The organism is Devosia sp. (genome assembly GCF_048261455.1).
Classification (GTDB): Bacteria; Pseudomonadota; Alphaproteobacteria; order Rhizobiales; family Devosiaceae; genus Devosia_A.
Genome location: NZ_JBLXGA010000012.1, coordinates 57,672 through 111,190, shown reverse-complemented (window position 1 = coordinate 111,190; position 53,519 = coordinate 57,672). Strand labels below are relative to the sequence as shown.

65 protein-coding genes (2 of these 65 cut by a window edge) are annotated in these 53,519 nt (G+C 63.0%); 30 read left to right on the top strand and 35 right to left on the bottom strand.

What is annotated here, in order from left to right; all coding sequences use genetic code 11:
• Nucleotides 1-128, top strand: the 3' portion of a protein-coding gene (locus ACN0TK_RS13590; RefSeq protein ID WP_417310046.1) for an AraC family transcriptional regulator N-terminal domain-containing protein. Its footprint begins 796 nt before the window's first position; the window shows 128 of its 924 coding nt (coding positions 797-924); the start codon falls outside the window, past its left edge; its stop codon occupies nt 126-128.
• A 6-nt stretch (nt 129-134) separates the two neighbouring features.
• On the opposite strand, the gene ACN0TK_RS13585 is transcribed toward ACN0TK_RS13590, so the two are convergent.
• From ACN0TK_RS13585 to ACN0TK_RS13570, 4 genes are read right to left on the bottom strand one after another with little or no spacing between them, the layout of a single operon-like run.
• The gene (locus tag ACN0TK_RS13585; RefSeq protein ID WP_417310045.1) at nt 135-467 is read right to left on the bottom strand and encodes an SMR family transporter; all 333 of its coding nucleotides are present in this window, start codon (nt 465-467) and stop codon (nt 135-137) included.
• A gap of 5 nt (nt 468-472) precedes the next feature.
• Complete coding sequence (murD, locus tag ACN0TK_RS13580; protein WP_417310044.1) at nt 473-1,792, bottom strand: UDP-N-acetylmuramoyl-L-alanine--D-glutamate ligase; 1,320 nt, start codon at nt 1,790-1,792, stop codon at nt 473-475.
• Nucleotides 1,782-3,110, bottom strand: a complete 1,329-nt coding sequence (locus tag ACN0TK_RS13575; protein ID WP_417310043.1) for a hypothetical protein — start codon at nt 3,108-3,110, stop codon at nt 1,782-1,784. The genes murD and ACN0TK_RS13575 overlap by 11 nt, the downstream gene beginning before the upstream one ends.
• Before the next feature lie 8 nt (nt 3,111-3,118).
• Nucleotides 3,119-4,054 (bottom strand): metallophosphoesterase family protein, encoded by a 936-nt coding sequence (locus ACN0TK_RS13570; protein ID WP_417310042.1) that lies wholly within the window; start codon nt 4,052-4,054, stop codon nt 3,119-3,121.
• Between the two features lie 89 nt (nt 4,055-4,143).
• Between ACN0TK_RS13570 and ACN0TK_RS13565 the strand changes: the two genes are divergently transcribed.
• The 4 genes from ACN0TK_RS13565 (at nt 4,144) to ACN0TK_RS13550 (ending at nt 7,275) form a co-directional block, all read left to right on the top strand.
• Nucleotides 4,144-4,608: an NUDIX domain-containing protein gene (locus tag ACN0TK_RS13565; protein WP_417310041.1), complete on the top strand. Its 465-nt coding sequence runs from the start codon at nt 4,144-4,146 to the stop codon at nt 4,606-4,608.
• A 276-nt stretch (nt 4,609-4,884) separates the two neighbouring features.
• Nucleotides 4,885-5,445 carry a GNAT family N-acetyltransferase gene (locus tag ACN0TK_RS13560; RefSeq protein WP_417310040.1) on the top strand — a complete coding sequence of 187 codons (561 nt, stop codon included), beginning with the start codon at nt 4,885-4,887 and terminating at the stop codon, nt 5,443-5,445.
• A gap of 19 nt (nt 5,446-5,464) precedes the next feature.
• Complete coding sequence (locus ACN0TK_RS13555; protein ID WP_417310039.1) at nt 5,465-6,091, top strand: CoA pyrophosphatase; 627 nt, start codon at nt 5,465-5,467, stop codon at nt 6,089-6,091.
• On the top strand, nt 6,088-7,275 hold the full coding sequence (locus ACN0TK_RS13550; protein ID WP_417310038.1) for a CCA tRNA nucleotidyltransferase: 1,188 nt from the start codon (nt 6,088-6,090) through the stop codon (nt 7,273-7,275). The genes ACN0TK_RS13555 and ACN0TK_RS13550 overlap by 4 nt, the downstream gene beginning before the upstream one ends.
• Nucleotides 7,276-7,278: 3 nt before the next feature.
• Here the strand turns inward: ACN0TK_RS13550 and ACN0TK_RS13545 are convergent, their stop codons facing one another.
• From ACN0TK_RS13545 to ACN0TK_RS13525, 5 genes are read right to left on the bottom strand one after another with little or no spacing between them, the layout of a single operon-like run.
• Nucleotides 7,279-8,448, bottom strand: a complete 1,170-nt coding sequence (locus ACN0TK_RS13545; protein ID WP_417310037.1) for an AAA family ATPase — start codon at nt 8,446-8,448, stop codon at nt 7,279-7,281.
• Nucleotides 8,449-8,461: 13 nt separating this feature from the next.
• Nucleotides 8,462-9,340: an oxygen-dependent coproporphyrinogen oxidase gene (gene hemF, locus ACN0TK_RS13540; RefSeq protein WP_417310036.1), complete on the bottom strand. Its 879-nt coding sequence runs from the start codon at nt 9,338-9,340 to the stop codon at nt 8,462-8,464.
• A 48-nt stretch (nt 9,341-9,388) separates the two neighbouring features.
• Nucleotides 9,389-9,856, bottom strand: coding sequence for a tRNA (cytidine(34)-2'-O)-methyltransferase (locus ACN0TK_RS13535; protein WP_417310035.1), 468 nt, complete (start codon nt 9,854-9,856; stop codon nt 9,389-9,391).
• A 41-nt stretch (nt 9,857-9,897) separates the two neighbouring features.
• Entirely contained in the window at nt 9,898-10,431 is a 534-nt protein-coding gene (locus tag ACN0TK_RS13530; protein WP_417310034.1) for a GFA family protein, read from the bottom strand.
• Nucleotides 10,431-11,072, bottom strand: a complete 642-nt coding sequence (locus ACN0TK_RS13525; protein ID WP_417310033.1) for a TetR/AcrR family transcriptional regulator — start codon at nt 11,070-11,072, stop codon at nt 10,431-10,433. The genes ACN0TK_RS13530 and ACN0TK_RS13525 overlap by 1 nt, the downstream gene beginning before the upstream one ends.
• Before the next feature lie 397 nt (nt 11,073-11,469).
• Between ACN0TK_RS13525 and petA the strand changes: the two genes are divergently transcribed.
• The 5 genes from petA (at nt 11,470) to ACN0TK_RS13500 (ending at nt 15,239) form a co-directional block, all read left to right on the top strand.
• Nucleotides 11,470-12,012, top strand: a complete 543-nt coding sequence (gene petA / locus ACN0TK_RS13520) for a ubiquinol-cytochrome c reductase iron-sulfur subunit (RefSeq protein ID WP_417310032.1) — start codon at nt 11,470-11,472, stop codon at nt 12,010-12,012.
• Nucleotides 12,013-12,026: 14 nt separating this feature from the next.
• On the top strand, nt 12,027-13,331 hold the full coding sequence (locus ACN0TK_RS13515) for a cytochrome b (RefSeq protein WP_417310031.1): 1,305 nt from the start codon (nt 12,027-12,029) through the stop codon (nt 13,329-13,331).
• A 20-nt stretch (nt 13,332-13,351) separates the two neighbouring features.
• Nucleotides 13,352-14,227, top strand: a complete 876-nt coding sequence (locus tag ACN0TK_RS13510; protein ID WP_417310075.1) for a cytochrome c1 — start codon at nt 13,352-13,354, stop codon at nt 14,225-14,227.
• A 181-nt stretch (nt 14,228-14,408) separates the two neighbouring features.
• Nucleotides 14,409-14,606 (top strand): hypothetical protein, encoded by a 198-nt coding sequence (locus ACN0TK_RS13505; protein ID WP_417310030.1) that lies wholly within the window; start codon nt 14,409-14,411, stop codon nt 14,604-14,606.
• Between the two features lie 102 nt (nt 14,607-14,708).
• A complete protein-coding gene (locus ACN0TK_RS13500; RefSeq protein ID WP_417310029.1) occupies nt 14,709-15,239 on the top strand; it encodes an adenine phosphoribosyltransferase in 531 nt (176 codons plus the stop codon).
• A gap of 25 nt (nt 15,240-15,264) precedes the next feature.
• Here the strand turns inward: ACN0TK_RS13500 and ACN0TK_RS13495 are convergent, their stop codons facing one another.
• The 10 genes from ACN0TK_RS13495 to ACN0TK_RS13450 all read right to left on the bottom strand — a co-directional run bounded on the left by ACN0TK_RS13495 (nt 15,265) and on the right by ACN0TK_RS13450 (nt 22,059).
• A complete protein-coding gene (locus ACN0TK_RS13495) occupies nt 15,265-15,627 on the bottom strand; it encodes a hypothetical protein (protein ID WP_417310028.1) in 363 nt (120 codons plus the stop codon).
• A gap of 7 nt (nt 15,628-15,634) precedes the next feature.
• On the bottom strand, nt 15,635-16,192 hold the full coding sequence (locus ACN0TK_RS13490) for a MaoC family dehydratase (RefSeq protein ID WP_417310027.1): 558 nt from the start codon (nt 16,190-16,192) through the stop codon (nt 15,635-15,637).
• Entirely contained in the window at nt 16,189-16,686 is a 498-nt protein-coding gene (locus ACN0TK_RS13485; protein WP_417310026.1) for a MaoC family dehydratase, read from the bottom strand. Before ACN0TK_RS13485 ends, ACN0TK_RS13490 begins: the two co-directional genes overlap by 4 nt.
• A 40-nt stretch (nt 16,687-16,726) precedes the next feature.
• On the bottom strand, nt 16,727-17,137 hold the full coding sequence (locus ACN0TK_RS13480) for a hypothetical protein (protein WP_417310025.1): 411 nt from the start codon (nt 17,135-17,137) through the stop codon (nt 16,727-16,729).
• A gap of 85 nt (nt 17,138-17,222) precedes the next feature.
• Nucleotides 17,223-17,849, bottom strand: a complete 627-nt coding sequence (locus ACN0TK_RS13475; RefSeq protein ID WP_417310024.1) for a class I SAM-dependent methyltransferase — start codon at nt 17,847-17,849, stop codon at nt 17,223-17,225.
• On the bottom strand, nt 17,846-18,943 hold the full coding sequence (ychF, locus tag ACN0TK_RS13470; protein ID WP_417310023.1) for a redox-regulated ATPase YchF: 1,098 nt from the start codon (nt 18,941-18,943) through the stop codon (nt 17,846-17,848). Before ychF ends, ACN0TK_RS13475 begins: the two co-directional genes overlap by 4 nt.
• A 136-nt stretch (nt 18,944-19,079) precedes the next feature.
• Nucleotides 19,080-19,829: an aminoacyl-tRNA hydrolase gene (pth, locus tag ACN0TK_RS13465; protein ID WP_417310022.1), complete on the bottom strand. Its 750-nt coding sequence runs from the start codon at nt 19,827-19,829 to the stop codon at nt 19,080-19,082.
• 51 nt (nt 19,830-19,880) lie between these two features.
• The gene (locus ACN0TK_RS13460; protein WP_417310021.1) at nt 19,881-20,519 is read right to left on the bottom strand and encodes a 50S ribosomal protein L25/general stress protein Ctc; all 639 of its coding nucleotides are present in this window, start codon (nt 20,517-20,519) and stop codon (nt 19,881-19,883) included.
• Nucleotides 20,520-20,786: 267 nt separating this feature from the next.
• Nucleotides 20,787-21,422 carry a uracil-DNA glycosylase gene (locus ACN0TK_RS13455; protein ID WP_417310020.1) on the bottom strand — a complete coding sequence of 212 codons (636 nt, stop codon included), beginning with the start codon at nt 21,420-21,422 and terminating at the stop codon, nt 20,787-20,789.
• Between the two features lie 43 nt (nt 21,423-21,465).
• Nucleotides 21,466-22,059: an NYN domain-containing protein gene (locus ACN0TK_RS13450; protein WP_417310019.1), complete on the bottom strand. Its 594-nt coding sequence runs from the start codon at nt 22,057-22,059 to the stop codon at nt 21,466-21,468.
• A gap of 257 nt (nt 22,060-22,316) precedes the next feature.
• On the opposite strand from ACN0TK_RS13450, the gene rpoZ reads away from it, so the two are divergent.
• The 8 genes from rpoZ (at nt 22,317) to recO (ending at nt 29,279) form a co-directional block, all read left to right on the top strand.
• Nucleotides 22,317-22,688: a DNA-directed RNA polymerase subunit omega gene (rpoZ, locus tag ACN0TK_RS13445; RefSeq protein ID WP_417310018.1), complete on the top strand. Its 372-nt coding sequence runs from the start codon at nt 22,317-22,319 to the stop codon at nt 22,686-22,688.
• Nucleotides 22,689-22,822: 134 nt separating this feature from the next.
• On the top strand, nt 22,823-25,096 hold the full coding sequence (locus tag ACN0TK_RS13440) for a RelA/SpoT family protein (protein ID WP_417310017.1): 2,274 nt from the start codon (nt 22,823-22,825) through the stop codon (nt 25,094-25,096).
• Nucleotides 25,093-25,677 (top strand): orotate phosphoribosyltransferase, encoded by a 585-nt coding sequence (gene pyrE, locus ACN0TK_RS13435; protein WP_417310016.1) that lies wholly within the window; start codon nt 25,093-25,095, stop codon nt 25,675-25,677. The genes ACN0TK_RS13440 and pyrE overlap by 4 nt, the downstream gene beginning before the upstream one ends.
• A 4-nt stretch (nt 25,678-25,681) precedes the next feature.
• Entirely contained in the window at nt 25,682-26,101 is a 420-nt protein-coding gene (gene acpS, locus ACN0TK_RS13430; protein WP_417310015.1) for a holo-ACP synthase, read from the top strand.
• Nucleotides 26,102-26,149: 48 nt separating this feature from the next.
• Nucleotides 26,150-26,902 carry a signal peptidase I gene (gene lepB, locus ACN0TK_RS13425; protein ID WP_417310014.1) on the top strand — a complete coding sequence of 251 codons (753 nt, stop codon included), beginning with the start codon at nt 26,150-26,152 and terminating at the stop codon, nt 26,900-26,902.
• Nucleotides 26,902-27,606, top strand: coding sequence for a ribonuclease III (gene rnc, locus ACN0TK_RS13420; RefSeq protein WP_417310013.1), 705 nt, complete (start codon nt 26,902-26,904; stop codon nt 27,604-27,606). Before lepB ends, rnc begins: the two co-directional genes overlap by 1 nt.
• Nucleotides 27,603-28,532, top strand: coding sequence for a GTPase Era (era, locus tag ACN0TK_RS13415; protein ID WP_417310012.1), 930 nt, complete (start codon nt 27,603-27,605; stop codon nt 28,530-28,532). The genes rnc and era overlap by 4 nt, the downstream gene beginning before the upstream one ends.
• A gap of 15 nt (nt 28,533-28,547) precedes the next feature.
• The gene (recO, locus tag ACN0TK_RS13410) at nt 28,548-29,279 is read left to right on the top strand and encodes a DNA repair protein RecO (RefSeq protein WP_417310011.1); all 732 of its coding nucleotides are present in this window, start codon (nt 28,548-28,550) and stop codon (nt 29,277-29,279) included.
• Here the strand turns inward: recO and ACN0TK_RS13405 are convergent.
• The 4 genes from ACN0TK_RS13405 to ACN0TK_RS13390 form a co-directional block, all read right to left on the bottom strand.
• Nucleotides 29,276-29,521: a DUF6898 family protein gene (locus ACN0TK_RS13405; protein ID WP_417310010.1), complete on the bottom strand. Its 246-nt coding sequence runs from the start codon at nt 29,519-29,521 to the stop codon at nt 29,276-29,278. The genes recO and ACN0TK_RS13405 overlap by 4 nt on opposite strands.
• 3 nt (nt 29,522-29,524) lie before the next feature.
• Nucleotides 29,525-30,727 carry a L,D-transpeptidase family protein gene (locus tag ACN0TK_RS13400; protein ID WP_417310009.1) on the bottom strand — a complete coding sequence of 401 codons (1,203 nt, stop codon included), beginning with the start codon at nt 30,725-30,727 and terminating at the stop codon, nt 29,525-29,527.
• Between the two features lie 292 nt (nt 30,728-31,019).
• On the bottom strand, nt 31,020-31,529 hold the full coding sequence (gene ldtR / locus ACN0TK_RS13395; RefSeq protein WP_417310008.1) for a transcriptional regulator LdtR: 510 nt from the start codon (nt 31,527-31,529) through the stop codon (nt 31,020-31,022).
• Nucleotides 31,530-31,713: 184 nt separating this feature from the next.
• Entirely contained in the window at nt 31,714-32,100 is a 387-nt protein-coding gene (locus ACN0TK_RS13390; protein WP_417310007.1) for a hypothetical protein, read from the bottom strand.
• 113 nt (nt 32,101-32,213) lie between these two features.
• On the opposite strand from ACN0TK_RS13390, the gene hemB reads away from it, so the two are divergent.
• The 3 genes from hemB (at nt 32,214) to ACN0TK_RS13375 (ending at nt 34,586) form a co-directional block, all read left to right on the top strand.
• Entirely contained in the window at nt 32,214-33,227 is a 1,014-nt protein-coding gene (hemB, locus tag ACN0TK_RS13385) for a porphobilinogen synthase (protein WP_417310006.1), read from the top strand.
• Nucleotides 33,228-33,304: 77 nt separating this feature from the next.
• Nucleotides 33,305-33,787: an RDD family protein gene (locus ACN0TK_RS13380; protein WP_417310005.1), complete on the top strand. Its 483-nt coding sequence runs from the start codon at nt 33,305-33,307 to the stop codon at nt 33,785-33,787.
• Nucleotides 33,788-33,848: 61 nt separating this feature from the next.
• Nucleotides 33,849-34,586, top strand: coding sequence for an arginyltransferase (locus ACN0TK_RS13375; protein ID WP_417310004.1), 738 nt, complete (start codon nt 33,849-33,851; stop codon nt 34,584-34,586).
• Here the strand turns inward: ACN0TK_RS13375 and ACN0TK_RS13370 are convergent.
• On the bottom strand, nt 34,576-34,881 hold the full coding sequence (locus ACN0TK_RS13370) for a hypothetical protein (RefSeq protein ID WP_417310074.1): 306 nt from the start codon (nt 34,879-34,881) through the stop codon (nt 34,576-34,578). The genes ACN0TK_RS13375 and ACN0TK_RS13370 overlap by 11 nt on opposite strands.
• Nucleotides 34,882-35,257: 376 nt before the next feature.
• On the opposite strand from ACN0TK_RS13370, the gene ACN0TK_RS13365 reads away from it, so the two are divergent.
• Entirely contained in the window at nt 35,258-36,079 is an 822-nt protein-coding gene (locus ACN0TK_RS13365) for an HD domain-containing phosphohydrolase (protein WP_417310003.1), read from the top strand.
• 66 nt (nt 36,080-36,145) lie between these two features.
• Here ACN0TK_RS13365 and carB read toward each other — a convergent pair whose 3' ends face one another.
• Nucleotides 36,146-39,469 carry a carbamoyl-phosphate synthase large subunit gene (gene carB / locus ACN0TK_RS13360; protein ID WP_417310002.1) on the bottom strand — a complete coding sequence of 1,108 codons (3,324 nt, stop codon included), beginning with the start codon at nt 39,467-39,469 and terminating at the stop codon, nt 36,146-36,148.
• A gap of 126 nt (nt 39,470-39,595) precedes the next feature.
• Entirely contained in the window at nt 39,596-39,934 is a 339-nt protein-coding gene (locus tag ACN0TK_RS13355) for a DUF423 domain-containing protein (RefSeq protein WP_417310001.1), read from the bottom strand.
• 99 nt (nt 39,935-40,033) lie between these two features.
• Here ACN0TK_RS13355 and ACN0TK_RS13350 point away from each other — a divergent pair, with 99 nt between their 5' ends.
• Nucleotides 40,034-40,309 carry a DUF2277 domain-containing protein gene (locus tag ACN0TK_RS13350; RefSeq protein ID WP_417310000.1) on the top strand — a complete coding sequence of 92 codons (276 nt, stop codon included), beginning with the start codon at nt 40,034-40,036 and terminating at the stop codon, nt 40,307-40,309.
• A gap of 22 nt (nt 40,310-40,331) precedes the next feature.
• On the opposite strand, the gene ACN0TK_RS13345 is transcribed toward ACN0TK_RS13350, so the two are convergent.
• Nucleotides 40,332-40,838 (bottom strand): hypothetical protein, encoded by a 507-nt coding sequence (locus tag ACN0TK_RS13345; protein WP_417309999.1) that lies wholly within the window; start codon nt 40,836-40,838, stop codon nt 40,332-40,334.
• Between the two features lie 225 nt (nt 40,839-41,063).
• Here ACN0TK_RS13345 and ACN0TK_RS13340 point away from each other — a divergent pair, with 225 nt between their 5' ends.
• The gene (locus ACN0TK_RS13340) at nt 41,064-41,237 is read left to right on the top strand and encodes a DUF1328 family protein (RefSeq protein WP_417309998.1); all 174 of its coding nucleotides are present in this window, start codon (nt 41,064-41,066) and stop codon (nt 41,235-41,237) included.
• Nucleotides 41,238-41,243: 6 nt separating this feature from the next.
• On the opposite strand, the gene clpS is transcribed toward ACN0TK_RS13340, so the two are convergent.
• Nucleotides 41,244-41,549 (bottom strand): ATP-dependent Clp protease adapter ClpS, encoded by a 306-nt coding sequence (gene clpS, locus ACN0TK_RS13335; protein WP_417310073.1) that lies wholly within the window; start codon nt 41,547-41,549, stop codon nt 41,244-41,246.
• A 221-nt stretch (nt 41,550-41,770) separates the two neighbouring features.
• Here clpS and ACN0TK_RS13330 point away from each other — a divergent pair, with 221 nt between their 5' ends.
• Both ACN0TK_RS13330 and ACN0TK_RS13325 read left to right on the top strand, forming a co-directional pair.
• A complete protein-coding gene (locus ACN0TK_RS13330) occupies nt 41,771-42,607 on the top strand; it encodes an aldo/keto reductase (RefSeq protein ID WP_417309997.1) in 837 nt (278 codons plus the stop codon).
• Nucleotides 42,608-42,724: 117 nt separating this feature from the next.
• A complete protein-coding gene (locus tag ACN0TK_RS13325) occupies nt 42,725-43,045 on the top strand; it encodes a DUF6665 family protein (RefSeq protein WP_417309996.1) in 321 nt (106 codons plus the stop codon).
• On the opposite strand, the gene ACN0TK_RS13320 is transcribed toward ACN0TK_RS13325, so the two are convergent.
• The 3 genes from ACN0TK_RS13320 to ACN0TK_RS13310 form a co-directional block, all read right to left on the bottom strand.
• Entirely contained in the window at nt 43,042-43,494 is a 453-nt protein-coding gene (locus ACN0TK_RS13320) for a GNAT family N-acetyltransferase (RefSeq protein WP_417309995.1), read from the bottom strand. The genes ACN0TK_RS13325 and ACN0TK_RS13320 overlap by 4 nt on opposite strands.
• Nucleotides 43,495-43,556: 62 nt before the next feature.
• Complete coding sequence (locus tag ACN0TK_RS13315) at nt 43,557-45,092, bottom strand: permease (RefSeq protein WP_417309994.1); 1,536 nt, start codon at nt 45,090-45,092, stop codon at nt 43,557-43,559.
• A complete protein-coding gene (locus tag ACN0TK_RS13310; RefSeq protein ID WP_417309993.1) occupies nt 45,089-45,862 on the bottom strand; it encodes an ABC transporter ATP-binding protein in 774 nt (257 codons plus the stop codon). The genes ACN0TK_RS13315 and ACN0TK_RS13310 overlap by 4 nt, the downstream gene beginning before the upstream one ends.
• Nucleotides 45,863-46,003: 141 nt before the next feature.
• Here ACN0TK_RS13310 and ACN0TK_RS13305 point away from each other — a divergent pair, with 141 nt between their 5' ends.
• A complete protein-coding gene (locus tag ACN0TK_RS13305) occupies nt 46,004-46,195 on the top strand; it encodes a hypothetical protein (RefSeq protein ID WP_417309992.1) in 192 nt (63 codons plus the stop codon).
• Between the two features lie 3 nt (nt 46,196-46,198).
• Here ACN0TK_RS13305 and ACN0TK_RS13300 read toward each other — a convergent pair whose 3' ends face one another.
• The 3 genes from ACN0TK_RS13300 to ACN0TK_RS13290 all read right to left on the bottom strand — a co-directional run bounded on the left by ACN0TK_RS13300 (nt 46,199) and on the right by ACN0TK_RS13290 (nt 50,196).
• Complete coding sequence (locus tag ACN0TK_RS13300; RefSeq protein ID WP_417309991.1) at nt 46,199-46,990, bottom strand: ribonuclease T2 family protein; 792 nt, start codon at nt 46,988-46,990, stop codon at nt 46,199-46,201.
• Between the two features lie 6 nt (nt 46,991-46,996).
• Nucleotides 46,997-48,109 (bottom strand): cyclopropane fatty acyl phospholipid synthase, encoded by a 1,113-nt coding sequence (gene cfa / locus ACN0TK_RS13295; protein WP_417309990.1) that lies wholly within the window; start codon nt 48,107-48,109, stop codon nt 46,997-46,999.
• 116 nt (nt 48,110-48,225) lie between these two features.
• Nucleotides 48,226-50,196 (bottom strand): bifunctional 2',3'-cyclic-nucleotide 2'-phosphodiesterase/3'-nucleotidase, encoded by a 1,971-nt coding sequence (locus tag ACN0TK_RS13290; protein ID WP_417309989.1) that lies wholly within the window; start codon nt 50,194-50,196, stop codon nt 48,226-48,228.
• A 217-nt stretch (nt 50,197-50,413) separates the two neighbouring features.
• On the opposite strand from ACN0TK_RS13290, the gene ACN0TK_RS13285 reads away from it, so the two are divergent.
• Nucleotides 50,414-51,331 carry a neutral zinc metallopeptidase gene (locus tag ACN0TK_RS13285; RefSeq protein WP_417309988.1) on the top strand — a complete coding sequence of 306 codons (918 nt, stop codon included), beginning with the start codon at nt 50,414-50,416 and terminating at the stop codon, nt 51,329-51,331.
• 1 nt (nt 51,332) lies between these two features.
• Entirely contained in the window at nt 51,333-51,854 is a 522-nt protein-coding gene (locus tag ACN0TK_RS13280) for a cupin domain-containing protein (RefSeq protein WP_417309987.1), read from the top strand.
• Between the two features lie 65 nt (nt 51,855-51,919).
• On the opposite strand, the gene carA is transcribed toward ACN0TK_RS13280, so the two are convergent.
• Complete coding sequence (carA, locus tag ACN0TK_RS13275) at nt 51,920-53,122, bottom strand: glutamine-hydrolyzing carbamoyl-phosphate synthase small subunit (protein WP_417309986.1); 1,203 nt, start codon at nt 53,120-53,122, stop codon at nt 51,920-51,922.
• Nucleotides 53,123-53,256: 134 nt separating this feature from the next.
• Here carA and ACN0TK_RS13270 point away from each other — a divergent pair, with 134 nt between their 5' ends.
• On the top strand, nt 53,257-53,519 hold the 5' portion of the coding sequence (locus ACN0TK_RS13270) for a GatB/YqeY domain-containing protein (protein WP_417309985.1). It continues 187 nt past the right edge of the window; only the first 263 of its 450 coding nucleotides appear in the window; its start codon is at nt 53,257-53,259; its stop codon lies beyond the right edge, outside the window.

Here is a 53,519-nt window from a genome sequence, read left to right as displayed (position 1 = left end):
TCGGCTATGCCAGCCCCTCGCAGTTCAGCCGCGAGTATGCGCGCTTTTTCGGAGCGCCACCGCGGCGCGACATCGCGCGGCTCAATGCGGACGAGCGGCAAGCAGAGACAGTGCCGCCGGCGGCCTGAGGGCTCTTAGTGCGGCGTCGACTTCGAGAACAGGTTGATCACCAGCACGCCGGCGACGATGAGACCCATGCCGAGCACAGCGGGCAAATCCAGCGTCTGGCGGTAGAGCACGAGGCCGACCAGCGAGACGAGCACGATGCCGGCGCCGGACCAGATGGCATAGGCCAGCCCGACCGGCATCGTTTTCAGCGTCATCGACAGGAAATAGAAGGCCACGGCATAGCCGAGGATCGAGATTGCCGAGGGCATGAACACAGTGAAGCCATTGGCGGCGCGCAGGGCGCTGGTCGCGACGACCTCCGCCACGATCGCAATGGCGAGCGACAGATAGATCGGCATGCCGGTCAGACCGCGTTGCCGAACCAGGCCTCGGCCAGCCGGACGAAGGCCTTGCCGCGTTCCTCGAAATTGTTGAACACCACGCCGACACTCTCGAGCTGGCCATAGCTCGGCGCGCCGGGCGACAGGATCACCGTGTCGTAGCGGTCGCGGCGGCTGGCGAGGGCTTTCAGCGCGTCCTCGAGCGTGCCGGCTTCCAGGACTTCGATATCGGGCGCCGCGGCATAGGTGAGGGTGGCCAGCCGGTCGCCGGTGACGGGCAGGCAGACGAGCGTGGCAACGCCGCTGGGGGCGAGCAGCGTCGCCAATTCCTCGTAGTTTTGCTGGCGCTCGTGGCCGCCGGCGATCAGCGCGATCCGGCTGCCGCGGTAGGCCGAGAGCGCCGCCTTGGTGGCTTCGGGCGTCGTTGAAATCGAGTCGTTGACGAAGACCGTGTCGCCGATGACATGCTCTTCCAGCCGATGCGGCAGCGGGGCAAAGGCGGCGATGCCGCGCACGATGCCTTCGATATCGGCGCCGGCTTTTAGCGCCATCTGTGCGGCGAGCAGGGCATTGTCGAGATTATGGGCACCCTTGAGCTTCGAACGGCCGACCGCCGTGGTCAGCCGATCGCGGATGAAGGGGGCAAGCGGTTCGATCAGCCGGTTGCGGTCACGCACGGCCGCGATCACCAGCGGATGCTCCAGCGCTCCATGCCCGAGCGCCACCGGGAAGGCCGCGTCGCGATCGATCAGGTTCAGCTTGTCGGCATAATAGCGCTCGACCGTGCGGTGCCAGTCTGTGTGTTCGGGCGTCAGATTGGTGACGGCAGCGATATCGGGCGTAAAGGCCATGTCGGCCGTCTGATAGCTCGACAGCTCGAAGACGACGATCTGATGCTGGTCGGCGATTTCGAGCGGTGCCAGCCCGACATTCCCGGCCAGTCCGGAATCGAGCCCCGACTCGGTCAGCATCAGATGGATCAGCGTTGCGGTGGTCGATTTGCCCTTGGTTCCGGTGATGGCAATGACCTTGCGACCCTCGCGAAAAGTCTCACCCCAAAGGTTGAGGTTGGAGGTGACGGCGATGCCGGCCTCGCGCGCCATGGCGAAGATCGGCCGGTAGCGCGACACGCCCGGGCTTTTGACGATGGTGGCGAAACGCTTCTCCGCAATCGCCTGGGGCAGGTCGGCCGGCGCGATGGTCTCGGTGTCCTCGATCGCGGCGGAGCCGCTGTCGACGGTGACGAAGACCTTGAGGTCCGGCGCGCGGGCCTTGATGAAGGCGCGGGTGGAGCGGGCCTCGCGGCCGGCGCCGTAGAGCAGAACGGGGTGGTCAAAACGCATGGCGGGCGACTCGTTCGGCAAGCGCGGGAGGGATGAGATGTTCTGTCGTATCAACCATCAGCTCGGCAAGAGCCGCGGTAAGTCGCGGTTCGCCATATTGGGCGATGAGGTCGGCGCGCAGGGCGCTGACAATGGCATCGTCGCGCCATTCGGGGCGGTCCGTCAGGGCATAGAGGCAGGCCGCGGCCTCTTCGATCTCGCCGACGCATTCCCAGGGTTTCTGGCCGGCGAGCCCGGTCAATTCGCGGAAGGAGTGCTCATGGTGCGGCTGGTCGAGGAGGTTCTGGCCGAAAATGCCGACCAGCCGGTCCTTGTCCATCACCGGCGCGAAAATCAAAAAGACGAAGTGGCATTTGGGGCAATTGCCGCACCACAGCGGGCCGCCATTGCCGGCCAGCTTGAAGTTCTCGTTGCAGCTTGAAAAGACGCGGTCGAAGCGGGTTTCGCGTGCGAACAGGCTGGCAATCCGGGCTTCGGAATAGGGGCGGAGCAGCGAGAAATACCCCAGCGCGCCGCCGCTGGCGCGGGCCAGCACATCGGCGATCAACCGCTCGAAGGCGATGGATTTCGAATGCTGGTGGTTGGCCTCGCGGCCATCGAAGGTGACATTGCCTTCGCTGGCTGAGCGCTCGTTGGAGAGGACGATACGGTTGTAGGAGAACAGCAGGCTGGTCAGCGCGGCAATCATCGAATTGATCGCCGTCGAGGGCACGTGTCCGTTGTAATAGCCGGGCTCACGCCCCAGCCGGATCATTTCGGCGTCGAGGGTGCGGCGCACGTAGAGCGGTTCGCGGCCGATCTTTTCGACCGAGGTGAGGATCGGGCCCTTGGCATTGACGGCAAAGGGCGTGAACTCGATTTCCGCGGCACTGAGCAGTTCGACGCTGACCAGGGAATCCTTGCCGCCGCCGATGGGCAGCAGGGCGCGATCGTTCAGCACCGGCGGCGCGGGTTCGGGGCGCGCATCGTCGGGCGCCGTCAGGCGCAGGCGCCCGAAGCGCTTCAGATCATTGCGAGCGTAGAACTCGCCCAGCCCGTTCTCGTAGACGTCGATGACAAAGGCCCGCTCGGTCTGGGTCAGCGCGATTTCGGTGGTAATGTCGAGGGGCGCGCGCAGTTTGAAATAGCTGACGCCCAGCACGATGGCGGTGAGGTCGAGCAGTTTTTCGAAGGCTGTGGTGGCCACCACCTCCGCGTCGCCACCTGCCGGAAAGCTCAGCGTCTCGGTGAACTGCAACTCGCCCAGCCGATAGGTGAAGCTGGCGCTGCCCGTCGCGGCGTCGAAATGCGGATGCGCGATGGTGAAGGTTTCGGCCATGCGCTGCCTCAGTAGAGACGGACGCTGAGGCGCAGCACGATCTCCGAGCCCAGCCGCTGATAGCCGAATTCGCGCATGGTGCATTGCCAGGAGGTGCCCAGCCGCTGGATCGAGAACAGATTGTAGCGGGCCGGGTCGTGCCCGCCGTGCTCTGTCTGCGCCATACCCGCGGCGGCAACGCCGACCACGGGCACATCGCCTGTGGGACCGGGAACCGAGAAGACGGTCGATTTGTGGGTATGGCCGTGCAGGATCAGTTCGGCGCCCTGTTCGGCGACGACGCGGCGGAAATCGCGCGCGCCATACAGGCCGAGCCGCGGATGGGCGCTTTCCTGATTGGGCGGGTGGTGGATCATCACCACACGGAAAAAGCCGCCGTCACCCAGCAGCTTCAGGCAGCGCGACAGACGCTCTGCCTGGTGTTCGTCGAACTTGCCGCTCGACATGAAGGGCAGGGTGGCGACCGCGCTGTTGCAGGAGATCACCGCGACATTGCCGACGCGGCGCACGAAGGGGAAGGGGTTCTCGTCCAGCGTCTCGCCAGCCACATAGCTGCCCCAGCGGTCCATGGCCTTGTCGAGCTGGCCGGCGATATAGGCGTCGTGATTGCCGGGGCAAACGCAGACCTGGTCGGGGTCGCCGACGGTCTCCAGCCAGTTGTAGGCCGAGTTGATCTCGGCATCGAGCGCCAGGTTCATCAGGTCGCCGGTGACGGCGGTGATGTCAGGGTTCTGGCCGCGCATGTGGCGGACGAGCCGCGTAAGGCCATCGCCATCCAGCGTCTTCTCGCGCGTCAGGCGCCAATTGAGATAGCCGGTGATCCGCTTGTTGAGCAGTTCGCTCGGGCGCACGGGGGGCAGCGGCGCGAGATGCACGTCTGAGAGGTGGGCGAGGGTAATCATCACCGGCGTAATGGCACGTGACGCGCGGCAATAAAATGGCATAGTTGCGCGTATCGTATGCTGGCGCCGGTCCCGGTCCGACCGAAAAGGCCGCCGCGCCCCATCCTGTCACCCCCGAACCGCGCTTGCTCATGTCCCGCTGGCAGATCTTCAGAACCTGGCTGCACATGCTCGTCGTCGGCCTCAGGCGCCGCATCGTGCTCGGCGCCCGCGTCGCGTTGCTCGACGGCAATCGTGTGCTTTTACTGAGGCATACCTATCTTCCGGGCTGGCATTTTCCGGGTGGCGGGGTCGAGCCAGGCGAGGCCGCCGTCGAGGCGGTGATGCGCGAACTGCGTGAAGAGACCGGCCACGAGGCGCTCGAGACACCGCAATTGCACGGCTTTTTTCACAATGTGAACCCGGCCACCACGCGCGACCATGTGGCGCTTTTCGTCTGCCGGCGCTTCCGCGAAATCCACAGCTTTCAGCGCAATCTCGAGATCGCCGAGATCGGCTGGTTCGCGCTTGATGCCCTGCCGGAGGGAATCGAACCCGGTACCGCGGCACGCCTCATCGAGATCCGCGAGGGTCGCGCACCGACGACACGATGGTAGTGGGGGAACGGGCGTGGTCCTCGCGTCATTATCCCTCAATGATCACTGACTATAACGGCGCCAACCCCTATGTGGCCTGCGCAGCAACGGAGGCCGTAGCTGTCCCACGATTTGCGTGGACGGGCCGATCCATGGAATGCTATGCGCGAAACAGACGTCAGGAGGCGTCCAGGATGGAAAGAACGACTCAGTTGATCCGACGACCATAAGTTGTCGCTTCCGGCCCGTGCGGCGCCGGTTACTCGTTCTCGTCCCGACTGTTCTGGACTGCATTTCATGATCGCGACTCCCGCATCGCATGCCACGCCCGCTGCACCCCAGCCGCCTGGTCTGCCCACCGTTCGCCCCGCCACGTCCGACGACGACGCATTCGTCGAGGACCTGCATGCCACCGCCTTCGGCCCCGGCCGGTTTTCGCGGACGGCGTTCCGTGTGCGCGAGCAATTTCCCATCGATCCCAGCCTGACGCTGATCGGCGAAGCCGATGGCACGCCGTGCGGCTGCGTATGGATGACGCCGATCAGTGTCGGCGGCATAGACGGCTACATGCTGGGCCCGCTGGCGACCCATCCCGATTTCCGCAAGCGGGGCGTCGGGAAGCTCCTGGCCCGCGAGGTGACCCGCATCACTCTGGCGCGCGGCGAGGGCGAGTTCGTGCTGCTGGTCGGCGATCAGGATTACTACTGCCCGCTCGGCTGGGTGCCGACCATTCCCGATTCGATCGTCTGGCCTGGTCCGGTCGATCCGAACCGGGTGTTGGTCTATTCCGCGGATCCGGAGATGGCGGCGCGGCTGGCTGGACCGATCCGGGCGTTCGGCGACCACCCGGCCACGTGAGTCGCGGGAAGGGCTGGCGATGTCCGACACTGACGGCCTGATTGCCCGGATCCGCGGGCGGCTGCTCGTGGAACCCGATACGATATCAGACGCGGCCAATCTCAGGCCGGACTGGATCCCCGAAATCCCACACCGCCGGGCCCCTGTTTCAGCGGCGGTGCTGATCGCACTGGTGCGGCGCGGCGACACGCTGTCGATTCTCTATACCGAACGGTCGCCGGACCTGCGGTCCCATTCCGGCCAGATCGCCTTCCCCGGCGGCAAGGTCGACCCGGGCGACCGCGACGTTGCCGATGCGGCGCTGCGCGAGGCGACGGAGGAGGTGGCGCTGGTTCGCGACGAGGCGACGATCCTCGGGCATATGCCGCTCTATTATACCGGCACCAATTATCTGATCTCGCCGGTTGTCGCGCTAGTCACCCCCGAGGCGCCGTTCCGACCCAATCCGGGTGAAGTCAATTCGGTGTTCGAGGTGCCGCTCGATTATCTGATGACGCCCGGTAGCTATGCCACGCACCGCATTCTGCGCGGCGAGAAGGAACACACCACCTGGAAAATCACACATAGCGGTCTTGTCATCTGGGGCATTACGGCGAACCTTACGCGGCGGTTCCACGATATGGCGCTCAGCGCGGAGGGTGGTTGAGCAGTCTCGAGCAATCTCAGGCGCTGTTGCAACGAGCCGAATGGCTCAAGCGCCCCGAGGCGCAGCGGCTGTTTGCGCTGCTGGATGGCGGGCAGGAGCGCACCCTTGCCGTCGGCGGAATCGTCCGTGACACGCTGCTCGACATGGCGCGCAGCGACACCGATCTCGATCTCGCCACCGAACTGACCCCCGATGCGGTGATGGCGCGGGCTCAAAAGGCCGGTGTCGCCGCTTATCCGACCGGCATCAGCCACGGCACGGTGACCCTGAAACTCGATACACTCGTCGCCGAGGTAACGACGCTGCGCGAGGATGTCGCCACCGACGGGCGGCATGCTGTCGTGCAATTCGGCACCGACTGGCGGCGCGATGCCGAGCGGCGCGATTTCACGCTCAATGCGCTCTACGCCACCATGGACGGCAGGCTGTTCGATCCGCTTGGCGGGCTCGCCGATTGTCTGGCCGGGCAGGTGCGGTTCATCGGCGATCCGGCGACGCGTATCCGCGAGGACCGGCTGCGGGTGTTCCGCTTTTTCAGGTTTTCGGCCAGCCACGGCGGCGAGCGCTTCGACGCCGAGGGGCTGGCGGCCTGTGCGGCCGCAGCTGGTGCGCTCGACCGGCTGGCGGCGGAACGCGTCGGTGGGGAAATGCGGCGCATGCTCGACCTGCCGCGGATCGGCAATACGCTGCGCCAGATGCGCGAAGCGGGGATCGTCGATCTGGGCGAGCCCGCGCTCGACCTCATCCATAGGCACGAGCGGCGCGTGACGCGGCCGCGCTTCGTCGAGCGGCTGGCGCTCCTCTTTTTCGCGCATGACCCTGAGGCGCTTCGGGCGCAGTGGCGGCTGTCGCGCGACGACATGCGGGTCGGCGGCGCGGTGCTCGAGGTCAGCCGGATGCTGATGGACTTCCGCTTGCACGAAGCGGCCTTCCGCCATCCCGGCATGCTGAGCAGCGGGCTCGACGTCGCGGCGACGCTGGCGGACTGGAGCGAGGCTGGCCGTGGCGCGGTGCGTGAGCAACTTGAACAGATCGAGGTGCCGCGGTTCCCGCTGTCGGGCGACGATCTCCTCGCCGCCGGTCTCAGTGGGCCAGCCGTGGGCAGCGCCCTCGGCCGGCTGGAAAAACTCTGGATCGAGAGCGGCTTCGCCCTCGATCGCGAGACTTTGCTCGAACGGCTCTAGCCTTCATTCGTCCTCGAAAACGCCGAGACTCGTCATGCCGGCGAGCTTGGTGCCGTCCTCGGTGCGGATCACCTCGCGGGGGACCGCACCGCTCAGCGCCTCGATCGCATCGGCCAGCGGGCGCGAATGGGTGACCACCCAGACCTGGCTGCGCTCGGCCGCGCGGGCAATGGCCTGCGCCAGCGTCGGCAGCAGATCGGGGTGGAGGCTGGCTTCCGGCTCGTTCAGCGCGATGAAGGGGGGCAGGCGATAGCTGAGCAGGGCGCCCATCAGCGCGATGAACTGCAGCGTGCCGTCCGACAGTTCATGCGCGGCGAAGACGCGCTTCGGTGTTTCGGGAAAGACCATGCCGAAGCTGGCGTGTTCCGCGGGCAGGGGAACCTCGAGCCGCGCGCCGGGGAAGGCGGCAGCGATCATCTCGTCGAGATCGACGCTGTCCTGCCGGATGTGGCGCAGCGTGGCCAGCACGGCGGCGAGGTTGCTGCCGTCGGAGGCCAGCATGGGCGCGGTGACGGCGCGGCCCGGCCGGCGCAGGGGCGAATCGAGGTCGGAACGAAAGGCGTGAAAAAAGCGCCAGTTGGCCAGTTCCTGGCGAATGAGCGAAATCTCGGGCCGACCGCTGCCGACGCTCGACAGCGCGGTTTCGCTGGCCAGCGCCCCTTCAGCCAGCAGTTCGCGCCGCCCCTCGGCGTCGCGCATCCAGATGCCGGCGCGGTCGCGGGTCAGCAGCTCGGTGCGGCGGCGGCCGATCAGCTCGAGGCTTTCGGTCTTGATCTGCGCCTCGTGCGGGAAGGCGGGGCTGACGGCCTTTTGCGGAAAGCCGAGGCTGAGTGCGTATTCGGCGGCGATCTCGTCGATTTCCAGTCGCACCGAGAGTTCGAGCCGGTTGCCGCCTTCGTGGGCGCGATAGCCGTCCGTTCGGTGCATAGGGTCGAACCTGCCGTCGTCGGTCAGGTTGCGGCCGCCCGCCCAGAAGATCGAGGCGAGGCCGCCTTCGCGGGCGATCTCGTCGGCAATGGTGCCGCGGGCCGCGGCATGCAGCAGCTCGAGCGAACGGTAGAGATTGGTCTTGCCGGCGCCATTGCCGCCGATCAGCACGGTGAGCTGGCGGAGCGGCAGCCGCAGCCGGCGCACCGAACGGTACCCCTTGATCGCGACCTCGGTGACCGTCACGGGCAGTGCCCTCCTAGGGCCAGCGGACTTCCGGCGGCATGGAGCTCAGGATCGCCTCGACATTGCCGCCAGTCTTCAGCCCGAAGGTGGTGCCGCGATCATAAAGCAGGTTGAACTCGACATAGCGGCCGCGGCGCACCAGCTGTTCCTCGCGGTCGGCATCGGTCCAGGGCGTCGCGAGATTGCCCGCGGCGATGTCGGGGTAGCTTTGCACAAAGGCGCGGCCGACATCCTGGGTGAAGGCGAAGTCGGCGTCCCAGTCGCCGGAATTGTGCCGGTCGTAGAAGATCCCGCCGATGCCGCGCGGCTCGTTGCGGTGGGCGAGGTAGAAATACTCGTCGCACCACTGTTTATAGCGCGCGTAATCGACCTGCGGATGGGCATCGCAGGCGGCGCGCATGGCGGCGTGGAAGGCGACGCTATCGGGGTCGGTCTGGGTGCGGCGCCGGTCGAGCACCGGCGTCAGGTCGCCGCCGCCGCCGAACCACCAGTCACCGGTAACGATCATCCGGGTGTTCATGTGGGCGGCCGGCACATGCGGGCTGCGCGGATGGATGATCACCGAAACGCCGGCGCTCCAGAAGTCCGCGCCGGCCTCCGTATGCGGCATCTGGCGGGCAAAATCCTCGGAGAACTGGCCGTGGACGACCGAAATATGGACGCCGGCCTTTTCGAACACCCGGCCATGCAGCATGCCCATTTCGCCGCCACCGCCGTCGGGGCGCTGCCAGGGCTTGATCTCGAAGCGTCCGGGTTCACCCTCATAGCCGGTGCCGGCATCCTCAAGCGCCTCCAGCCTGGCGCAGAGGTCGTCGCGCACTTGGCGGAACCAGTCGGTGGCGCGGGCTTTCTTGGCGTCGATATCGGCGGGCAGCGTGGACGTCGGTGTCATGCGGCTACCCTTAAAGCTGCACTTGAGGGGCGGCAAGGCAGGCGCGGGTCAACCGAGCGCGGCAAATCCACCCGTCTGGCGCAGCGCTTCGCCCAGCACCAGGCTGGCGGCGGTGACGACATTGAGCGAGCGGGTGGCGTGGCGCATCGGGATGCGCAACTGCAGATCCACCGCTGCGGCGACCGTCTCCGGAACGCCGGCCGTTTCGCGGCCGAGCAGCAGGATGTCGGTCGGCTGGAACGCCGTTTCATAAACGGAGGTGCCTGCTTTCGTGGTCAGCAGGGCCAGCCGGCGAGCTTCGCTTTGCCGCCAGGCTTCAAAGGCGGTCCAGTCGTCGTGCTCGACGAGGGCGGCGAGTTCGAAATAGTCGAGCGCCCCGTGTTTCACCGCATGGCGGGAGAAGGGGAATCCGGTGGGGTGGATGATGTGCACCGTCGCGCCAAGGCAGGCGCCGAGTCGCAGCATGGCACCGGTGTTCTTGGCGATGTCGGGTTGATATAGGGCAAGATCGACCATGTCCGAGCCCTAGCGGGCGCATTGCGCCACGGCAATCCCGGTCAGGCGTCTATGGACTTGGCGACCGCGATCTTGGGCACCCGGAAGCCCATGGCGATCCAGGCCGTGAGCAGCTTGAAAAAGAAGCTGCCGGACTGAGTCTTGTGGTTCGGCACATCAGTTGGCAGTGGCGGTAATTCTGGCCAGTCGCTCGCCATGGTGCGCATTTCGAGTGGGGGCAGGGTGTTTTCGGACCACAGCGACCCGTAAAGACTCAGCCAGTGGCCGCCCTTGAATTCGAGGAACACCGGACTGTTGCAGCAGCCGGCGACGACGCGGCGCGTCTTGGACTGCGGTGTGAGATAGAATTCGCGCAAGAGCTCGGCGCCCTTTGAAAAGCGCACCCGGTCTTTGCGGTAGAGCACGTAGCGGGTGGTCCCAAGCGGGGTGCGCACCTGCGGCGCGCCGGGCAGGGCCTCGATCCGGGTGCTGCCCTCGCGACAACTGGTGCAGCAGCATTCCGCATTGACCATGGCCTTGCCAGTCAGTTCCAGTTCGACGCGCCCACAGGCGCAACTTACATGCGTGACATTCATCAGTTGGTCTCCTGTGGATCGGGCTGGTCGAACAGCCGACGGATGTAGCGCGCGAGGTGATCGAGGCTTTCGCGGGCAAAGTCAGGGTCATTGCCGGCCTTGGCGATAATAAATGCGCCCTGCAGAACGGACTGGGTGTGGCGCGCGAGGCTGGCCGCGGTGAAATCGGTGTCGCTCAGGCCATGCTCAGCCATGGCTTCGGCGATATCTGTCTCGAGGGTTGCCGCGTGGCAGAGGATGGCTTCGCCCGCTGCCCTGCTGATTTCGGGCGCGGTCGCATGCACTTCCTGAACCAGCGTGCCGGCCAGGCAACTGAACTGGGCGATCTCGCCAGCAATGATCTGACGGCGGAAGGCGACATAGGCGAGGACGCGCTCGAGGGCCGTCGCCGGAGCATGGTAGGGGGCTTCCGCAAAAAAGACGCTGGTCGTGTCGTGCCAAAACTGCGCGGCGGCAATGCCGAGCGCGGACTTGCTCTTGAAGTGGTGGAAGAAGGCGCCCTTGGTGACGCCGGCTTCACGGCAGAGATCATCGACGCTGGTCGCCGCAAATCCCTGCAGTCGAATCAAATCCCGCGCCGCTTCGAGCAGGCGGGTGCGGGCATCCCCGCGTTCCGGGTTCAACAGCGTCGGTCTGGACATCTGCCTATGATACATACCGGTCGGTATGTTGCAACTCGAGGTGCCACATTCCCGAGTCTGCCGCCACAATTGCGCAAAGCTTGTCGCTGCGATCTGTGGAAATGCGCGAAGCCGTGACGACTGGTTGCTAGCCTGCAGCGCAGTTGCGCCAGCGTATCCGGGCCCCCGGAAGGCCGGTGTTTCCGTGCTGTTTTCCCCCATCGCGGCAGATCACGGTGGGTATAGTGTCGCATCGACTTCAACACTGGGGTGCCAGTGCTGGACAAGAGGGGTTCAGAGTGCCAAAAGAACGCCCAAATCACGCGCCTTTGAGGGCGGGGGCCGGCTATGGCTGCGGGATTCGCAGCTGTCGGGCGCACCATGGCGCTGATCCAGGCAACATAGACGGAAGCTAACCTTGGCGACGCAATCCAATCTGTCACAGCCGGAAGCCCCGGATACCGGGCGGCGCGATTTTCTGTATATCGCCGCGGGCGCCGTCGGCGCTGTCGGTGTCGCGGGCGCCGTATGGCCGCTGATCAATCAGATGAACCCCGATGCATCGGTTCTGGCACTCAGCTCGATCGAGTTCGACGTGTCGAGCATCGACGTCGGCCAGTCGGTCACCATCAAGTGGCGCGGGATGCCGGTGTTCGTGCGGCATCGTACGCCCGAAGAGATCACCGAGGCCGAAGACGTGCCGATGTCCGATCTCAAGGATCCGGAGCCGGACTCGGCGCGGGTCAAGGAAGGTCATGCAGAGTGGCTGGTCATGATCGCCAACTGCACGCATCTGGGCTGCATCCCGGTGGGCGAATCCGGTGAATTCGGCGGTTGGCTGTGCCCGTGCCATGGGTCACAGTTCGACACCTCGGGCCGTATCCGCAAGGGCCCCGCGCCGACCAATCTGGTGGTGCCGGAATACGAATTTCTGTCCGATACGCTCGTTAAGATCGGCTGAGGGGGACAACGATAATGGCAAGCCACGAATCCAGTTACGTCCCCAGCACTGCCGTCGAGAAATGGGTCGACGAGCGTCTGCCGCTCATCCGGTTCTCGAAAGAGCATCTGATCGACTATCCGACACCGAAGAACCTCAACTTCTGGTGGACCTTCGGCGGCATCCTCGCGATCATGCTGATGGTGCAGATCATCACCGGCATCGTGCTGGCGATGCATTATACGCCCAACATCGCGATGGCCTTTGACTCGGTCGAGCATATCCGGCGTGACGTGAACGGCGGACGCATCCTGCAGGCGGTCCACGCCGTGGGCGCCTCGATGTTCTTCGCAGCCGTCTATATCCATATTTTCCGTGGCCTGTTCTACGGCTCCTACAAAGCACCGCGCGAGGTGCTGTGGATGCTTGGCGTCGTCATCTTCTTGCTGATGATGGCCACGGCGTTCATGGGCTATGTGCTGCCCTGGGGACAGATGAGCTATTGGGCCGCGCAGGTGATCACCAGCATCTTTGCCGCGATCCCGATCGTCGGCGATCCGATCCTGCAGCTGCTGCGCGGCGGTTTCACCGTTGGCAATCCCACGCTCAACCGCTTCTTCTCGCTGCACTACCTGCTGCCGTTCGTCATCGCTGCGGTGGTCGGGCTGCACGTGTGGGCGCTGCACATTCCGGGCAATAACAACCCGGTCGGCGTGTCGGTGAAGTCGAGCCGCGATACCATCGCCTTCCATCCGTACTACACGATGAAAGACGCCTTCTGGATCGTGGTGTTCTTCATTCCCTTCGCCTGGTTCGTGTTCTTCGCACCGGACCTGCTGGGTCATCCCGACAACTACGTCATGGCCAACAGCCAGGTGACGCCGGCGCACATCGTGCCCGAATGGTACTTCCTGCCGTTCTACGCCATTCTGCGCGCCATCGACTTCAACCTGCTGTTCATCGACTCCAAGCTCCTCGGCGTGATCTTTTTCGCAGGATCCATCCTGATCCTGTTCTTCCTGCCGTGGCTTGACACGTCAAAGGTGCGCTCGGGTTCGTTCCGGCCGATCTTCAAGTGGTTCTACTGGCTGTTCGTCGTCAATTTCGTGATGCTCGCCTATCTGGGCGCTTCGCCGGCCGATGGCACGGTGATCGGTCTGGGCGTTGCGACCTTCTCGAAGATCTGCACGGCGTACTACTTCTTGTACTTCCTCGTCATCCTGCCGCTGCTGGGCCTGTTCGAAACGCCCAAGCCGCTGCCGCCGTCGATCTCGGAAGCCGTCCTAACCAAATCGCATGCCGCCACCGGGACCACTCCCGACGCGGCTGGCGCTCACTGAAACCCGGGGCCGAAGTGAAGATGTTCAACAAGAAATCCCTTCTCGGCGCTCTGGTGATGACCGCATTGCTGGCCATCACTCCGGCGATGAGCACAGCCTCGGCGGCGGAATCCAGCGTCGAAGTCGAACGGCACGACTGGAGCTTTGCCGGCGTGTTCGGCACCTATGACCAGAACCAGCTGCAGCGCGGCTTTCAGGTCTTCCGCGAGATCTGCTCGAGCTGTCACTCGGCACGCCTGCTGGCCTTCCGTAATCTCTCCGAGTACGGCGGTCCCGGTTTTTCCGAAGAGCAGGTGAAGGCGCTGGCCGCCGAATACGAGGTGGACGATCCGGATGCCGAGGGCGGTCGCCGCCCCGCGGTGCCGGCCGACCATTGGCCGTCGCCGTTCCCCTCCGATCAGGATGCCCGTGACGCCAATGGCGGCATCGTGCCGCCGGACTTCTCGGTGCTCGCCAAGGCCCGCACCATCGAGACGCCGTTCCCGTGGTGGATCCTCAACTACTTCCAGCCTTATGCCGAAGGTGGCCCGGATTACATCCATGCGCTGCTGAATGGCTATCATGAGGAAGTGCCCGAGGGTGTGCTCAACAACGAGGGCAAGCCGTTCGAGCTGCCCGAGGGCAAGTACTACAACGACGTCTACCCGGGTCACGCGATCGGCATGGCGCCGCCGCTGGCAGATGGTGTCGTCGCCTATGAGTCGGGCGATGGCGAATCCGTCCTCGAGACGCTGGAGCAGTACTCCACCGACGTGTCGGCCTTCATGATGTGGGTGGCCGAGCCGCACCTGGCGGCACGCAAGCAGGCGGGGCTGCAGGTCATCCTGTTCCTCATCGTGCTCGCCGGCATGCTCTACCTCGTCAAGCGCAAGCTGTGGGCCAATATCGAGCACTAGGCGCGCGTCAGAGTTCAGATATCGTTCAGGGGGCTTCGGCCCCCTGTTCATTTTGGGGTGCCAACACATCCAGCCAGTTGTTTTCCGTTCATCGGGCTGGCAAATTGATGGCGATCTCGCGACAAAATCCTGCCGGTTTCTGCTGCGATGGTCTGTCCGCTCGCGTTTTCCGGAGGCCAACTTGTCGATTCTGCGCACTGCCGCGACAGCGGCCACCGTTGCCCGGACTGTGCTTCGGAGCCCCGCCGTTCGTGCCGGCCTGGCGCTGGCGCCCGCGCTGCTGGCCAATCCTGCCGTTCGCGGCAAGGCGCGTGATCTGACGCTCGGCGCTGCCTATGGCGCAGGTGTCGTCGCGCGGCGGATCGTCAAGGGGCGCTAGCCCCAGCCCGTCGCGGGCAGGGAGCACAAAGCTTTCGCAAAGGCTTGACCCCGCCGTGGTTCTCCGGTTCCCTCCGCGCGTTTGCTAACGGCCGGATGCGTCATGCTTGATCTCAAATCCCTCGTCCGCTCGATCCCCGACTATCCCAAGAAGGGCATCATCTTTCGCGACATCACCACGCTGATCGAACACCCCGACGGGTTTCGGGAAAGCGTCGAGCGGCTGGCCGAAGCGCATCGCGGGCTGGGCATTACCCATGTCGCCGGTATCGAGGCACGCGGCTTCATTTTCGGGGCAGGCGTCGCCATCGCGCTGGGCGTCGGCTTCGTGCCGGTGCGCAAGCACGGCAAGCTGCCGGGCGAAACCATCGGACAGAATTATGCGCTGGAGTACGGCGTGGATACCATCGAGATCCATGCCGACGTGGTGGGCCCGGGCGACAAGGTGTTGCTGATCGATGATCTGGTCGCGACCGGCGGAACCGCCCTGGCGGCCGTCGGGCTCATTCGACGCACCGGGGCCGAAGTCAAGCACGCAGGCTTCGTCATCGACCTCGTCGATCTGCCCGGCTCGGCCAAGCTGAAAGAGATCGATGTCGAACTCTTCAAGCTGATCGATTTCGAGGGGCACTAGCGCCTCTCAGATGCCCGCGGGCGTGCTAGTTGCGCACGTGGCAGGTCAATACGTTCTTTTCGGTCGTATAGAGCTGCAGCACGTCCTGCCCGGCCTCGTCGAAGCCTAGAATTGCGGTGACGATGCCGGCGCCCTCGACCAGATTGCCGGTCAGGAAGGTCACGCCATTGCTGGCCATTTCAGCGGTTCCGGTGCCTGAGGCAGAGGAGCCGAAATTGGCCGACGCATAGCCGTAGCTGCCGGCATAGATGGTCAGCAGTCCGGCACGGGTGCCATCGATGAGGGCGCGGCAGCCCCAGTTGCCTTCAACGCCGACGCCGCTCAGCGACTGGGCGGCGGCCGGTGTGGCGCACAGGGCCATGACGGCGAAAATCTTGAACAGGCGCATAAACGAGTCACCTCCGTTGGGTGAGCAACTTCCCCAATACGGGCAGGCGGGTCAACGCCCCGAGAAGCCGCAGGCGCCATGGCATGCGATAATCGCGCAGCTTTGAAAAGCCCACGAGCTCGGCGCGATAGACCTCTTCGCCGCGCTGGTTGACCGCGTCGATGGTGTTGAACAGCAGGCCCCAGCCGGGAATCGAGTTGGACGGTCGCTTGTCGGTGACTGTGAGGCTGTAGCTCACCGTGTCGCCGGGGCGCACCGGGGCCTTGAAGACCATGCTGTTGACGCCGGGCGAGGGGCCGGAGACGCCGGGTTCTTCACCGAGTGTGCGCAGGCGCAGCTCTTCTGCCTCCAGCGCGTCCACCATCTTGCGATGACCGATCACCACCGTGTGCCAGCCCGAGGCGATCAACCCGCCGAAATGGCTCTGCCGGGCGCCGTCGGCGTCGAGGTGAAAGTACTGTGGATCATAGCGCTGGCCGAAGCGGATGATCTCGTCCTCGGTGAAGGTGTGGTCTCCGAGCGGAAAGCGTTCGCCCAAGGTGATGTTCTCGAACCAGCGGGTCATGACTTATCCCCGTCTGCAAAAGGCGCGGTAGGATCACGCAACTCGACCAGATTGGCGAGGCGCATGGTCATCACGGGGAGCTCCTTTTGATTGCGGATGTCGAAATCGAGCGTGACGATGCCGCGCTCGGGATGGGATCGCGAGCGGCGCAGCGCAGAGATCGTCACCGTGCCGGTAATCGAGTCGCCCTTCATCACCGGGCGGCGCCATTTCAGATCGGAAAAGCCGAGGCCGCCACCGGAGGCCACTTTCGACAGAAAGGCCTCGACCAGCAGTTTGAGGCTCAATCCGGCCGTCTGCCAGCCTGATGCTGCCAGCCCGCCCAGCAGCGACTTGCGGGCAGCGGCTTCGTCGAGGTGAAAGGGCAGGGGGTCGAACTCCGTGGCGAAGTCGATGATCATCCGTTTGGTCACGGTGACGCGGCCGAGCGTGATCACCTCGTCGATGGCAAGGTCCTCGAAATGGCGGCGGTCTGCGGTGACGGGATTGGACATTGGTTGACGTATAGGTCAACCAATCCCGATCCTGCAAGCGTCAGGCGGCGGGAACGGGCAGGGGCGACAAGGCGGTGACGATGGCGAGGCTGGTGACGAAACCGGCCAGGAGCCAGATCGGCAGCCGCCGGCTCGCGTCATGGGCAATCAGCGTGAAGACGATCGGCATCATCACCACGCACATCAGCAGCAGGAAGGCCACGCCGACCATGGCGAGAACGCTGTAGGCGGCGCCAAGGATGAACGGGGCGAGCGACGCCAGTATCGCCAGCGGCACCATCCAGAGCGCCTTCACTTCGCGCCAGAGGATGGACAGTAGGAGGCCGACGATGCCGAGCAAAAGACCAGCGCTGGCCAGGATTGGAAGGAAGCCGGTGTCACCGGTGAACAGGTTGGCGGGCGCGGAAAAAAAGCCGGCAATCGCGGCGCCCCACATGGCAAAGAACGACATCAATACTATCCAATAGAATCTGAAGACGGTCGGCGCGAATATTCGCAGGCTATAAGGCACCGATGTCGGGTGCCGCAATAACGCTTTAGGCGGGTATCAGCGAAAATACAGATGCATGGCCCGTTGTGCCGCCGGGGGCGCCGAAATCGGGAACATCGAGGTCGGCAATCGCGCACAGGCGGTGCTGGGGCAGGTCGGCACGATGTGGATCGCCGACCAGCACTTCGATGCCTTGTGCGAGGAAGCCATCGAGTGCAGCGGTGGCCGTGGTCGCGACATCGGGGTGGTAGTGAACGTCGCCGGCCAGCACCAGATCGAGGCGCGGCAGCGGGTCGGCTGGATCCAGCACGGTGATGGCAACGCCGTTCAGTTCGGCGTTCAGCGTCGTGGCGGCGATGGCGAGAGGATCGAGGTCGGTGGCATAGACCTTCGCGGCGCCCGCTTTTGCTGCTGAGATCCCGACCAGGCCGCAGCCGGAGCCGAAGTCCAGTACGGCTTTGCCGGCAACGGTTTCCGGGTGATCCTGAACGTAGAGTGCCAGGGCGAGACCGCCGGCCCAGGCATAGGCCCAGTAGGGCGCCTCATCGCGCTCTAGACGGCTCAGCCGGCTGCCCGAATGGGCGAGATAGGCGGAAAGCCCCGGCAGGCTCGGTAGCGGCCGGGGTTTCAGATGGGTGCGGACGATGGTTTCGGCGTCGGGCCGGTCGCTCAAGTGTTGAACTTGAACAGCATCACGTCGCCATCCTTGACGACATATTCCTTGCCTTCGTCGCGTGCCTTGCCAGCTTCCTTCGCCGGGACTTCACCGCCGAGGGTCACGAAGTCATCATAGGCGATGGTCTGGGCGCGGATGAAGCCACGCTCGAAATCGGTGTGGATGACACCGGCGGCGGCCGGGGCCTTGTCGCCCTTGTGGATGGTCCAGGCGCGCGATTCCTTGGGGCCGACCGTGAAATAGGTCTGCAGGCCCAGCAGCGCATAGGCTTCCCGGATCAACCGGTTGAGGCCGGCCTCTTCGAGCCCGAGCGACTCGAGATACTCGGCGCCCTCGTCATCCGGCAGCTGCGCCAGCTGGGATTCGATTTCGGCCGAGATGACCACCACGCCTGCCTCGTGCTGGCTGGCATAGTCTTCGACCTGCTTGCTCATGGCGTTGCCGGTCGCGGCGGAGCCTTCATCGACATTGCAGACATAGAGCGCCGGCTTGGAGGTGAGCAGCTGCAGTTCCTGGAAGGCCTTTTCTTCCTCGGCGTCACGCTTGACGAAGCGGGCCGATTTGCCCTCGCGCAGCAAAGCCAGCGAACGGTCGATCAGGTCGAGCGTCAGCTTGGCGTCCTTGTCGTTCTGCTTGGCCTTTTTCTCGACACCGCTGCGGCGCCGCTCGAGGCTTTCGAGGTCGGCCAGCATCAGCTCGGTCTCGACCACCTCGGCATCGGCCAGCGGGTCGACGCGGTTGGCAACGTGGATGACATTGCCGTCTTCAAAGCAGCGCAGCACATAGGCGATGGCGTCGCATTCGCGGATATTGGCGAGGAACTGGTTGCCGAGCCCTTCGCCCTTCGACGCGCCCTTCACCAGGCCGGCGATGTCGACAAAGCTCATGCGGGCGGGCTGGATATTGATCGACTTGCCGATCTCGGCCAGCTTGTAGAGTCGCGGATCCGGCACCGCCACCTCACCGATATTCGGCTCGATGGTGCAGAAGGGGAAGTTGGCCGCCTGCGCTGCGGCAGTGCGGGTGAGGGCGTTGAAAAGGGTCGACTTGCCGACGTTCGGCAGGCCGACGATGCCCATCTTGAAACCCATGGTCGTCTCCGAAATTTGTTGGCCTTCACATCGGGGGAAGCGGCGCCGATGTCAATGCGCTAGGGTCAGAGCTTTCAGCCTGGTGACCCTTCGGCCAGCTGGTGCAGCACGAAATCGGCACGGGCGGCAACACTGGTCAGCTGCCGCCGTCGCCATCCTTTTTGAAGAGCTTTTTCAGCATGTCGGCCATGGGGCCGCTGGTGGGCACCTTGGCTTGCGCCGTCTTGGGGCGCGCCGCGCGGATGTGGCTTTGCGGCTTGGCCTTGGGCCGGGCGGGATCGGCCGTCTGCGGGCGCGCGGGGCGCTCGGCGCCATCGCCGTTGACCGCCAGGGCCAGCTTGTTCATCAGGCCGTTGTCATCGCCTTTGACGATCATCGTCGCATTGTCGGCGACGGCGTCGAGCAGCGGGTTCAGCCAGTCGTCCTGTTCGGACTTGGCGAAGTCGCCCAGCACGTGACGCATCACCAGGTCCTTGTGACCCGGGTGGCCGACGCCGAGGCGGACGCGGCGATAGCCGGTGCCGATCTGCGGATCGATGGAACGCAGTCCGTTGTGGCCGCCATTGCCGCCGCCGATCTTGACCCGCACCTTGCCGGGCGTCAGGTCGATCTCGTCATAGAGTACCGTGATATCGGTGGCATCGAGCTTGTAGAAGCGCGCCACCAGCTGCACGCTGTCGCCGGACGAATTCATGAAGGTCTGCGGCTTGAGCAGCAACACCTTGTCGTCGCCGATCGTGCCCTCTGAAATCAGGCCCTGGAATTTCTCGCGGAAGTTCGGGAAGTTATGCCGGCGGGCGATCGCGTCGATCGCCATGAAGCCGATATTGTGGCGGTTGCCCGCGTATTTGTTCCCCGGATTGCCGAGGCCGACGATGAGATGCATCGGCTGTCTCCCGAGGACAGTGAGGGACGGGCCGGGGCCCGTCCCAAAAGATCATTCCGAAGCGTCGTCGTCAGTTTCTTCCTCAGAGGCGGACTCTTCCGAGGCTTCTTCCGAACGCAGACCCGACGGCGCGACGATGGTCGCAACGGTCGCATCTTCCTCTTGGCTGTGGTCTTCGACACCAGCCGGCAGCTTGATGGCGGACATGTGGATCGTCTCGCCGACATCAAGGCCGGTGAGGTCGACTTCCACCGCTTCCGGGATGTTGTTGGCAGAAACGGTCAGATCCAGCGTGTGGTGCACGATGTTGAGCACACCGCCGCGCTTGATGCCGGGGCTGTCTTCTTCATTGATGAAGTGGACGGGCACCTGGACGTTGATCTTCGAGCCCTTGCCGACGCGCAGGAAGTCGATGTGCATCGCCTTGTCTTTGACGGGATCGAGCTGGTAGTCGCGCGGGATCACGTTGTGCTTTTCGCCGTCCACATTAATGGTCAGCGTGTGGGACAGGAAACCACCGGAATAAATCCGCTTCATCGCCTCGTTGTAGGAGATGGAGATCGGCAGGGGAGATTTCTTGTCGCCGTAGATCACGGCGGGGATGAGCCCCTCACGACGCAGAGCACGAGCGGCCCCCTTGCCCACTCCGCTGCGCGCCTGAGCCTTCAGCTCGGTCGTTGCAGTCGCCATTGAATGTTCCATTCATGGGTTGTGTGCGAGCCATGCAGATCATAGCCCGCGCGCCCATCCTCCAGGGGTGACAGGCGCTTCATGGCGCTGGGCTATAGTCGAAAGCCGCGCAGCGGGCAAGAGATACAACGTATTCGCGCCGGGCTTTGGGGCGGCTTTCATCTGCGCGTCAACACCTTGTTAACCATGATGTCCCGCGTTGGACCTTTCGCGCAGATCGGAGCAGATCAGATCAGAGCAGAGGTGAGTGGAGGCGGTACGCTTAACTCAGCGCTTGACCAGGGCCGCGGCGCTGCCAACCACATCCTCGAACATGGCTGCCGTCAGTACGCCGGTGTTCGTGTTGTAGCGCGAGCAGTGGTAGCTGTCGAAAAGCACGATGCCGCTGGTAAGCGTGTGTTCTGCCCCGTGGGAGAAGGGGAAAGCGGAACGCTTTTCGCCCAAAGTACTCAACAGGGTATCATGGGCAATGCGACCCAGAACCAGGAACGCCCGGGGTCGGGCTGCCGCGATCGTGGCGGTCAGGAACTGTCGGCAGGTCTTGATCTCGGTCGTCGTCGGCTTGTTCTGGGGCGGCACGCACCGCACCGCATTGGCAATCAGCACATCCAACAGGTGCAGCGTGTCATCGGGGCGTTTGTCATAGTCGCCGGCTGCGAGCCCAAACTTTTGCAGGGTGGCGTAGAGCAGGTCGCCGGCATAGTCGCCGGTAAATGGCCGGCCGGTGCGGTTGGCGCCCTTCAATCCGGGAGCCAAGCCGACGATCAACAGCCCGGCATCGGCATCACCCCAGTTGGGCACGGGGCCATTAAAGAAGTCGGGATAGGTGCGCTTGTTGTTCTGGCGGAAGTCCACCAGCCGAGGACAAAGCGGGCAGTCATACGGTGGGTTGGTGACGGACAAGGCAGACCAGAAGCTTGCGACTCAGGAAGTCTCAGGCTTCGCCCTATGCCGGGGTGCGGTCAACCGGCGGACGTCCGACGGTCTTGGCCAGCTCGGCGACCTCAAGGAAAAAATCCGCCTGGCGACGCAGGTCATCAGAGATCATCGGGGTCGGGGTGGTCAGTGTTGACGCCACGGTCACCCGCTTGCCGCGGCGCTGCAAGGCAGCCACGAGGGCAGTGAAGTCGCCGTCGCCGGAAAAGAGCACGAGGTGGTCGTAGTGTTCGGCCATATCGAGCGCATCAACCGTCAACTCGATATCCATGTTGCCTTTTATCTTCCGCCGGCCCGAAGAGTCTGTGAATTCTTTGGCAGGTTTCGTGACGACCGTGAAGCCATTATAGTCCAGCCAGTCGATCAGAGGTCGAATAGAGGAGTACTCCTGATCCTCGACCAGCGCGGTGTAATAATAAGCGCGTAGAAGGGTGCTCTTCGATTGGAATTCCGACAGCAGCCGGCGATAGTCGATATCAATGCCTATCGCCTTGCTGGTAGCGTATAAATTTGCGCCATCGATGAAAAGAACGACTTTCTCATTGGGAATGAATGACAAAATATCTCTCCGGGCCGGATCGTTGCATTCTACAACATCGGCCAACTTTATTTATCCGTGTCATGGGCCGCAACGACAAACAGCGAGTAAGCCCGACTTAAGTTCTGAAAACGCTCTTAATGGATGTTTCGACGTTTGCCAATACGGGCTAAAGCCCCCCTGAAGGATTTGGTTCCGGTCCGGAAGCTACATGCGGTTACGTCTGTGGACGGCTTGGCTGCCCTTTGGTCAGGGCGGGTTGTGTCTGCCGGGCCTGTCGTGTATGAGGACCGCTTGTCCCAACACATGTACTGGAGACGTCCGTGGCCCGCGTCACCGTCGAAGACTGCATTGAAAAGATCGAGAACCGGTTCGACCTCGTTCTGCTGTCGGCGCATCGCGCCCGTATGATCTCGGCTGGCGGCCAGATCACGGTTGATCGCGACAACGATAAGAACCCCGTCGTCGCCCTGCGCGAGATCGGCGATGGCACCATTTCTCCCGATGACCTGCGCGAGGATCTGATCCATTCGCTGCAGAAGTATGTCGAGGTCGACGAGCCCGAGCAGCACACTGCGCCGCTGCTGGATGGCGCGACTGCCGACGAAGACAGCGACACATTCGACACGATCAGTGAAGACGAACTGCTGCGTGGCATCGAGGGCTTGGCGCCGCCGGAGCGTCGCGACGACTAAGACGTATCGCGCCGCCGATTGATCGGCGCGGCGTGCAGCCTATATAGCTAGTGGGCGTCGGGCGTCGGCCCGGCGCTTTTTTTGTTTGTCCGATTATCTAAATCGGCGCCGCTGCCGGGGAGTCGCTTAGCTCCATGATGCGTCAGTACGAACTGCTGGAGCGGGTTCAGGCCTACAACCCGAATACCGACGAAGCGCTACTGAACAAGGCTTACGTCTATGCCATGCAAAAGCATGGCACGCAGACGCGCGCCTCTGGCGACCCCTACTTCAATCATCCTCTTGAAGTCGCGGCGATCCTGACCGAGCTCAGGCTCGACGATGCCTCGATCGCCGTCGCCCTGTTGCACGACACAATCGAGGATACGGACGCGACGCGGGCCGAGATCGACCAGATGTTCGGCCCTGAGATCGGGGCGATCGTTGAGGGATTGACCAAGATCGACCGGCTGCAACTCGTGACCCGCGAGGAGGCGCAGGCCGAGAACCTCAGAAAGCTGCTGCTCGCCATATCCGCTGACGTGCGGGTGCTGCTGGTGAAGCTCGCCGACCGGCTGCACAACATGCGCACGCTCGACTATGTGGCGCCGGAAAAGCGGCGGCGGATCGCCAAGGAGACGATGGATATCTATGCGCCGCTGGCCGGTCGCATGGGCATGCAGGATATGCGCTCGGAGCTGGAGGACCTGTCGTTCCGTGCCATGCAGCCGGAGCATTATGCGGCCATTACCGACCGGCTGGCGGAGATGAAGTCCGGGTTTTCGGATACGATCAATGCAATCACCACCGAACTGGGTGAAAAGCTCAAGGGCGAGGGGATCGATGCCACGGTGAAGTCGCGGCTGAAATCGCCCTGGTCGATCTTCACCAAGATCGAGCGCAAGCAGATCGCGCTGGAACAGCTGTCCGATATGATCGGCTTCCGGGTGATCGTGCCCAATGTTGCCGACTGCTATCGGGCGCTGGGTGTCGTCCATACGAACTGGAAGGTCGTGCCCGGACGGTTCAAGGACTACATCTCGGTCCCCAAGCATAATGACTATCGCTCGATCCACACGACGATTGTCGGGGTGGGTCGGCAGCGCGCCGAGCTGCAGATCCGCACCGACGAAATGCACCGCATTGCCGAGTTCGGTATCGCCGCGCACGCCCTGTACAAGGAGGGGGCCACCGACATTCACACGATCGAGAACGAATCCAAGGCCTTCGTATGGCTGCGTCAGACGATCGGGCATCTGACGGCCGGCGCCTCGAGCGAGGATTTTCTCGAATACACCAAGCTCGAACTGTTTCAGGATCAGGTGTTCTGCTTCACCCCGCGCGGGAGGCTGATTGCGCTGCCGCGGGGCGCGACGCCGATCGATTTCGCCTATGCGCTGCACACCGATATCGGCGACACCTGCGTCGGCGCCAAGATCAACGGTCAGATCGTCCCGCTGGTCACGCAGTTGCGGTCAGGTGACGAGGTCGAGATCCTGCGCGACCAGAACCACCTGCCGCCATTGAACTGGGAGACCATCGCCGCGACGGGTAAGGCGCGGTCGGCGATTCGGCGTGCCGTGCGTCAGGCGGCGCAGCAGCGCGCCCATGCGCTGGGTGAACACATGATCTCCATGGTCGCCGATCGGGAGAACGCCGATCTGGATGATCAGAACTACCAGGATTTCGCCGATCACTTCGGTCTACCAGGCAAACGTGAGCTGCTTATCGCGCTCGGTGAGGGCAAGATCAGCGCAGACGACATCGGTACGCAGATGCTTGAGGCACGCGGCATCAAACGCCGCCGCAAGAAGCTCGATATGCCGGCGCCCGACAAGGCGGAGGGCTGGTTTGCGCTGCGGGCGACCGATCAGTTCCGCTTCCGGGTGCCGGGTAATCCGCGATCTGGCCCGTGCGCCAAGGAAGCGCTGACGCAGCTCAACTTCAACACGGCTGTTGTCTTGTCTGAAGAGGGCGTAGTGCCCGGCGATCGGTTGCTGGGCATCATGGTGCCCGACGGGCCGATCACAATCTATCCGATCCATTCGGATTCCCTGGCGGATCTGTACGACCTGGACGTCGCATGGATTGATGTGCGCTGGGATGCTGGCCGGAACGACGATGTCTTCTACCCCACGGTGATCTCGATGCAGGCGCGGAACCAGCCGGGCGCGCTGGCGCAAATCGCTGCGGTGATTGCCGCATGCGAGGCCAATGTCCATAATCTGTCGATGCGCATGGAGTCGCCGGACTTTCACAAGTTCATTTTCCACATCGAAGTGCGTGATCTGGCGCAGCTGACCGACGTGCTCAATTCGCTAAAGCTTGCCAGCGGCATTTCCGACGTGCACAGGGCAGGGGTGGCCGAAGCGCGTTCGCTCGATCGGCTCGAATGGACCAAGACCCAACCCGAGGAGGAACCGGCGTGACGCAGGACGACGTGCTGCAATTGTTTCGTGAAAGTGGAGCGCTGCTGGAAGGCCATTTCATTCTGTCCTCCGGATTGCGGTCGCCGATCTTTCTGCAAAAGGCGCGTGTCTTCATGCACCCGGAGAAGGCCGAGAAGATGTGCCGAGCGCTGGCGGAGCAGATTCGCGCGGCCGGCTATGGCGACATCAGCAAGATCGTTTCGCCAGCCGTTGGTGGCATCATCCCCGGATATGAGACGGCGCGGCATCTCGGGGTGCCGGCAATCTACACCGAGCGGGTGCAGGGCGAGTTTGAGCTGCGGCGCGGGTTCGAACTGGCTCAGGGCGAGAAGGTGATCATTGTCGAGGACATCGTTTCGACCGGGCTGTCGATCCGCGAATGCGTCGCGGCTATCCGTTCGACCGGGGCTGACGTGGTCGCGGCGGCCTGCCTGATCGATCGCTCGGGTGGCGAAGCTGATGTCGGCGTGCCGCTGGTGTCGCTGACCCAGTACAAGGTGCCCGCATATCCAGCCGATGCTCTGCCGCCTGAGCTCGCGGCACTGCCGGCGGTCAAGCCCGGCTCGCGCGGACTGGCATGACGCGATGATCATCGGGCTGGGGAACGACCTGTGCGAGATCAAGCGTGTCGAGAAGACGCTGGCGCGCTATGGCGAGCGGTTCACGCAGCGCTGTTTTACCGAGATCGAGCGCACCAAGTCGGACCGGCGCAAGCTGAGGGCGGCGTCTTACGCCAAGCGGTTTGCGGCGAAGGAAGCCTGCGCCAAGGCGCTCGGCACCGGCCTTAGTTTCGGCGTTTATTGGCGCGACATGGGCGTGGTGAACCTGCCATCAGGCAAGCCGACCATGAAACTGACGAATGGCGCTGAGCGTGTGCTGGCGCGGCTCATTCCTGCCGGGCACCGGCCCGTCATTCATGTGTCTATCACCGATGACAACGGAATGGCCCAGGCCTTCGTCATCATCGAGGCGCTACCAGTTGACCAAGCGTCGACGGTCTCGTAACCACCAAGTACCCGCCCGCTATGGGCCGAGGCAAAAATGAGCCAATCCATGTCAAAAGCCGAGGCCAAACCGGGCAAGCAAAAGAACGAACTCGTCGAGACGATCATCGTCATCGTCGAGGCGCTGGTCATTGCGCTGGTGTTTCGCACTTTCCTTTATCAGCCGTTCTCGATTCCGACCGCCTCGATGCAGTCGACGCTGATGATCGGCGACTATTTCGTCGCCAACAAATGGGTCTGGGGCTACGGCAAGTACTCGTTTCCGCTGCCGGTGCCGATGAACGGCCGGCTGCTCGGCGGCACGCCTGAGCGCGGCGACGTTGCGGTGTTCCGCAACGAAGTGACCAACGAGGACTATATTAAGCGCGTCATCGGACTGGGCGGTGATACGATCGAAACCCGCGATGGCCGGCTGTATATCAACGACGTCATGGTCGAGCGCACTGAAATGGGCACGGCCATGGACAAGGATAGCTATGGCAATGTCGTGCCGGTGACCGTTTATACCGAGACGCTGCCCAATGGCGTGACCCATACGATCCAGGAAATTTCCGACAATCAGCCGCTGGACAACGCCGGTCCCTACACCGTCCCGCCCGGGCACTACTTCATGATGGGCGACAACCGGGATCGCTCGGCTGACAGCCGGGTGCTGAGCCAGGTGGGTTACGTGCCGTTCGCCAATTTTATCGGCAAGGCGGAAGGCCGGTTCTTCTCGATCGCCGACAACATCGCGCCATGGAAACTCTGGGAATGGCCCGAGAACGTGCGCTGGGATCGCATGTTCCAAGCCGTAGACTAATGAGCAAGAAACGCGGGCACGAAAAGCTGGAAGCACGGCTCGGCTATCGGTTTGCCGACCCGGATCTGCTGACCCGTGCGCTGACGCATTCGAGTGCCATTTCGCCGGGTAAGCGCGTCGAGAACTCCTATCAGCGTCTGGAGTTTCTGGGGGACCGAGTGCTGGGGCTGGTGGTCGCCGATCTGCTGTATCGGCGGATGCCGAAGGCCAATGAAGGCGAGCTCAGCCGTTCGCTCAATTCCCTCGTGCGCAAGGAAACCTGCGCGGCCGTGGCCCGGCAGCTCGATCTCGGCTCGGAAATGCACCTCGGCGAGAGCGAAGCGCGGACGGGCGGTGCCAACAAGGACGCCATTCTGGGCGACATCACCGAGGCGGTGATCGGCGCGATCTTCTGTGATGGTGGTCTCGGCAAGGCCTATGAAGTGGTCGAGCGGCTGTTCGTGGAGCTGATCGGGCATGCAGGTAATGTCCGCGCCGATCCCAAGACCACGCTGCAGGAATGGGCCCAGGGTAAGGGCCTCGAGCCCCCGGTCTATGCCGAGGTCGAGCGGACCGGGCCTGATCATGCCCCGGAATTCACCATTGCGGTGCAGTTGAAGGATTTCCCGGTCACCACCGCGACCGGCCCATCCAAGAAGCTGGCCGAACACAAGGCAGCGGAGGCCTTCCTCATCCGCGAGAAAGTCTGGCGCGAAACTCTATGACCGATGACAGTCCCGAGGCTCTCGTGAGCCCAGAGAATACGCGCTGCGGTTTCATTGCGCTGGTCGGTGCGCCGAATGCCGGCAAGTCGACGCTGCTCAACTCGCTCGTGGGTACCAAGGTGTCGATCGTCACGCACAAGGCGCAGACGACGCGGGCGCAGATTCGCGGCGTCGTGACCGAAGGCCTGTCGCAGATGGTCTTCATCGATACGCCCGGTATCTTCACGCCCAAGCGCCGGCTCGACCGTGCGATGGTGGACGCGGCCTGGACCGGGGCGGGCGATGCGGACCTCGTGGCGCTGATCGTCGATGCCGAGCGCGGTGTGACGCCCGAAGTCGAAGCCCTGCTGCAGGGCCTGGCGGATATTCCGCATGACAAGGTGCTGGTGCTCAACAAGATCGATCTGCTGAAGCGCGAGAAGCTGCTGGCGCTCGCCGCGCAGCTCAACGACACCGTGAAGTTCGAAGAGACCTTCATGATCTCGGCGCTCACCGGGGATGGCGTCAAGGACATGCTCGACTGGGCATCGGAGCGCATTCCCTTGGGCCCCTGGCATTTCCCCGAGGACCATCTGACCGATCTGACGATGGCGATCACGGCGGCCGAAGTGACGCGCGAGAAGCTGTTCCTGCGCATTCACGACGAGATCCCCTACAATGCCACGGTCGAGACCGAGAAGTTTACGATCCAGAAGGACGGGTCCTATCGCATCGATCAGGTGATCTATGTGACGCGCGACACGCACAAGAAGATCGTGCTCGGCGCCGGCGGGCAGACGGTCAAGGCCATCGGCTCCGACGCGAGGGCCGAGCTTGTAGAGATCTTCGAAGTGCCGGTGCATCTGTTCTTGTTCGTCAAGGTACGGCAGAAGTGGGCGGATGACCCCGAGCGCTATCAGGAAATGGGTCTCGAATTCCCGCACTAATCCGGTGGAGCCGCGATGCAGTGGAGCGGTGAAGGCCTGATCATCGGCGTCCGACGGCATGGCGAGTCGAGCGTCATAGCAGAAGTCATGATCGAGGGGCGCGGCCGGCAGCTGGGGCTGGTACGTGGCGGCCGGTCAAGCCGCATGTCGGCGACGCTACAGCCCGGAAATACAGTCGCGGTGACGTGGCGCGCCCGGCTTGAAGAGCATCTCGGAAACTTCACCATCGAGCTCATCAAGGGGCGTGCAGCCGAACTGATCGAGGATCGGTTGCGGCTCTATGCGACCCAACTGCTCTGCGACCATCTGCGGCTCCTGCCAGAGCGCGACCCGCATGACCGGCTGCTGGCCATGGTGCTGCATGTGCTCGACGACGTGCCGCGGCGCGACCTCGCACTGTGGGCCGCGCGGTTCGAACTGATATTGCTCGACGAAATGGGGTTCGGGCTCGATCTCTCGCACTGCGCATCAACGGGCGTGACCGAGAGGCTGACGCATGTTTCCCCACGCACCGGGCGTGCCGTCAGTCATGCAGCGGCGCAGCCCTATCTCGACCGGTTGCTGCGCCTGCCCAAGTGCTACTTCGGCGAGATTTCGAGCGCCGATGACCTGCGTGACGCCTTTGCGCTCACCGGGCATTTTCTCGATATGCATGTGTGGGCAATGCGGCAGATCGATCCGCCGGCGATGCGCGAAGCCTTTATCGTTTCGGCTGTGGCCGCGGCTCTCGCGGAGGAGGGGGGCTAGACCAGCTTGCCGCGCTGCGGCGTCTGGTTGCGCTTTGCTTCTGCGTCCGCTCGGGCTGAAAGGCGCCGGCGCAGTTTTGCCTCTGCGATGGTCTGCATGTGGGCCTGCGTGGCGTTCAGAGGTGCGACGACGATCACCTCCGTGCCCGTCGCCTCATCGATCGCTGCGACCCGCATCTGCTGGCCGACCTGAGTGAACTCGAAGTAGATCTTGCCGGGTCCCGGCGTGCGGGATCCGGCCATCGATCAGGTATCGAAGTTGACGGTGCCCATCGCGTCGTACTGGTAGACGTCGTCGCGGAAGCTGACGGTACCCTGACGGTTGGCCCAGGCAGTGATGTAGGTGGTGTGGATCGGCACCTGCACGTCGAGCTGAATGTTCTCGCGCATGCCGGCTTCCCAGGCCTGCATGACGGATTGCGGGGTCCAGCCGCCGCCATTGTCGCGCAACAGCCAAGCCACCAGCTCCTCGATGTTCTCGCAGCGCATGCAGCCCGAGGAATGGAAGCGCGCATTCTCGCCGAACAGGGATTTCTGCGGCGTGTCATGCATGTACACGGCATAGGGGTTGTAGAAGTCGATCTTGCAGTGCCCCATCGAGTTCTCGCCGCCCGGATCCTGCCGGAAGGTGTATTTCACCGCCTCGTTGGTCTGCCAGTTGATGGCGGTCGGCGGGATTTCGGTGCCGTTGCCATCAAAAATGCGGATGTTGAACTTGGTCAGATATTCCGGATCCTCGTTCATGTACTTGATCATGTCCTTCTCGATGATGCTCTTGGGCACCGTCCAGTAAGGATTGAACTTCACCTGGAAGATCTTGGAATTGAGGATCGGGGTGGCGCGATCGACCTTGCCGACCACAGAGTTGTGGCGCTGGACGACCTGGCTGGCCTCGACCGCTTCGACGGTGGCGGCCGGAATGTTCACAACCACATAGCGATCGGAAAGCGCGGATGCCCACTGCTCGATCCGCTGGGCGTTTAGCCGCAGCTGGTTCAGCCGGTAATCGGTCGGCACTGACATGGCATAGAAGGTGGCTTCGTCGACCGCGCCGTTGATAACCAGACCGTGACGGGCCTGGAACAGGCGCACGGCAGCATCCAGATCATTGCCGAAGTCATTGTCGATGCGTTCCTGCACCGGCATGTCGCCGTTGATCATGAGGCGACGCTTGAGCGCGCCAACCGCCTTGCGCTTGGCGCCGAGCTTCAGGCCATACCAATCGCGTTCGGGCAGCTCCCAGCTACCATTGGCGGCGACGAAGGCTTCGTAGTTCTGGATCGCCAGCTGCAGGTTATAGGCCGTGTCATAGCTGAGAATCGGCTCGATGGTGTCAACCAGGCTCATGGCCGAGGCCGTGTTGCCCGACTGGTCCACATTGGCGAGTTCGCGATCACGGGCGAACACATCCCAGATGTCGCCGTCTTCAGCCCGCGCGATGGCCGGCATGGCCAGCGAGGCTCCCATTCCTGCCATTGAGACCAAAAGGTTACGTCGATTCATCCGCATCCGTTCATCCGCTCAAATGAGATCCGCCAAGGATCGCGTCATACCATTGCACCGAATATGCACCAACAAGGTCAAGCAGGTGTGAACCGCGAGGCTGCTGGTTTCGGAACATGAGGAATATCGCCGATTCACCAGCGGCGATGGGACGACTTCATACTGAATTTTGCGGCGCAAATAAGAAGCGCCGGTCCTGGGACCGGCGCTTGCCTTAAAACTGTGTCGATCGGGTCACTCAGAGCTTGTAGAGGATCTGATCCACCCAGAAGCGCTCGAGGCGGCTCATGGCCTTGTTGAGCCCGTCGAAAGCTTCGACGTCGAGGCCGCCGACCTTTTCGATCGACTTGAGGTGACGATCGTAGAGTTCATCGATAACTTCGGCGACTTCTTCGCCCTTCGGCGTCAGCCGGATGCGGACCGAACGGCGGTCGGCGCGAGAGCGCTCCTGGAAGATGTAGCCGGTCTCGACGAGCTTCTTGAGATTGTACGAAACGTTCGAGCCCAGATAATAGCCGCGCGAGCGCAGTTCGCCGGCGGTCATTTCTGCATCGCCAATGTTGAACATCAGCAGCGCCTGAACCGGGTTGATATCGTCCCAGCCCATGCGGTCGAACTCATCCTTGATCAGATCAAGAAGGCGCCGGTGCAGACGCTCGACGCGGCTGACCGCCTCAAGATACAGCGGCTTGAGCCCCTGGGCTTCTTCGGGAACCATCGCCTCTGCGGCATTGGATTTCATGGCCATGCTTGCCTCACTGTCCTGTCGTCGTGCACGGTTTTTATCCGCGTCTCATGAGGCCAATCTAGGCACCCGCAAATAAGATCGCCTTAAGCCGCACACTTAAAACTATCTTACGGAAAAAGTTCAGCAATTTGGCTTTACGGAAGGTAACCGCGACTTCTAAAATGGTAACCTGAATCGACCGTTACTACTGCTCGCGGGTGCGGCGGATGCGCCAGCGCAGGCCGAATAGTACCAGAATGGCGACGACCAGAACGATCCGCACGACGAAGTCGAAGGGCGAGATGTGAATGTCCGGATTGCCCGTGAGGTAAAGGACAAGCTCGATGGTCGTGGCGCCGACGAGCAGCACGGCACCCCAGCTGGCGCCGATCCAGATTCCGACGGCCGCAAACAGGCGTGCCACGCAGAATGTGGAGAGATAGGCGAAGCCTGTCGGGCCGAGAACGGTCATGGGATCGGCGGACCCCGTGGTGATGCCCAGCAGCAGTGCAGCATCGCTGAGACCCAGCAGCAGGGCCACCATTGCGATGATGCGCATGTATCGCTGTCCAAGCTCGCTCGTCAGATCCATGGGTGCCTCTTTGATTGGGTCCACTTAGCCCGCACCGGGCGGGTGCGGCAAGCCGGGACGTGACGAGGGCCCGCAGTGCCTGCTATGAGCGCGCGAGTTACGGAGAGTTTCAAATGACCGAGCGGTGGCCGCGACACGACATGTCCTTTCTCAACGGCGTCCGGCAGCGGCGGATGCGCCGGACCGGATGGCTGCGCGACATGGTGCGCGAGACCGTGCTGACGCCGCATGACTTCATCTGGCCCCTGTTTGTGATCGAGGGCCAGAATGAGAAGACCGCGATCCGCACGATGCCCGGTGTCGAGCGTATGAGTGTCGACTTGCTGGTCGCGGCAGCCAAGGACGCGGCGGCTGAGGGTATCCCGGCATTGGCCTTGTTTCCCAACACACCGGGACATCTGCGCAATGAAGATGCAACCGAGGCCTATAACCCCGACAATCTGATGTGCCAGGCGATGCGAGCCATCAAACAGGCGGTGCCCGAGATCGGGCTGATCGCCGATGTGGCGCTGGATGAATATTCCAGCGACGGGCAGGACGGGCTGGTGCGGGATGGGGAGATCCTCAACGACGAGACCGTCAACGTGATGGTGCGCTCCGCCATCGTGCAGGCGCGGGCAGGGGCCGACATCATCGCGCCATCCGACATGATGGACGGGCGCGTCGCGGCGATCCGCCAGGCGCTCGACGCCGAGGGCTTTTCGCATGTCGCGATCATGTCCTATTCGGCGAAATTCGCGTCGGCCTATTACGGTCCGTTCCGCGAGGCGGTCGGCTCGGGCGACAGGCTGAAAGGCGACAAGCGCACGTATCAACTCGACTTCGCCAATTCCGATGAAGCGCTACGCGAGGTTGCCCAGGACATCGAAGAAGGCGCCGACATGGTGATGGTCAAGCCCGGCATGCCTTATCTCGACATGGTGCGGCGCGTGCGGGACACGTTCGATGTGCCGGTGTTCGCCTACCAGGTGTCGGGCGAATACGCGATGATCCGATTTGCGGCCGATGCCGGTGCCATTGCCGGGGAAGCGGCGATGATGGAAAGCCTGATGGGCTTTAAGCGGGCCGGCGCTTCGGGTGTTCTGACCTATTTCGCGCTGGAGGCCGCGCGGCTGCTGAACGCCTGAGCGCCTGGTTCTGGCGCTCGAGACTTGTCTTTGCACAAAACGGGGCCATCTTTGGTGCGGAGAAACGGGGACCTGTGATGAGCCATTTGCCGGATCCGGCCACGGCGCCGGAACTGTTTGACGGTTTGCTGCTGCGGCGCGCGTGCGCCTATGTCATCGATTGCGCGATCATCGTGATGATTGTTTTTGTGGTGTCGCTGCTGGGCGTGATCGGCGGCATTCTGACGCTCGGGCTGGGCTGGCTGACGCTGCCGTTTCTGATCCCGCTTGCCATTCTGGGCTATTACGTCGCGACCCTGGGTTCCGTAGCGCGGGCGACGATCGGCATGCGGGCGATGGATATCGTCCTGACGCCGACGAGGGGGCAGCCGCTCGACGGGTGGCGCATTCTCATCCATCCGCTGCTGTTCTGGGTGACGGTGTGGATTTCCTGGCCTTTCCTGTTGCTGTTTGCGCTGTTCACGCCGCGTCAGCAGATGGTGCACGATATGGTGGTCGGGACATTGATGCTGCGGCGCTCGCCGATGGAGCGGCATTGGCAGGCCTTCACTACCGCCTGATCCCCATTGCGGGGATTCCGCGGCGCGACTAGACTGATTCGATCAGTGCAAGGGCCGTGATTTGACCGACCAGACGCCCGAAAATACCCAGCTGTTCCTGACCGCGGCGATGCCGTGTCCCTACCTGCCGGGCCGGCAGGAGCGGAAGCTGTTCACGCATCTGACGGGGCGGCGTGCCTCGAGCCTGCATCAACTGCTCTCGGATAACGGGTTTCGGCGCAGCCAGAACCTGATCTATCGCCCCGCCTGCGATGGTTGCTCTGCCTGCCAGTCCGTGCGGATCGTGGCGCAAGAGTTCACGCCTGGCGCGCGCTACCGTCGTGTGCTGAAGACCAATGCCGATATTCAGGTCGAGGTGTGCCAGCCGCGCGCCACGGCCGAACAGTACGAATTGTTCAAGCGCTATCTCGATGCCCGGCACTCGGGCGGCGGCATGACGCAAATGAGCTTCGTCGACTATGAATATATGGTCGAGGATACGCCGGTGCAGACCGTACTGGTCGAGTATCGCATCGGGAACCTGCCGGATCGGCCGCTCGTCGCCGTGGCTCTCACCGACGTGATGCCGGACGGGCTGTCGATGGTCTACAGCTTCTATGATCCGGACCTCGGCAAGCGCGGGCTCGGCAATTATCTGATCCTCGATCACATCGAGCAGGTGAAGCTGGCCGGCCTCAGCTATGTCTATCTGGGCTATTGGGTAAAGGACTCGCCCAAGATGGCCTATAAGGGGCGCTTCGCGCCGCTGGAAGTTCAGCGTGGCCCGCTCGGCTGGCGCCCAATCGAGGTCACGCCCTAGGGCGGATTGCTCGGCATCCAGTTGATCCAGCCGCGCCGTGATGGCGCGCCGAAGCAGAGCTTAGGGAATGTCCGTTCCGTGCGGGAAGGTCACGATGCCGTTCGCGCTGCGGTAGCGGGCGAGTTCTGCTTCGATGCCGGTTGGCATGGCGAGCCGCGGGTAGACGGCGATATGCTTCTGCTAGCCGCAAATAGACGACATACGTTCCAGCTTGTTTATAGGTCGGCATGCCGTAGGAGATGATTTCATCGGCATGGGGCGCCGCGCTGCGGATGGCATCGCGTAGCTTGGACAGGCGCTCGGCAACATCTGGGGGGCAGCCAGCGATATAGATGTCGACCTTTTCGCTGGCATCCGTTTCCTAGCCGCCTCCAGTATTTTTACTGAGAACTACTACCGCATTGTCCGCATCTGCTTGCCAGCATTTTAAACGAATGCTGCTGCCCGCGTTATATGCGGATGGCGAATGTAATGGGTATTGAGGGGGTAAAGCCGTCGTCTTGTGTCGATGGCAAGGCCGCTTGCCGGCAAGGAGGCACGATTTGGTAGACACGTTCATTCGGTCAAGCCGCGATACATTTGTTGAGTTCATTCCGGTCCCGACCGTTTCCAAGCCCGAGCGCCGGCCACCGCCTGTTGCGCGAAAAAGTGTCGAGGATCACGAGCGTCAGTTGGCACTGACCAATCGCAATCTCGAGCAGTTGCTGGCCGGTGGCGTCAAACTGATGACGGATGTGCTGGCGCTGGCCCGCCCGGAAGTTTTTCAAAAGGCCGCCAAGGTACAGCGGTGGGCACGACGGTTGGCCGGCCATATCGAGGTAGAAAAGGCCTGGGAGTTGGATCTTGCCGCGCTGCTCTATCCGATGGGCGTGATCGCGCTGTCCGACGAGATCGCGGCGAAATATGCCACCAACCAGCCCATGTCGGCTGCCGAGGTGCTGACCATCGAGGAAAGCAGCCTGGTGGCGTCGCGGCTGATTGCCAATATCCCGCGGATGCAGGGCGTCGCGCGAACCGTCTTTTACGCGCACAAGGGCTATGACGGTTCCGGTTGGCCCAAGGACGGCCCGCACGGCACTGAACTGCCCCAGAACTCGCGCATCCTCAAGGTGCTGATCGACCTCGCCGACGAGGCGACTGGCTTGCTGCGGACCCGTGAGGGGGCATTCGAAAAGATGTCAGAGACGGCGGGGCGCTACGATCCCGACATCTTCCGGGTCGCCTTCGACGTGCTGAAAACGCCGGCGGTCCTGCCCACTGAAACCGAGATGACGCTGACGCTGGAGGAACTGCAGTCCGGCGATATTCTGGTGCACGATCTTGTGGACAACGAGGATCGACTGGTGCTGTCGGCCGGCTCTCAGTTGAGCGAAATGGGCACGCAACGGCTGTTGTCCCAGAGTGGCCGCCTGCCGGACACCATCACCATCGTCCGGCTTTCTGAAGGCGTTGCTAAGGATGAAGGTGATCTGCCTGACACCGAGCTGTTCTGAGCCGGGCGTTCCTCCCAGCCTCGGTCTCAGTAGGCCGGCGTCCGCCTAGGACGCCGGCTTGCTCGTTCAAGCTGCGAAATAGCTTTGCAGCGGCCGCACCGTCAGGGTGTCCTGGCTATAGGCGATGATCCCCTCCACCGCGGCGGCCGCGCCGGGAATCGTGGTGTAGTACGGGATCTTGCCCATCAGTGCGCTGCGACGGATATCGCGGCTGTCGGAAATCGACTTGATGCCGTCGGTTGTGTTTATGACCAGCTGGACACCGCCATTCTTAAGCGCGTCGACGATATGCGGCCGGCCTTCCTGAACCTTGTTGACCTTGGTGACGGTAAGCCCGTTTTCGCTCAGGTACTTGTGCGTGCCGGTTGTCGCGACGATGGCGAAGCCTGCCTCGAGCAGCCGACGGGCGGACTCGATCACCAAAGGCTTGTCGTCGTCCCTGACAGAAATGAAGATCGTGCCGGCGCGCGGCAGGCGCGAACCTGAGCCGAGCTGCGACTTGGCGAAGGCACGGGCGAAATCGGTATCGAGACCAATGACTTCGCCGGTCGACTTCATCTCTGGGCCGAGCACCGTATCGACACCGGCGAAGCGGCTGAACGGGAAGACGGCTTCCTTGACGGCGATATGGTCGAGCTTTTCTTCCCTTAGGCCGAAGCTCTCCAGCGTCTCGCCTGCCATGATGCGCGCGGCAATCTTGGCGATCGGAGTGCCGATGACCTTGGCGACGAAGGGCACCGTTCGGCTGGCGCGCGGATTGACCTCCAGAAGGTAGATCGTGCCGTCCTTGAGTGCGTACTGCACGTTCATCAGGCCCCCGACATGCAGTGACAGGGCAAGTTCAGTAGTCTGACGCTTCAGTTCCGCCAGCACCTCGTCGCTGAGATTGACCGGGGGCAGGGAACAGGCGCTGTCGCCGGAGTGGATGCCGGCTTCCTCGATATGCTCCATGATGCCGCAGATGAAGACGTCCTTGCCGTCGGACAGGCAATCGACGTCGATTTCGATGGCGCGGCTGAGATAACCGTCGAAGAGCAGCGGATTGTCGGACAGCACCGAGTTGATCTGACCCGTCTTGTCGTTCGGGTAGCGATGCAGGATGTCCGGCGGCACCAGCGAGGTGAGCGTATCCTGGATGTAGCGCTCGAACTCGGAGGGGGAGTGAACGATCTGCATGGCGCGGCCGCCAAGCACGTAGCTGGGGCGAATAACCAGCGGATAGCCGAGCCGCTCGGCAACGATGCGGGCCTGTTCGAGTGAATATGCGATGCCGTTCTTGGGCTGGGTCAGATCCAGCTTGTTGATGAGCTTGGAGAACAGGTCCCGGTCTTCGGCGAGGTCGATGGAACTCGGCTGGGTGCCGAGGATCGGAACACCGGTCTTTTCAACGGCCTCTGCGAGATTGAGTGGGGTCTGGCCACCGAACTGCACGATAACGCCGTGTAGCGTGCCCTTGGCCTTCTCGGTCTCGAGAATTTCCATCACATCTTCTTCGGTCAGCGGCTCGAAATAGAGTCGATCCGAGGTGTCGTAGTCGGTGGAAACCGTTTCCGGGTTGCAGTTGACCATGATGGTCTCGTAGCCCGCGTCGGCCAGCGCGAAGGCGGCGTGGCAGCAGCAATAGTCGAACTCGATGCCCTGACCGATGCGGTTCGGGCCGCCACCGAGGATGACAACCTTCTTGCGGTCCGAGGGGCGCGCCTCGTCATCCGGTACGGCGCCGAACGGCGCTTCGTAGGTCGAATACATATATGCGGTCGGCGAGGCGAACTCGGCGGCGCTGGTATCGATGCGTTTGTAGACTGGGCGCACGCCGAGCATGCGGCGCATACGGTAGACTTCCTTGGCCGTCGTGCCGGCCAGATCCGCCAGGCGGCTGTCCGAAAAGCCCATCGCCTTGAGGCTGCGTAGCGTTGCGGTGTCCTGCGGCAAGCCGTGCTCGCGTACCTTTGCCTCCATATCGACGATGCCCTTGATCTGCTCGAGGAACCACGGATCGATACGGCTGGCGTCGTGAATATCTTCGAGCGAATAGCCCAGGCGCATCGCTTCGGTCACATGCAGCAACCGGTCCGGCGTGCCGGTCGAGATGGCGGCGAGCACGGCATTCTCGTTGTCGTCCTCGGGTGCGCCGACGACGTATTCGGGAATGCCGATCTCGTTGAGCCCGGTCAGGCCGGTTTCGAGCGAGCGCAGCGCCTTTTGCAGGGATTCCTGGAAGGTCCGGCCGATGGCCATGGCTTCGCCCACCGACTTCATGGCCGTGGTCAGCCGGTGATCGGCACCGGGGAACTTTTCGAAGGCAAAGCGGGGAATCTTGGTGACGACGTAATCGATGGTCGGCTCGAAGCTGGCCGGGGTTGCGCCACCGGTGATGTCGTTTTCCAGCTCGTCCAGCGTATAGCCGACGGCCAGCCGGGCCGCGACCTTGGCAATCGGGAAACCAGTGGCCTTCGAGGCCAGGGCCGAGGAGCGCGAAACGCGCGGGTTCATTTCGATGACGATCATCCGGCCATCGGCCGGGTTGATGGCGAACTGGACGTTGGAGCCGCCGGTCTCGACGCCGATCTCGCGAAGCACCGCGATCGATGCGTCGCGCATGACCTGGTATTCCTTGTCGGTCAGCGTGAGGGCCGGGGCGACAGTGATGGAGTCGCCGGTGTGGACGCCCATCGGGTCGAGATTTTCGATTGAGCACACGATGATGCAGTTGTCGTTGCGATCGCGGACAACCTCCATCTCGAACTCTTTCCAGCCGAGCACGGATTCCTCGACCAGCACTTCATTGGTCGGCGAGGCGTCGATGCCGCTTTCGCAGATGGCGAGATATTCCTCGCGGTTGTAGGCAATGCCACCGCCGGTGCCACCGAGCGTGAAGCTGGGGCGGATGATACAGGGCAGGCCGATGACCTCAAGCGCCTGCAGCGCTTCGATGGTGTTGTGCGCCAGACGCGAACGCGGCGTGTCGAGGCCGATCTTGGTCATGGCATCGCGGAAGAGTTCGCGATCCTCGGCCTTGTCGATCGCCGCAGCGTCAGCACCGATCATCTCGACGCCGAACTTTTCGAGGACGCCCATCTTGCGCAGCGACAGCGCGCAGTTGAGCGCCGTCTGGCCGCCCATGGTCGGCAACAGCGCGTCCGGGCGTTCCTTCTCGATGATCTTGGCGACGATCTCGGGGGTAATCGGTTCGACATAGGTCGCGTGCGCCAGATCCGGATCGGTCATGATGGTCGCCGGATTGGAGTTGACCAGGATGATCCGGTAGCCCTCGTCTTTCAGCGCCTTGCAGGCCTGGGTGCCCGAGTAGTCGAATTCGCAAGCCTGCCCGATGATGATCGGTCCCGCACCGATGATGAGGATGGACTTGATATCGGTGCGTTTTGGCATGTGGCACTCTGCGGTTTGGACGCGCGGAAAGACCCGCGGTGGGCGGGTGGCGGCGTCACTGTCTATGGGCTAAGCGCGTCCTGTAACGGAAGTGCTGCGTGAAGGGAACCCCCAGAGGGTGCGACGCTAGCGCCGCGAGACCCCGGTGATGGCGACGCCGCACCAGCCGAGGATGAGCAGTCCGCCGCCGATCGGTGCTGCGAAGGGAAAAAGTGCATGATCGGCAAGACTGCGCATCGCCAGATCGCCTGCAAACAGCGCCAGCCCCGCCGCCATGACATAGGCGGTGATTCCCGCAAGCCGCGGCTCTCTGATAATGCCGAGCGCCAGCAGAGCGGGGGCGTGGATCAGCAGGAAATTGCCCGCGATGGCGAGGTTGGAATCAGCCTGGTGAGAGGCGAGGGCAGACAGTCCGACACCAAGGACGCCACTCAGACCGGCGATGACGAGGTGAGGGCGGGCCATGGTGAGGTCTCCTGTAACGAGGCTTTCGATATGCGCTTGCGCACATAATTGTCGGGACGCGTTGGCGATGCCAAAATCGGTGTGCGAGAGGAGGGCGCTATGTGCCGCAACATCAAGCCGCTTTTCAACTTCGAACCGCCATCATCGCGCATGGAAATGCACGACGCGGCGCTACAGTTCGTTCGTAAGGTGTCGGGATACACCCAGCCATCGCAGACGAATGCAGCCGCATTTCACGAAGCCGTCGAGGATATCGAACGGATCGTCGACAGGATGCTGGCGTCGCTGGAAACGAATGCGCCGCCACGAGACCGGGATCTCATGGCGGCGAAAAAGCGTGAACGGACCGCAGCGCGTTATGGCGTTCGCGCCTAGCGGTCGCAACCAGGCGTGTCGATCAGCCCTTTGTCAGCTTGATGCTGGAACCGGTCGCCTTGCCTTCCTTGTCGACCATCTTGAAGCTCATGCCGATAGCCGTAGGCGCGAGAGTCATCGTGGATGATACGACGCCGTAGTTCGTCTTCACGTTCGACGAAGAGAACACAATGCTGTTGCCGCGCCGTTTGCCAACCACCTGAGCGGTGCCGGCCTGAGACGACGAGGCCGATTCAAAGCGGTTCTTGGCTTCGTTGTACAGAATCGTTCCGCGGAAGCTGGTGGCACCGCTGCCGCCCAGGCTGCAGCGGCCAGTGTAGTTGAGCCGGTCGCCGCCTGACGGCTTGAAGCTCATGCGGCAGGCAACCGGACCGCTATTTGCGCCCGTAGCGTTGCCGCGACCACGCCAGTTGCCCTCCAGTTGGGCGAGAAGTGCGGTGTCACGAGGGCCGGCGAGCGCCGGCAGTCCGAGTGGCAGGGCAAGCACGCCAGCGAGAAGGACGGCTTTGGCATAGTGGGTCATACGCATATTGGGCTCCGATATTTCGCCCGAACACTAGATGGGTCAGGCCGCGGGCGGAAGTTGTTCCCGCAGAAATGACTAACCGGTGATCGAGTGAGGCTGTGGGTCTATTTAAGGCCGTGTAGCAGTGACAGATGCAAGATGAACGTAATCCGAACGAAACCGATCCGCTGGCGATGGAACCGCAATTGTCACAATCCCGTTGGGAAAGGACACTCATTGGAGGCTCAAATGCTTAATCTGCTCATCCTGCTGATCGTAATTGCGCTTGTTGCCGGCGCGTTTGGTTTCACCGGAATTGCCGGCGGCGCCGCCGGACTGGCCAAGATCGTTTTCGGCGTGCTTGTGGCCGGTATCATTATCGTCGTGCTGCTGATGGCGTTCGGTATTTCGCTTATCGCTTAGCGCGCACTACTCTTCCGGTTCTGCGGTAAAAAGTAGCGGAAAGCCTTCGCCTCGGGCCATGTCCGAGGCGCGCTTGGCTTTGGTCTCCGCCACTTCGCGGGTGAACACGGCCACCACACAGCTGCCTTTTGTGTGTGCCGTGATCATGATGCGGTTAGCCTGATCTTCGGTGATGCGAAACTCGGCTTTCAGTACCCGCACAACGAACTGGCGGGGCGTAAAGTCGTCATTGACCAGCATGACCTTGTAGAGCGGTGGACGCGCCACCTTCTTGCGCGTCGTCGTGCGCGGTTTGGTGTCGGTGTCTGACAAGTGTGGCGGCGGGGTCGTGCTCATGGCTCGCAGTCTAGCACCTTACGCTCGCCGCTGCATCCGTGACGCGGCGGGGCACAGCAGATATGAACGGCGCGATTGTCGCCGCCAGACTCGCCGGTGGTGGCATTGATAGTGCGGCCATCGCCGCCACTTCAGACATTTGCGGCCAGGTCGTGAACCACGCTGCCGCGGTCTCAGAGCCAAATTGGAGGACACTCATGGCTGACGTTCCAAGCATCGCCCTGCGCGACGGCAATTCCATTCCCCAGCTCGGGCTGGGCGTCTGGCAGGTGGATGCAGACATAACGGCCCGGGTCGTGACCGAGGCCATCGAAGCCGGGTACCGCTCGATCGATACCGCCGAGGGCTATCAGAACGAGGAGGGCGTCGGCGAGGCGATCCGCAGTTGCGGTGTACCGCGCGACCAGCTGTTCATCACCTCGAAGCTGCGCAATTCGGCGCATGGCCGCGACGCGGCGCTCAAGGAATTCGACGAGACGATGGCCAAGCTGGGCGTCGAGCAGCTCGACCTGTTTCTTATCCACTGGCCGCTGCCGAGCATCGGCAAGTATGTGGAGGCCTGGCAGACATTGGTCGAGCTCAAGCAGCAGGGCCGGATCCGCTCGATCGGTGTGTCCAATTTCAACGAAGACCACCTGAAACGGATCATCGACGAAACCGGCGAGACGCCGGTCGTCAACCAGATCGAACTGCATCCGCGGTTCCAGCAGCGGGACAAGCGTGATTTCCACGCCCAGCACGACATCAGGATCGAGAGCTGGAGCCCGCTGGGTTCGGGACGTCTGCTCGGGGATTCGGCGATCGCCGAAATCGCGAAGAAGCACAACAAGTCCGTCGCCCAGACGATCATCCGCTGGCATCTGCAGGAAGGGCTGATCGTTATTCCCAAGTCGAGCAAGAAGGATCGTATCATCGAGAATTTCGATGTGTTCGACTTCGAGTTGGACGATGCAGATATGCGCCGGCTCGGTGAGATGGACAGCGCCAGTGGCCGGGTCGGGGCCGATCCGGCAACGGCAAGCTTCCTGTTCTGAGTTTCAGGGGTCGGACTTCGGTCCGGCCCTTTTCATTTGTGTCTTGAGGCCTGCGCTTGCCGCCAAGTTGAACATCGCTGGCTTGCGCGACGGATCGGGCGTGAATAGCTTTTCGATATGTCGCTGCGCGCTACCGAACTGGCCGAGTTGCGCCGACGCCTCGAGGATGGCGTCGGCTCGATCGAGTATGAGATTGCCGGGGAGCAGGCGTTCTCGCTTGGCCATCACGGCCGGAAGGTCGAGGCGAGTGTGACGGCATTGCGCACCTTCGAAGGACCGGCAGAAGCACGGATGGAGCTGGTGCGGTCGGCTGCCAAAGCCGTGTGGGCTTATTTCGTGCAACGCGAGGCCTGCGGCATGCGCAATCATCGCGAGGTGATCCAGTTCTACGGCATCCCCGGCGAGGTGTTGGCGCGGCTCGGGGCGGTCGAACGCTAGAGCGTCAGTTTGGAGCCTTCGTGGCTCTGGGCGAAGCCAAGTTTCCGATAGAAGCGGTGAGCGTCGATCCGGTTCTTGTTCGAGGTTAGTTGCACAACCCCACAGCCACGGGCTTTGCATTTTGCGATGGCGTGGCCGATCATTTCGCTGCCGAGGCCTAGGTTGCGGCTTTCGGGTCGGATATGTACGGCTTCGATCAAACCGCGCCACTGTCCACGCCGCGCGATGCCCGGCAGATAGCTCAGCTGCATGCTGCCAACGGCTTTACCCTCATATTCGGCGATCAGCAGTTCCTGGTTGGGATCGGCGTCGATCGCGGCGAGAGCTGGCAGATAGAGCTCGATAGCTTGCGGATCATCGTCCGGCTCGACGACGCTGTCTTCGACGATCTGGTTGACGATGAAAGGCAGATCGTCGGCAGTGGCGGGGCGATAGGTCAGGCGGGTCATGTGCAGTCCCTGGCAGGCACTGCACGATAGGGCTGAGTCGCGGTTGCCTGCGACCCAAAAAGTCAGACGCGCTTGCCTTTCGGGCTTAGGCTCCAGGCGACGATCAGGACTATAATTGCCAGCACTGCCGGCATGGCGGCCAGCCATTGATCGCCGGCAAAGAGCACGGCGGCGCCGGCCCACATGATCGAACTCAGGGCTTCGGAGATCGTCGCCGCGCGAGAGGCGACCTGACGGCGGCGGAACATCGCCCGGCGCATAGGGATGCGGAACCACAGCTGGATGGCGGTCGCGGCGCTGGCCGAAATGGCGATGAACAGCGCCGTCTTCCAAGCCAGTTCCCAAGATGCGATCAGCACCATCAGCAGCACGGGGGCAAAGACCACGGCGACCGCGGTCAGCACGGCCTCGATCTTGGCGATCAGCACGGCACGCGGGCTGATCGGCGCAGTGACCACCAGATCGTGCGCATCCTCGCCGGAGATCGCCAGCCAGGCGAGGCCGCCGGCCAGTTGGCCTGCCGCCATGACGATCACCGGAATGACGACGACATAAGTGCCGGCGGTCTGGCCGTAAGAGATCCACAGGAACAGAGCTGGCGGGAACAGGTAGAGGATCTGCATCAGTGTCTGGCTGAGCAGCCAGGGGTCGCGGCGCAGCAGACGCCATTCCTTGACGCGTAGCGCATGGCGTTGCGACGTGCGGCGGAACGGCCGGGTGCTGGCCGATTGCTGCACCCGGGTAGCGGAAACGCCGGCGGCAGCGATCGCGTGCGTGGCAAAGCCGCCGGACGTAGCCATGATCACGCCAGCGAGCGCTCCAAGGCCGACCAAAAGGACGGTCAGCATGGCGCCAAGATTGCCCATGGCACCGCGTGCGGGCAGCCAGAGCAGGCTGTCGGCGGCCGGCATGGCGGCAACGAACTCGGGCGATTGCAGCACCGAAAAGCGGTTCATGTTGCCAAAGCTGAGGATGGCCACGGCCTGAATGCCGATGACGAAGCCGGCGCCGACGACGCCGGCGATGATCTGCGCGATCAGCCGGGTGCGCGCGGCGCCGATGGTGCGGAACAGGCCGACGGTCACCATCACGGAGAGTGACGCGGCGATGCCGCCGAAGCCGGCGAGCACACCGTAGGCTGCAAGCCATTGCGGGCCGTCATGCCAGATCAGCACGTTGATCATCGGGCTGGCGAGCAGACAGGACAGGACGATGGTGCCAAAGGCGGTCGCCGCGGTGCGCACGGCGAAGACGCGTGCCGAGGAGGCGGGTGAGCTGAGGATCAGGTCGAGATCGGACCGCGCGTAATAGGCGCGGGTCACCGATTCCAGCGCCTGGCTGAGCATCACGGTGAAGAACAGGAAACCGGTACTGGTGATCAGTACAAGGGTGGGCTTGTCAGGCCCAACCCCGGCTGCAATCCAGCCGGTCATCAGCACATTGGCGAGGGCGTGCAGGCCCATATAGAAGGCGGCGAGGACGAGGATCAGGACAACGGTGCGGACCTTGCGGCCGCCGGTCGTCATCGCCAGCCAGTCCCGCCAGGCAAGGCGGAACTCGTGGGCGGCGAACCAGGGCAGGGTGGCCGGTGTGCTCACGCTGCTGCCTCCGTGGTGCCGGAGGCCTGCGCTTCGGTCTCCTCGGCGACCAGGTCGAGAAAGATCTCCTCGAGGGTCGTCTCACGCCCGATGCGGGTGCGCAGCTCAGCCAGCGTGCCCTCGGCGACCAGACGCCCGTGATTGATGACGCCGATGCGCTCGGCCATGCGCTCGGCGACCTCGAGAATATGCGTGGTCATGATCACCGTGACGCCGCGGGCGACCTTTTGCTTGAGCACGTCCTTGACCTGGCGGGCCGAGCCCGCGTCGAGACCGGTCAGCGGCTCGTCGAGAATGATCAGGCTGGGCTCATGGACCAACGCGCCCGCGAGGGCGACTTTTTGCAGCATGCCCTTCGAGAATCCGCCGCAGCGTTCGTTGGCATGCGGACGCAGACCGAGCCAGTCGACGAGCTCGTTGGCGCTGCGCTCGGCGATCGTCGGGTCGATGCGCCACAGGCCAGCAACGAATTCGAGATATTCGAGCGGGGTCAGAAGATCGTAGACCATGGGCTCGTCGGACACCCAGGCAACGACGGATTTGGCCGCTACGGGATCTTTTGCCGTGTCGATGCCGCAGACCGAAATCTGGCCGGCCTCGGGCTGCAACAGCCCGGCGACCATGCGCAAGATGGTGGTCTTGCCAGCGCCGTTGGGGCCCAGCAGTGCGTAGAATTCACCGGCACGGACGCGCAGATCGAGGTCGACCACCACGGGACGATCGAAGCTTTTTCTCAGGCCAGTGATTTCAAGGGCCAGGGGCTGGGACATGGCAAGGCTCCGCAATGATGCGGTCAGACTTACCCGACGGGGCTTAGTGGCAGGTGAACCGTATGGGTTAAGATCGGGTAAGCTGGAACCGTTGAGCAACCTGAGCCGTTTGATGGCGGTAACCTCAAAGGAGCCGGCAAAATGGCCGAACGCGAAGTCGTCGTCGAACGCAGTGGGCCCAGCGCCCTGGCAATCATTGGTGGTATTGTGGTGGTCCTCGCCATCATTGCCGCCATCTACTTTTTCATGATGAATGGCAATTCCGGCGGTAGCGGAACGGTCGATGTTGACGTTCCTGCCGTTTCGGTCGACGTGACGCCCGACGGCCAGTAGCGGCTATTGGAGGCCTGCGGGGTCGACGATACCCCGCAGGCAACCTCCTCTGGTCGGGCGCGCGGCAAAGATCCATTCGCCCAGATCAGGCTTGTCGCCCGGCGCGGCGTAGAGACCTATCGTCAACTCCGATATCAGTTCTCGAGAGCCGTCCGTGTCGCAGGCGACCCGGACGCGCTCGCCTGCGCCGACACCAAAAGCGTCGTCAAAGGCTTGGCGAATTCGCGCCTGGGTGAGTTCGCGGCCGATGTTGTCGGCGAAGAGTTTTTGCACGGCGGAGCCGTTCAGAGCGTCCATCAACGCCAGTGCGTCCGCGAAGTAGACGACTTCATTCGCACCGTAGCAGGTGCCATGTTTGGTCCACTCATGCCGTTCGAGCTGTGAGCGGGTGCCGGGCATCCTCTCGTTGAGCCGTGTCTGCAGAGCCGGCGGCAGGTCGACGGGCCGCAGTTGCGACCAGCGGCCGTCACGGTCTCGTTGCTCCACCACCGAAGACACATCGCAATAGTCGGCCTGCGGCCACAGGCCGTGCAGAGCGAAATGTGTGGCGTCGTAGCGGCTGGCTGTCTGCGTGCGGCACTCCTGCTTGTTGCGGGCGCCTTCGCAGAAGGCGGGCTGCCAGCTGGCGGCCAGAATCAAGAAGCGCTGCTCCGGTGCAGGTGCCGTCTCAGCGGGCGCGGGTTCTATGACGGGCGGCTGGGCTGGCGGCGGCGAATTGCCTGTGCGCAGCCACAGCACGGCCGCGCCGCCGAACAGGAAGCCGAGGACGAGCAGCAGGATGAAGCCGCGGTTCACAGGAACTCAGCGCTGCGTGACATAGCCATCCGGCACGCCACGGGTCGAGAGCACGAATTGCCAGACCTGCAGGACCCGGGCGCGAAACCCACCGGCGCAGCACAGAAGATAGTACTTCCACATGCGGAAAAAGCGCTCCTCCTCGGGGCTGCGATCGGGTTTCCAGTTGCGCTCGAAATTCTCGTACCAGGCGCATAGCGTCTTGTCGTAATGCGGGCCGATGTTGTGGACGTCGATGACCGTCCACAGCTTGTCGATGGCCTTGCCGATCTGCCCCATCGAGGGGATGACGCCGCCGGGGAAGATGTATTTTTCGAGCCAGGGGTCGATGGTTTCGGTCGTTTCCTGAGCCGCGACCGTGTGCAGCATGAACAGGCCATCATCCTTGATGGCCCGGCGCGCCGCCTCGAAATAGGCGCGATAGTTCTTGTGGCCGACATGCTCGAACATGCCCATCGAGACGATATGGTCGGCCTTGCCGTCGAATTCGCGATAGTCGGTGACCTGAAACTCGACCGGCAAGTCCTTGTAGCGCTCGCGGCCATAGGCGGCCTGGTCCGGAGAGACGGTGACGCCGACGCAATTGGCCCCGTATTTTTCCGCAGCAAAGCCCATGAAGGCGCCCCAGCCGCAGCCGATATCCCAGACGGTCTGCCCCGGCTTGAGGCCGATCTTGCGGCAGACGAGATCGAGCTTGGCCTCCTGCGCTTCATCAACATTGGTCACGCCGTCCGGCCAATAGCCGCAGGAGCCGGTCATGCGCTGGTCGAGCGAGGCACGATAGGCCTCGGTCTCGTTGTAGTGCATGGCGGCGACGCGTTTAGACCGGGTGATGTCCTGCATGTTGAGGAGGCGCGCCTGAGCGATCTGCCAGACGAGATTGGGGGTGACGCGAATGCCGGAGGGCACCTCGGAGCTCAACACCTTGTTGAAGAACTCGGCCATGTCGGCCACGTCCCACAGCCCATCCATATAGGCTTCGCCCAAGCCTAGAGAGCCGGTGGCATAGAGCCGGGTCCAGAACTGTTCGGAGTTGATCTGCGGGTCCCAAGGATTGGACCCGTTGATGGTGATGTCGGCCTCCTTGAGGAGGACTTCCAATTGGGGTGTCGCGCCCATCGAATCCCTGCCGTCATACTCGCCTAAACACCTGAACGGTTGGACCGTTTGGCGATCGAGTCAAGGCCCGGCAAGGCGGCAAAGGGCGGGTGGCCGTGGCCACCCGCCCATACGGCTTAAAGCGTAATGCGATAGATGCCGAAACCGGCTTCCGACGTTTCACCGGTGGGCTCGATGGCAACTGCCGAGACATCCGAGACATGCTCGGCAGCCTTGGGTCCGGTTTCGAACAGCACGGTGCCGCCGATCGGGGCGAGGGACCAGTTGCTGTCGGCCTCCGGATCAATGGTGCCCCGGTCGACGATATAGCGGACGAGCAGGTCGCGGTTGGTGTCCGGTCCCTTGAAGATGATGACGTCGGGCCCGATGCCGGGGAAGCTGCCGCCGCCGCCGGCCCGGTAGTTGTTGGTGGCCACCACAAATTTCTGGTCGGGATCGATCGGCTTGCCATTATACATCAGGTCGACGATGCGGCTTTCGGTATTGCCGAGGTCCTCGCCCTTGGGCCCGTATTTCGAGGGCTTGGTGAGGTCGATCTTGTAGGTGACGCCGTCGATCACGTCGAAATTGTAGGATGGAAACTCCGGGTTGATCAGGGTGGCGTCACTGGCGCCCGCCTCGATCTGGTTGAAGATCCCGGCTGAGCGATCGAGCCAGTTCTGAACGTCCTGACCGGTGATCAGGACGGCCTGGATAGTATTGGGGTAGAGATAGAGATCGGCGACGTTCTTGATCGCCACCGGGCCGACGGGGACGTCGGTGTAGTAATCCGGACCGCCACGGCCGCCTGCCTTGAAGGGCGCTGCAGCAGATAGTAGCGGCAGGTCTTCGTATTCGGTGCCGACCAGCATCTGCTCCATGTACCAGCGCTGCGCGATGTTGACGATCTGGACACTCGGGTCGTCGGCGACAAGCGCAAAGTAGGAGTAGAGCGGAGCAGCCGTTTCACCGACGGCACGGCGGACATATTCGAGCGTTTCCTCATGCTCTTCCCGGGCGGCAGCGAGCACCTTCGGATCGCTTTCGACCGTCGGGGTGACCGTGCCGTCGACCCGTTCGGAGATCGGCCGTGCTTCGGACGTGTGAGAGACGATAGTCCAGCCGTCGTCGGTCTTTTCGAGCAGCAGATCGATGAGGCCCATGTGCGAGCCCCAGAATCCGGCCATGACCGCTGGCTTGCCGGCCAGTGTGCCTGCTTCGGTGTCCGCGCCCTCGAGGCTCTCGAAGTCGTCGGAATTGGGAAAGACAAGATGCTGATGGCCGGTGACGACGACGTCGACGCCATCAACGCCAGCGAGTTGCAGCGAGGCGTTTTCGGCCTTCTCGCCGGTCGGGCCGGCGATGCCGGAGTGGGAGAGGGCGACAATGAGGTCAGCACCTTCCTCACGCATTTTTGGCACCCAGGCCTCGGCGGTCTGGACGATGTCGCGGGTGTCGACCTTGCCTTCGAGGTGGGAGGAATCCCAGGTCATGATCTGCGGCGGCAGGAAGCCGATGAAGCCGAGCTTGATGGTGTGGGTTTCACCGGCGCCGTCGGTGAGCGTCTTCTCGACGATGATATAGGGCTCGATATAGGTGTCGTCGGCCAGCGGATCGTCAGCCAGTTCGCCTTTCACCAGGTTGGCGGAAACGATAGGGAAGGTGGCGCCGGCGATTGCCTTGTCGAGGAACTCGAGACCGTAGTTGAACTCGTGGTTGCCGAGCGTGCCGGCCTCGTAACCGAGCGTGTTCATTGCGGCGATAATCGGATGCGGGGCGTTGCCGAGGCCTTTTTCATAGGCGATGTAATCGCCCATCGGATTACCCTGGATCACATCGCCATTGTCGACGAGCACCGAATTGCCGGCTTCGGACCGGATCTGGTCGATCAGGGCCGCGGTGCGGGCGAGGCCAAGCGTGTCATTGGGCTTGTCGGCGTAATAATCGTAGGGAAAGACCGCCACATGCAGGTCGGTCGTTTCCATGATGCGCAGGTGCGCCTGGCCTGCCGCGGCCATGACGGCGAAGGGATGCATGATGGTCGCCGCGCCCAGCGTCGCGGTGCCGGCGAGGAACGCGCGGCGGGAAATCGAGAAATTGTCGTTCATTGACGTCTCCCAGTTTCAGGAAAACACCGTCGTGCGGAACGTAGATGGGTTCGGACCGGTTATAGACCTCGACGATGTGCTAGCCTCACATGCCGCCGAGAGGTGACGCTGCAATGACGGCGGCGGCATCGAGAGTGAGCCTTTTGGACCAAGTGGTCAAATCTGTGTTGGGGTATCTCGGCACAGTCATCACGCACCGGGCAGGGAGCCAGACAGAATGAAGTGGAAAGGGCGTCAGCGCAGTTCCAATATCCAGGATCGGCGCTCTGCGGGGGGACGACGCGGCGGCTTCGGCCGAATGGGTGGTCTGGGGCGTTCCCGAGGACGGGGGATACCGATCCCGACCGGCGGACGCGGCGGCGGCATGGGGCTTATCGGTATCCTGGTGGTCGTGGGAATCTTCCTGTTCATCAATGGCATCAACCCGCTTGATATGATCAACGGGACCGGTTCGGGACCGACCAGTTCGTCATCGAGTTCCTGGACGCCCCCGACCAATGCGGGCGAAGACGAGCTTGCAGAGTTCGTGAGTGTGGTGGTCAAGGACACGGAGGACCTGTGGAACCAGGTCTTCGAGCAGAACGGCAGCACCTATCGGGAGCCGCAGGTGGTCCTGTTCACCGGACAGACGCAGTCAGGGTGCGGAGTCGCGGATGCTAGGTCAGGACCGTTTTATTGTCCGAACGATCAGATGGTCTATATCGACCTGTCCTTCTACGACCAGCTGCGTCAGCAATTCGGCGCGCCGGGCGATTTCGCGCAGGCCTATGTGATCGCGCATGAAGTCGGCCATCATGTGCAGAACCTCACCGGTGTCCTGCCCGAGTTTAACCGTCAACGCGGCAGGATGAGCCAGGAGGAGCAGAATGCCTACTCGGTGCGGGTCGAGCTGCAGGCCGACTGCTATGCGGGCATCTGGGCCAACTACGTGCAAAAACAGAATCTGCTCGAGGCCGGAGATGTGGAAGAGGCGATTACTGCCGCAAATGCGATCGGCGACGACACGCTGACCCGTGGTCAAACCAGCCCGCGCAATTATACCCACGGCACGTCGGCCCAGCGGATGGCCTGGCTGCGGCGCGGCATGGAGACGGGCAACGTCGAAGCCTGCGATACGTTCAGCGCCGCCATCTGAGATGGCGATCCGCGGACATAGCGCCGAGCCTGTGCTGGCAGAGTTTGCCGACGACGGGCAGTTTCCCAACAGCCGATTGCCGCTGCTGTACTACGCTGCGGCAATCGCGCCGGAGGCTGCCGGGCCCGAGGCGATGGAGACCCTGTTTGCCGCCAACGGCTGGCCGCCGGCATGGCGCGCATCCGTCTTCACTTACCATCATTATCACTCGACGGCGCATGAGACGCTTGGGGTGGTGCGCGGCTCGGCTGAGCTGATGCTGGGCGGCCCCGAGGGACGCGTGTTTGACGTTGCCACCGGCGACGTGATCGTCATCCCGGCCGGCGTCGCGCACAAGCGCATTTCATCGAGTGCGGATTTTCTGGTGGTCGGGGCCTACCCGCCGGGCCAGGATTGGGATCTGCTACGCGGAGACCCAGGCGACAGGCCGCAGGCTGATGCGAATATCACCAGCGTGCCAATGGCCGATACCGATCCGGTCGTCGGGGCGGGCGGCCGGCTGGTCACTGCGTGGGGGAAATAGGGCGTGAGATGCCGACCGCAGCCACGACAGCGACCTAGAAACCGGAGACGCCGCGGGCAGCAGGCTTAGCCTACCGTGCCGTGTTCCGGCTGGGCGTCCTCGCCTTTCTGGGCGCGGACCAAATTCATGAAGCGGCGGAACAGATAGTGGCTGTCGTGCGGCCCGGGGCTTGCCTCAGGGTGGTACTGCACCGAAAAGATCGGCTTGCCGTCGACTTCGAGGCCCGCATTGGACTGGTCGAACAGTGAAATGTGGGTCTGCTTGATGTTTTGGGGCAGGCTGGCCGTATCGACGGCAAAGCCATGGTTCATCGAGGTGATCTCGACCTTGCCGGTGGTCAGATCCTGCACCGGATGATTGGCGCCATGGTGGCCCTGATGCATCTTGGTGGTCTTGCCGCCAACGGCGAGGCCGAGCAGCTGATGGCCGAGGCAGATACCGAACATCGGCTTGCCGGTTTCCATCAGCGCCTTGATCGTCGGCACGGCGTACTTGCCTGTCGCTGCCGGGTCGCCCGGACCGTTGGACAAAAAGATCGCGTCCGGGTTGTGCGACATGACATCCATGGCCGAAGCCGTTGCGGGAACGACGGTGACCCGCGCCCCCTGATCGGCGAGCTGGCGCAGGATGTTGCGTTTTGCACCATAGTCGATGGCGACAACATGATACTGCGGATCGGTCAGCGTGCCGTAGCCATCGGTCCGGGTCCACGAGGTCTGGTCCCACTTGTAGGTCTGCGCCGTCGTCACCTCCTTGGCAAGGTCGAGACCCTCCAGTCCCGGGAAGTTACGCAGCTCGGCTTCCATCGAAGGCTCGTGGAAATAGCCGTCCGGGCTATGGGCAATGACGCCGTTCGGCATGCCATGCTCGCGGATCCTAGCGGTCAGCGCCCGCGTGTCGACGCCAGCGATGCCGATAATGTTGCGCTTTTTCAGCCAGGCATCGAGCCGCTCGGCGGCCCGGTAGTTTGACGGGTTGGTGATGTCGGCGCGCAGCACGCAGCCGCGGATGCCCGACAGCGCCGCCATGTTGACGGTCTCGATGTCCTCGTCATTGGCGCCGACATTGCCGATGTGCGGGAAGGTGAAGGTAATGATCTGGCCGGCGTAGGACGGGTCGGTCAGGATTTCCTGATAACCCGTCATTGCGGTGTTGAAGCAAACCTCACCAGCGGAGTGACCCACGGCGCCGATGCCGTGCCCCTCGAGGCGGGTGCCATCGGCGAGGATCAGAAGGGCAGTCGCAGGTTTCTGCTGCCAGCCGGACATGCGGGGCTCCAAGGTTTGTCAATTCTGTCGGTTGAGGGCTCTCAATAGAAGGCGGCCCGTGGCGGCGCAAGTGGCGCAATGCCGATAATGCGATATATGGAGCGCAAACCGGATGCGGCAACAGGAGTGCGACAATGCGCGAGACCATCAGTGACGGCTACAAGATAGCGCTCAAGGCCGGCGACAAGCGCCGCACGGCGACGCTTCGCGCGGTGACCGCGGCGATCAAGGACCGCGACATCGAAGCGCGGGGGCAGGGCAAAGATCCACTGAGCGAGAGCGACATCGTGGTTCTGCTGCAGAAAATGGTCAAGCAGCGCGAAGAGTCTCTGGGCATCTACGAGAAGGCGGGTCGGGACGATCTTGCCGTCGTCGAGCGCGAGGAAATTGCCATCCT

What these genes read in the sequence shown, in the direction of transcription:
- ACN0TK_RS13585 (WP_417310045.1), bottom strand. Translation starts at nt 467, where the DNA reads ATGCCGATCTATCTGTCGCTCGCCATTGCGATCGTGGCGGAGGTCGTC.
- murD (WP_417310044.1), bottom strand. Translation starts at nt 1,792, where the DNA reads ATGCGTTTTGACCACCCCGTTCTGCTCTACGGCGCCGGCCGCGAGGCC.
- ACN0TK_RS13575 (WP_417310043.1), bottom strand. Translation starts at nt 3,110, where the DNA reads ATGGCCGAAACCTTCACCATCGCGCATCCGCATTTCGACGCCGCGACG.
- ACN0TK_RS13570 (WP_417310042.1), bottom strand. Translation starts at nt 4,054, where the DNA reads ATGCCATTTTATTGCCGCGCGTCACGTGCCATTACGCCGGTGATGATT.
- ACN0TK_RS13565 (WP_417310041.1), top strand. Translation starts at nt 4,144, where the DNA reads ATGTCCCGCTGGCAGATCTTCAGAACCTGGCTGCACATGCTCGTCGTC.
- ACN0TK_RS13560 (WP_417310040.1), top strand. Translation starts at nt 4,885, where the DNA reads ATGATCGCGACTCCCGCATCGCATGCCACGCCCGCTGCACCCCAGCCG.
- ACN0TK_RS13555 (WP_417310039.1), top strand. Translation starts at nt 5,465, where the DNA reads ATGTCCGACACTGACGGCCTGATTGCCCGGATCCGCGGGCGGCTGCTC.
- hemF (WP_417310036.1), bottom strand. Translation starts at nt 9,340, where the DNA reads ATGACACCGACGTCCACGCTGCCCGCCGATATCGACGCCAAGAAAGCC.
- ACN0TK_RS13535 (WP_417310035.1), bottom strand. Translation starts at nt 9,856, where the DNA reads ATGGTCGATCTTGCCCTATATCAACCCGACATCGCCAAGAACACCGGT.
- ACN0TK_RS13530 (WP_417310034.1), bottom strand. Translation starts at nt 10,431, where the DNA reads ATGAATGTCACGCATGTAAGTTGCGCCTGTGGGCGCGTCGAACTGGAA.
- ACN0TK_RS13525 (WP_417310033.1), bottom strand. Translation starts at nt 11,072, where the DNA reads ATGTCCAGACCGACGCTGTTGAACCCGGAACGCGGGGATGCCCGCACC.
- ACN0TK_RS13515 (WP_417310031.1), top strand. Translation starts at nt 12,027, where the DNA reads ATGGCAAGCCACGAATCCAGTTACGTCCCCAGCACTGCCGTCGAGAAA.
- ACN0TK_RS13510 (WP_417310075.1), top strand. Translation starts at nt 13,352, where the DNA reads ATGTTCAACAAGAAATCCCTTCTCGGCGCTCTGGTGATGACCGCATTG.
- ACN0TK_RS13500 (WP_417310029.1), top strand. Translation starts at nt 14,709, where the DNA reads ATGCTTGATCTCAAATCCCTCGTCCGCTCGATCCCCGACTATCCCAAG.
- ACN0TK_RS13495 (WP_417310028.1), bottom strand. Translation starts at nt 15,627, where the DNA reads ATGCGCCTGTTCAAGATTTTCGCCGTCATGGCCCTGTGCGCCACACCG.
- ACN0TK_RS13490 (WP_417310027.1), bottom strand. Translation starts at nt 16,192, where the DNA reads ATGACCCGCTGGTTCGAGAACATCACCTTGGGCGAACGCTTTCCGCTC.
- ACN0TK_RS13485 (WP_417310026.1), bottom strand. Translation starts at nt 16,686, where the DNA reads ATGTCCAATCCCGTCACCGCAGACCGCCGCCATTTCGAGGACCTTGCC.
- ACN0TK_RS13480 (WP_417310025.1), bottom strand. Translation starts at nt 17,137, where the DNA reads ATGTCGTTCTTTGCCATGTGGGGCGCCGCGATTGCCGGCTTTTTTTCC.
- ychF (WP_417310023.1), bottom strand. Translation starts at nt 18,943, where the DNA reads ATGGGTTTCAAGATGGGCATCGTCGGCCTGCCGAACGTCGGCAAGTCG.
- pth (WP_417310022.1), bottom strand. Translation starts at nt 19,829, where the DNA reads ATGCATCTCATCGTCGGCCTCGGCAATCCGGGGAACAAATACGCGGGC.
- ACN0TK_RS13460 (WP_417310021.1), bottom strand. Translation starts at nt 20,519, where the DNA reads ATGGCGACTGCAACGACCGAGCTGAAGGCTCAGGCGCGCAGCGGAGTG.
- ACN0TK_RS13440 (WP_417310017.1), top strand. Translation starts at nt 22,823, where the DNA reads ATGATGCGTCAGTACGAACTGCTGGAGCGGGTTCAGGCCTACAACCCG.
- acpS (WP_417310015.1), top strand. Translation starts at nt 25,682, where the DNA reads ATGATCATCGGGCTGGGGAACGACCTGTGCGAGATCAAGCGTGTCGAG.
- lepB (WP_417310014.1), top strand. Translation starts at nt 26,150, where the DNA reads ATGTCAAAAGCCGAGGCCAAACCGGGCAAGCAAAAGAACGAACTCGTC.
- rnc (WP_417310013.1), top strand. Translation starts at nt 26,902, where the DNA reads ATGAGCAAGAAACGCGGGCACGAAAAGCTGGAAGCACGGCTCGGCTAT.
- era (WP_417310012.1), top strand. Translation starts at nt 27,603, where the DNA reads ATGACCGATGACAGTCCCGAGGCTCTCGTGAGCCCAGAGAATACGCGC.
- recO (WP_417310011.1), top strand. Translation starts at nt 28,548, where the DNA reads ATGCAGTGGAGCGGTGAAGGCCTGATCATCGGCGTCCGACGGCATGGC.
- ACN0TK_RS13405 (WP_417310010.1), bottom strand. Translation starts at nt 29,521, where the DNA reads ATGGCCGGATCCCGCACGCCGGGACCCGGCAAGATCTACTTCGAGTTC.
- ACN0TK_RS13400 (WP_417310009.1), bottom strand. Translation starts at nt 30,727, where the DNA reads ATGCCGGCCATCGCGCGGGCTGAAGACGGCGACATCTGGGATGTGTTC.
- ldtR (WP_417310008.1), bottom strand. Translation starts at nt 31,529, where the DNA reads ATGGCCATGAAATCCAATGCCGCAGAGGCGATGGTTCCCGAAGAAGCC.
- ACN0TK_RS13390 (WP_417310007.1), bottom strand. Translation starts at nt 32,100, where the DNA reads ATGGATCTGACGAGCGAGCTTGGACAGCGATACATGCGCATCATCGCA.
- hemB (WP_417310006.1), top strand. Translation starts at nt 32,214, where the DNA reads ATGACCGAGCGGTGGCCGCGACACGACATGTCCTTTCTCAACGGCGTC.
- ACN0TK_RS13380 (WP_417310005.1), top strand. Translation starts at nt 33,305, where the DNA reads ATGAGCCATTTGCCGGATCCGGCCACGGCGCCGGAACTGTTTGACGGT.
- carB (WP_417310002.1), bottom strand. Translation starts at nt 39,469, where the DNA reads ATGCCAAAACGCACCGATATCAAGTCCATCCTCATCATCGGTGCGGGA.
- ACN0TK_RS13355 (WP_417310001.1), bottom strand. Translation starts at nt 39,934, where the DNA reads ATGGCCCGCCCTCACCTCGTCATCGCCGGTCTGAGTGGCGTCCTTGGT.
- ACN0TK_RS13350 (WP_417310000.1), top strand. Translation starts at nt 40,034, where the DNA reads ATGTGCCGCAACATCAAGCCGCTTTTCAACTTCGAACCGCCATCATCG.
- ACN0TK_RS13345 (WP_417309999.1), bottom strand. Translation starts at nt 40,838, where the DNA reads ATGCGTATGACCCACTATGCCAAAGCCGTCCTTCTCGCTGGCGTGCTT.
- ACN0TK_RS13340 (WP_417309998.1), top strand. Translation starts at nt 41,064, where the DNA reads ATGCTTAATCTGCTCATCCTGCTGATCGTAATTGCGCTTGTTGCCGGC.
- ACN0TK_RS13330 (WP_417309997.1), top strand. Translation starts at nt 41,771, where the DNA reads ATGGCTGACGTTCCAAGCATCGCCCTGCGCGACGGCAATTCCATTCCC.
- ACN0TK_RS13325 (WP_417309996.1), top strand. Translation starts at nt 42,725, where the DNA reads ATGTCGCTGCGCGCTACCGAACTGGCCGAGTTGCGCCGACGCCTCGAG.
- ACN0TK_RS13320 (WP_417309995.1), bottom strand. Translation starts at nt 43,494, where the DNA reads ATGACCCGCCTGACCTATCGCCCCGCCACTGCCGACGATCTGCCTTTC.
- ACN0TK_RS13310 (WP_417309993.1), bottom strand. Translation starts at nt 45,862, where the DNA reads ATGTCCCAGCCCCTGGCCCTTGAAATCACTGGCCTGAGAAAAAGCTTC.
- ACN0TK_RS13305 (WP_417309992.1), top strand. Translation starts at nt 46,004, where the DNA reads ATGGCCGAACGCGAAGTCGTCGTCGAACGCAGTGGGCCCAGCGCCCTG.
- cfa (WP_417309990.1), bottom strand. Translation starts at nt 48,109, where the DNA reads ATGGGCGCGACACCCCAATTGGAAGTCCTCCTCAAGGAGGCCGACATC.
- ACN0TK_RS13290 (WP_417309989.1), bottom strand. Translation starts at nt 50,196, where the DNA reads ATGAACGACAATTTCTCGATTTCCCGCCGCGCGTTCCTCGCCGGCACC.
- ACN0TK_RS13285 (WP_417309988.1), top strand. Translation starts at nt 50,414, where the DNA reads ATGAAGTGGAAAGGGCGTCAGCGCAGTTCCAATATCCAGGATCGGCGC.
- ACN0TK_RS13280 (WP_417309987.1), top strand. Translation starts at nt 51,333, where the DNA reads ATGGCGATCCGCGGACATAGCGCCGAGCCTGTGCTGGCAGAGTTTGCC.
- carA (WP_417309986.1), bottom strand. Translation starts at nt 53,122, where the DNA reads ATGTCCGGCTGGCAGCAGAAACCTGCGACTGCCCTTCTGATCCTCGCC.